The following is a 56,065-nucleotide window of genomic DNA, read 5'->3' as shown; positions in this document are numbered from 1 at the left end:
CGATCCGGCGGCGCGTGGCGGTGCGGTACATCCGGAAGTACCGGATGTACCAGAGCAGGAACAGCAATAGGAGCAGCAAGCAGCAGGAAGGCTGACATGACGGCACTCGGATTCCTCTACCCGGGCCATTCCGCCGAGGACGACTACCCACGCATCGAGCAGTTGATCGCCAGCGACATCCGGCTCGACCTGGTGCACACCGACATCGGCGAGGACGCGCACCGGGTGGACGCGCTGCTGCGGATGGGCTCGGCCGAGCGGCTAGCGGCGGGCGTGGAGGCGCTGCGGCTGACGGGCGCCGAGGCCGTCGTGTGGGCGTGCACGAGCGGCAGCTTCGTCTACGGCTGGGAGGGCGCCCACGAGCAGGTGCGCACCCTGGCGGTCGCGGCGGGCATGCCGGCGTCGTCGACGTCCTTCGCCTTCGCGCACGCGGTACGCGAGCTCGGGGTGCGGCGGGTGGCGATCGGCGCGACGTACCCCGACGACGTGGCGGGTCTCTTCTCGGACTTCCTGCGTGCCGCGGAGGTGGAGGTGGTGTCGGTCCGAGGGGCCGGCATCATCACGGCGGCGGAGGTCGGCACCTGGGGCGAGAAGGAGGTGCTCGCCCTGGCGAAGGAGGCCGACCACCCCGACGCCGAGGCGGTCCTCCTCCCGGACACGGCCCTCCACACCGCCTCCCACATCCCGGCGCTGGAGCAGCACCTCTCCAAGCCGGTCCTCACCGCCAACCAGGTCACGGTCTGGGAGGCCCTGCGGCTCACGGCCCGCCGCGTGAACGCCCCGGCCCTGGGCACACTGTTCACCAGGGAGCCGATCGTGCAGGTCTAGCGCCCTTCCCGCCCACCCCGGACCCCGCCTCCGGCCGGCATGATCCAGCCCGTCCGGCGTTCGAGGACGAGGCCGTTCAGGCCGGCAGCGGGGGTCCGGGGGCGGCAGCCCCCAGGGACGGGAAGGGGCGGCGGGGGCGAGGGAATAAACCGGAGCCACCCTCCTGTTATCGCCGGACGGACACCGCACGGCACAACCGCAGGAGGCACACGTGGCGGCAGACGAGACCCGGGGCCCGGCAGACGAGATCCGGGGCACAACACAGGGCACCGCCCCCGTCCCCCTCTCCGTACTGGACCTGGTCACGGTCAGCTCCGGCCACACGGCCACCGAAGCCCTGCGCACCAGCGTCGAGCTGTCCCGCCTCGCGGAGGCCCGGGGCTTCCACCGCTACTGGGTCGCCGAACACCACTCCATGCCGGGCGTGGCCTCGTCGTCCCCCGCGGTGATCCTCGCCCACCTGGCCGCCCACACCACGCGCATCCGCCTCGGCTCAGGCGGCGTGATGCTGCCGAACCACGCCCCGCTGATCATCGCGGAGCAGTTCGGCACCCTGGAGGCCATGGCCCCCGGCCGCATCGACCTCGGCCTCGGCCGGGCCCCCGGCACAGACGGTGCCACCGCAGCCGCCCTGCGCCGCACCGACCACCTCAACGAGGGCGCCGACGACTTCCCCGAGCAGCTCGCGGAGCTCACCCGCTTCCTCGACGACGACTTCCCGGACCGCCACCCCTACCGCCGCATCCACGCCGTCCCCGGCCCCGTCCAGGCGACGTCACCCGGCGGCGTCCAGTCCCCGCACCGCCCCCCGATCTGGCTGCTCGGCTCCTCCGGCTTCAGCGCCCGCCTCGCCGCCGTCCTCGGCCTGCCCTTCGCCTTCGCGCACCACTTCTCGGCCCGGAACACCATCCCGGCCCTGGACCTGTACCGAGAGTCCTTCCAGCCCTCGGCCGTACTCGACCGCCCGTACGCCCTCATCGGCGTCTCCGCGCTCGCCACCGACGAGGAGAAGGAGGCCCGCCGCCAGGTCGAGGCCGCCGCCCTCGGCATGGTCCGCCTGCGCACCGGCCGCCCCGGCCTCATCCCCGCGCCGGAGGAGGCCGAGGCCTACGAATTCACCCCGATGGAGCGCGAGTTCGCCGACTCCTGGAACGCCAACGTCATCCACGGCACCTCCGACGAGGTGCGCGCCGGCCTCGACGACATCCAGAAGCGCACCGGCGCCGACGAGTTGATGATCACGAGCAATGCGCCCGGCATGGACATCCGCCTGCGCTCGTACGAACTCATCGCGGACGCCTACGGGTTGCCGACCGCCTGACCCGATCCGCTACACCCGCACACCCAGCAACTCGGAGATACGATCCGGCGACACCGGCCGCGAGTACAGCCACCCCTGGCCGGTGTCGCAGCCGATCCGCTGCAGCCGTGAGGCCTGGGCCAGCGTCTCCACGCACTCCGCGGTGACCGTCAGGCCCAGCCGGTGGGCCAGCTGGATCATCGCCTCGACCACGACCTCGTCGGCCGGGTTCGGCGGAACGGCCGCGCTGTTGTCGCTCTCGTACTGGAAGCCCCGTACGAAGGAGCCGTCCAGCTTCAGGACGGAGACCGGCAGCCGGCTGAGGTACGCGAGGTTCGAGTAGCCCGTGCCGAAGTCGTCGATCGCGATGCGTACGCCCATGTCGCTGAGGGCCTGCAGGTCCTGGAGCGGTCGTCCCGCCGAGCCCATGACCGCCGACTCGGTCAGCTCCAACTGGAGCAGATGCGGGGCGAGTCCGGTCTCGTCGAGGATCCGGGCCACGTCCGCGACCAGGTCGGAGTCCCAGACCTGGCGGACGGCCACGTTCACGCTCACGAAGATGGGCGGCTCGTCGGGGTGGGCCTCCTGCCAGGACTGCGCCTGGCGGCAGGCGGTCTCCAGGATCCAGCGGCCGAGCGGCACGATCGAACCGTCCTCCTCGGCCAGTCCGATGAACCGATTCGGCGCCAGTATGCCGAACTGAGGATGATTCCAGCGGACAAGCGCCTCGACACCGCGCAGCCGGCCGTCGTCCATGCTCACCAGCGGCTGGTACTCCAGGGCGAACTCGCCGCGCTCGATGGCCGGCCGGAGTGTGGAGGCGAGGGCCTGGCGGGTCATGCGGTGGGCGTTGCGTTCGGGGTCGAAGAGCGTCCAGCGGTCCTTGCCGTCGGCCTTCGCCCAGTACAGCGTCGTGTCGGCGGCCTGCATCAGGGCGGTGGGGGTGGTGCCGGCCGCGTGGCGTTCCACGACGCCGATCGAGGCGGACACCGACAGGCGCCGGCCGGAGATGTCGAAGGGGGCGCGCAGCGATTCGAGCACCGACTCGGCGAGGTCGGCCAGTTGCTCGGTGCCCGTCGAGTCCTCGACGAGCAGGGCGAATTCGTCACCGCCGAGCCGGGCCACCAGGGGTGGGATCGACCTGGTATGTCCCGCCTCCTCGGCGCAGTGCGTCAGCCGCTCGGCGACGGCGGCCAGCAGCTTGTCGCCGACACGGTGGCCGAGGGTGTCGTTGATCGCCTTGAAACCGTCAAGGTCCAGGTAGCACAGGCCGATTCGGCCGGTGGTGCCGCTCTCGTCGTACGACTCCACCTCCAGCGCGGCCGTCAACCGCTCGAAGAACAGGGTGCGGTTGGGCAGCCGGGTCACGAGGTCGTGCATCTGCAAGTGCCGCAGCCGCGCCTGGAGTTCGCGCTGCGAGCTGATGTCGGCGACGGACAGCAGGACACCGCCGGGCTCCGCACCGGGCAGGGGCGCGACCGTCACCTGCGCCCACAGGGAGCTTCCGTCCGGGTGCTTGATACGGCGCGTACAGCTCAGTTCGGCCTGCCGGCCGCGCAGCACCTCGCGGTAGGTGTGCCAGGTGCGGGCGTCGGAGGCGAGGTCCACCAGATCGGCGGCGACCGTCCCGGGCAGGTCCTCGGGGGTCGTGCCGAGCAGGCCGGCGAAGGACGGGTTGGCGCCGGTCACGAGGCCTTCGCGGTCGACCACGGCCATCGCCAGGGGGGCGGCGCTGAAGGCGGCGGAGGCGGCGGGGTGGGGTGGCGCCGCCGTACCGGGGGATGGCTGTTGGTTACTCTCTGTCACGGCTGCCCCGATGAGGTCTGCCGCGGGCGTCGGCCCTTCGGACGTTCCGCTCACCGCTCGCTCCCGCAGTGCACTCGTTCTTCGGATGGGTCTCATCGGAATGGCCGGCCGGGTGAAGGGGGGTCCCCCCTGCTCGAGCGAAGTCGAGCCCTGGGGGCGGCCACCGGGCCGTGTCCGTGCAGGAAAGTGTCAGGAAAGTGTGCCGATCATAGAGGCTGGCCCGAGGGCCTTCCACCTACTGTTCAGTGTTCCCGCGTGACGCGCGCTTCTGACAGATCGTTTCTGCCCGCACGTGGACGGCTTCTTAGGACCCCCGACCAGTTGTGACGTTCCGTGAGCGATTCGGGGGTGTCGGTTCTGACGATCCCTCGTCCCTCTCACCCGTCTGGTGCAGCTGAACAGGACGTAGTACGACAATCCGACACAGGCTGGGTGCGGTGTCCCGCGAACCGCTCCCGGAGGTCCACGTGCCGCGTCAGTTCCCCCTGCTCCGTGGGATGGGCCTGCTGCGGGACCGGCCCCGACTGCGCAGCACCGCCGCGGTGTTCACCACGATGTCCGCGCTCGCCGCGACCGCCCTGTTCGCCGGCCCCTCGATCGCCGAACCGTTCGATCCCGCGCCGTGTGCCCTCAAGCGCACCGCGGCCCACCACTCCGAGGGCCTGGACACCTGGAACGCCGCCTATCCGCGCCCGACCCGCGAACTCGACGCGGTCATGGTTTTCCTGTCCTTCCCGGACTCGGCACCCCTGACGACACCCGCCGAACTGACGGCCGACCACTTCCCGGCCACCACCCGCTTCTTCGAACGCGCTTCCTACGGCAGATTCACCCTGCGCCCGCATCCGCTCCGGCACTGGCTCCGCATGCCGCGCCCGTCGACGGCGTACGCCATACAGCGTGACTGGCGCGTCACCGACCGGGCCGCCTATCTGCGTGACGCGCTCGCCGTGGCGGACCGGGCGGTGGACTTCTCCCGCTACGACATCGTCTACTTCGTCGCCGACCCGGACGCGCCCGGTGTCGACTCCGATGCCACGAAGGTCGTCAACCTGGACACCCCGCTGCGGGCCGACGGCACCGACATCCGGCGCGTCGTCACGGTGTTCGAGAACCATCCGCCGGACCGGCTGGTCCTCGCCCATGAGACCGGCCATGTCTTCGACCTGCCGGACCTGTACCACCGCCCGGTGGACGGCAAGGGTGACTGGGACACGTACGTCGGTGACTGGGACCTGATGGGCAGCCAGTTCGGCATGGCACCGGATCTGTTCGGCTGGCACAAGTGGAAGCTGGGGTGGCTGGAGCCGCGGCAGGTGGTGTGCGTGCAGGGGCAGGGCGCCGGCTCCACGCGGCTGACGCTGGAGCCGCTGTCGGCGGGGCCGGGGGTCCCGGCGCAGACGGGAGCGGCCGGGTCGCCCGGCCCGTACGGAGCGGTCGGCGTGTTCGGAGGGGCGTACGGCGGTTCCTACGGCAGTTCGCCCGGTGCCGCCGTCCCGGGCTTCGGGCTGGGCCGCGGCATCAAGCTCGCCGTCGTCCCCACCGGGCCGGAGAGCGCCCTCGCCTTCGAGGTGCGCGGCTCCGTGGGCAACGACGTGCAGGGTTGCCGGCAGGGAGTGCTGGTGTATCGGGTGCGCAGCGAGACCGAGTCCGGGGGAGGGCCGGTCGAGGTGATCGACGCCCATCCGCACAGTGAGGCCTGCTGGGAGGAGTCCGTGTATCCGCCGCTCGCGGATGCGCCGGTGGGGCTCGGCGAGAACTTCACGGTGCGGGAGGAGGGCGTGCGGGTGGATGTGGAGGGGCGGACGGCTGCGGGGGCGTGGACGGTGAAGATCACGGCGGTCAGGTAGCGCGTGCGCCGAGTGCGGGGTCGCGTGGCGGGCCGGATGTGCGCCGGGGCGGTACGGGCACGCCTGGTGCCCGGTGGTGTGCCGGGGCGGTAGCAGTGCGTGCCGGGGGCCGGTTGTGTGCCGGGCCGGCCGGTTGTGCGCCCGGCGAGCGGGTTGTGCGCCGGGGGCATGCGAAAAGCCTCCGGCTTCCGCGAGGGGCATTCACCGCCTGTGCGCCGCCAAGGACTCGAACCCCGGACCCGCGGATGCTGCATTCCCCGAGGGATGACCCCTGGACCCCCAGTCGCCCCCTGCGGGACCGGGAGATCCCTCCTCAAAAGCGAAGGCCCCCCGCTTCCGCGAGGGGCTTCCCTGTCTGTGCGCCGCCAGGGACTCGAACCCCGGACCCGCTGATTAAGAGTCAGCTGCTCTAACCAACTGAGCTAGCGGCGCCTGCTGACGTCGTAGACCTTAGCACCCTGATCGGGGTGGGGAAAAATCGATATCCGAACGGCCGCGCGAGCCGCCCGCACGGCCGCCCAGAGCAGTACCTCGGGGCCCGGTAACCAGGGACTACGGGTGTCGGGGGCGACCAGCCAGCGGGAGCCGGAGGGGGTGTCGGCGGCGGACCCGCCCGGGACGGTCACCGCGTCTCCGGAGCCGTGACACAGGAGCGGCGGGACGTCGCCCACACGGCCGAGTTCCTCCCACCGCAGCAGCGAGGGCAGCCGCTGGGCCGTGCCGGGCGCGGCGAACAGCAGCATCCGGCCCCGGAGCATCGCCACCGGGCCCGATCCCGGGCCTTCCTCCCAGAGCTGGTCGACCATGCGTCGGCCGAAGATCGCGGGTGCGCTCACGATGTCGAAGACGGAACCGCAGTCCAGGACCACGGGGGCCGTCGGCTGCTCGTCCCAGAGCGCCCGGGTGCTGCGCGGATACGGTTCTGCGGAAGCGAGCCAGGCGGCGCCGTCCGCGGTGAGGGAGGCGGGCGAGAGCGGGGCATTGCTTGTGCTGCTCATGGCAGATACATCTACCGACGGTGAGCACTTCGTTCCCTGGAGTTCCCGGAAACCGGGACAGGGCGGGGTGGCAGGGCGTATCTTGCCCGCCCGCCTGGCATATGCCATGGGGGCACGCGCGGATCCGTCCCGTCCGTCCCGTCGATCCCAGCGGTCACACCGGGTCGACGTGTCCCGGTCCCTCGACCCCCCGCATCAGATCCCTGCCGAACTCCACCATCTTCTTGGCGTAGTCCTCGGTCCACTCGGCCTGCGCGGCGATGTCGGCGGGCGTCAGCCGGTCGAAGCGCCGGGGATCCGCCAGCTGGGCCGCCGCGATGGCCTGGAACTCCATCGCACGGTCCGTCGCCGCCCGGAACGCCTGCGTCAGCTCGGTCGCCCGCGCCAGCAGTGCCCGCGGGTCGTCGATCGACTCCAGGTCGAAGAAGTGCTCCGGATCGGAGGCCGCCTGCGCGGGCTCGAAGAGCAGGGGCGCGGGGCGTAGCCGCGGTTCGTTCCGACGCGGCGTGGGCTCCGCCATGTCTTGTCCTCCTCGTACGTCACCGATCTCGTAGGTCACCGTCCCCCTCCCCCGCGAGCGGAGGCATCCCCAGCGGACCGGCCCACCGTCCATTGTCCCGCGCCCACGCAAGTGGGCACCGGGCGCAGGTCAGAGGGACGGTCGCCGGGTTCTACCCCGGCCGCCACCCCACCCGATGCTCCGCGCCGGCACCGCATGATCATGGCCGCCACCCCACCCGATGCTCGGTGAGCCGTGCCAGCACCGCATGATTCGCCTCCCAGCCATCAGGAAACTTCACCACCGTCCCCAGTTGCACCGGCTCTGTCGACGGATAGTCGTCCAGCAGTTCGCTCACCCCTGCCCGGCACACCACGATGCACGCGTGGCGGTGGCGGGAGGCGAGGACGCACAGGCGGCCCGTTTCCAGGTGGAAGGCGGTGGCGTCGGGGCGGCCGGAGAGCGGGTGGAGGATCACGGTCACGTCGTACTCACGGCCCTGGAGGCGGTTCGCCGTGTCCACGGTGACGTCCGTCACCCCCAGCTCGGTCAGTGCCGCCCGGACCGCCGCCGCCTGGTCGCGGTGGGCCGTGCCGACCGCGACCCGGTCGGCGGTGAGGGGCGCGGGATCCGGCGAGCGCTCCGAGGTCGCCGCGCCGTCCCGGTCCAGGAGGCGCCGTACGACCGTCGCGACCGCCCGTACCGCCTCGGGGTCCGTGCGCGGGGTGTGCCGGGCGGGCAGCTCCAGCAGCCCCCAGCCCGACTGAGCCGCCTCGTCGATCACCCGGTCCGGGCCCGAGCCGTCCGACGGGACCGCGAAGGCCAGGCTGCGGTCACCGTGGTCCGTGCCGCTGCGGAACGGCGTGTAGGGGTAGAAGGCGTCGGAGACCAGAGGTGCGGCCGAGGCCGGGAGGCGCCAGGAGACCGGCAGGCGGTGCTGGGGCAGTTCCGGATTGTGGGCCAGAAGGGTCGTCACGGCGGACCCGGAGGGGTCGTACGACAGGCCCGCCCACTGCTCGCTGCCGACGATGGAGAACGGGTCCAGCTGACCCGGGTCGCCGACGAACAGCGCCCGCTCGAAGAGGCCGGCCACCGCGAGCAGCGAGTCCGAGCGCATCTGGTACGCCTCGTCGACGATCGCGTGCCGCCAGGGCTCGTCGACCTTGACGTGCGCCCACTTGGCCGCCGTCGAGATGACGACCGACAGGCCGCTCAGGTCGCCGGCCTTCGCCGACTTGCGTACGTTCGGCAGCTCGTCCAACGCCTTGTCGTACGGGTCGGCGTCGCTGCTGTGCAGGCGCCCCACCGGCAGCTCGGGGTTCTTCTCGGCGAGCCTGAGCACCAGGTCGTCGACCTGGGCGTTGGTCTGTGCGACGACCATCAGCGGGCGCCCGGCGTCGGCGAGTTCGAGGGCCGCGCGGACGACGAGCGTGGACTTGCCGGCGCCGGGCGGGGAGTCGACGACGACACCGCGCGCGGTGCCGTGCAGGGTGTCGTGGAGGATCGCGTCGGTGGCCTCGGTCGCCGCGGCGCCGGGGTCGAACACGGCCGTCACAGGACGTCCTCCTGGGTCAGCGGATCGGCGGCCTCGGACACCTGCTCCCCGGGCGGCCCGCCGTGCGTCCACGGCGTCTCCTCCGGGTCGGGCAGCTTCGCGCCGCCGCGCTGCTCGTGCTCGAACAGCGTGAAGCAGACCAGGTCGCCCTTCTCCGGCACCGACCCCTCCTCCGGCTCCTTGCCGCGGCCCATCTTGTCCAGCACCCGCAGCACCATCAGCGCCCCGTCATCCCCGAAGTCCCCCTCGTAGCCGACGAACTCCGCCGACTGAGGCTTCCCACCCAGCGACCGGAACACCTTCGCGCGCTCGCCCAAATGCGGCCGGTCATCCGTGCGAACGGTGACCAGGGGGCGCGGACTGGGCCGCTTGCCCTCGCTGTACGCCATGACGACATCGGTGACCTCGCCCGCGAACGCCTCCCCGGCCAGCCGCCGCCCCGCCATCACCAACGGGTCGTCGAGCGCCTCCTGCGCCTCCAGCCGGGCCTGTTCGCGCTCGCGCGCGGCGAGCTTGTTGGCGGCGGTGACCGCGTCGTCGCGGCGCGGCTGCGGGGGCTCGCCGGCCACGACGCGGTCGCGGTGGCCGGTGAACGACCAGCGGTCCCGGGTCCACCGCTCCTCGACCCGCCCGGCCTCGGGCAGCTCCCGCACCAGGTCGAGGCCCCGCCACACCGCGTCCCAGGTGGGCCGGGTCCGGCTCTCGACGAGCGCGCGGATCTTCCGCTCGGCGGCGGTCAGGTCCCCGAGCCGGTCGTCGGCCTCCAGCCCGTCCTCGGCGGCGGCGAGGGCCGTACGCGCGCGGTCGTAGCGCTCGATGGCGGGGGCGAGCAGCTTGTTGTCGAAGGCCGGGTCGGTGGCGGGACCGGCGGGCGGGCACAGCAGTTGGCCGTCGCGGTCCCGCGCGAGTTCCGCGCGCAGTGCCGCCTCGGCGCCCGTCTCACCCTGCGGCGGGGCGATCCACGCCAGCAGCGCGCCCAGGTGCTGGTCCTCCAGGGTGGACTGCCCGGTCGCCCAGTGCCGGGCCAGTACGTCGGTCATGGCCAGCAGCAGCGAGGAGCCCGGCACGCGGGCTCGCTCGCCGAAGTGGGTCAGCCAGCGGCCGAGCAACGGCACGCGCGGGGGTGCGGGGTAGGGGGTCTCCGGGTCCTGTTCCGCCGTACGCCTGAAGCGCATGGAACGGCCGAGGAGCCGCACGAAGTCGACGCCCGCGCGGCTGGGCACGATCAACTGCGGTGCGTCCGCGCACAGTTCGACCTCGACCTTGACCCGCTTGCCGGTCTCCGGATCGGTCTCGTTGCGCTCGGCGGCCTCGACGTCCTCGGCGAAGGCGTCGAGGTGCGGCAGGACGACGTCCGCCAGCTCGGACAGAAAGGCGAACCTGAGGTCCCGGTCGCGTGGCTGCGGGACCACCAGCAGGTGCGGGGCGTCCCGGTCCGTGCCGACCAGCGCGCCGAGCGGGGCGCCGGCCTCACCGGCGGTGGTCAGGGGCACGAAGACCAGGGGCCGCTCGGTCAGGCGCCGGTGGTGGACGGTGGCGGCGGGCTGGGCGCGGCCCGTGCTGACGGCTTCGAGGCGGGCGAGGGTGGAGATCAGTGACACGCGGCCACCGCCTCCGCGCCGAGGGCACCGGCATCCTGACCGAGGTCCCGGGCGTCCCGGCCGAGGGCCTCGGCGCGCAGCCGCGCGGCCCTGCGCAGGGCCGCAACCGCCGGGTCGTCCGGGTCGCCGGACTCACCGCGGGCCGCCGACAGGACGTCCTCGACCGTCGTCAGGCCGCCCAGCTCGGCCCGCACCGAACGGCCCAGCGACGTCACCGCGCCGGCCGCACGCGAGCGGGCGCGGCAGTGGAAGGCCAGCTCGCAGGCGGACAGGCACTCGGGCGCGTAGGCCGCCGGGACCGACTCGACGGCAGCCGTCAGGTCGGCCTCGGGCAGCTCGGGTGAGAAGCAGGTGCCGGCCGGGAGCGTGTCGGCGATGTCCTCGATGCGGGTGAGGCGGGCCAGCTGGCGGGAGGTCACCGCGCGCTGCTTGCGGACGTCGACGGCCGACGCGGTGGGGAGGTTGGAGAAGTCCTTCGGGCAGACGAGCAGGATCCGGTGGCGTACGCGGGGGGCGGGAGCGCTGTCCGAGGCGCTCTGCCCCCGCAGCGCCTCAGCTTCGGTCTCGGCTCCTGTCTCCGGCTCCGCGCCGAGACGGCGGGCGATCTGCTCGAGCGCCATGACGTACACCGCCGCCTGCCTCGCGGCCGCGCCCACCTTCGCCGCGTCCGCGGAACCGTCCAGCATCGGGAAGGACTTGATCTCCACGACCGTCCAGCTGCCGTCCGGGTGCACGACGACCGCGTCCGGCTCCAGGAAGGCGGGCGACCCGGCGACGTCCAGCGCGAGCATGGGGTGGTCGAGCAGCGTCCACTCGCCGCGTGCCTCGGTGGCCTCGCGCAGCGCCAGTGCCGTACGTGCCGTGCGGCCCTCGGGGCCGGACGCGACGAGCTCCGGCACACGCGCGTGGGCGGGCGGTTCGGCAGCGCGGTCCAGTTTCTCGTGGACCAGGCGCAGCAGTTCCGCGCCGCCGTCCGCCTTGACCTTGGCCTCGAAGGCGTTGCCGCGTGTGAAGGCGAACTGTGACTGCCCGAAGACCGCCGGCGAGCCCAGCGCGCTCGCCAGCGCGGCCTTGTTCACCCCGGCGCCGTCCAGGATCGCTCTGCGCTTGCAGCCGGGGTTGGCGGCGAGGGCGGCCAGGGCGCGCGCGTCCAGCGCCTTGGCCGGGACTTCGGGACCGCGCAGCTCAGCGAGCCGGTGCCGGAGCGCCGTCCCCCGCGTCCTGGGGAGAGGCACTCGGCTCGGCTCCGGATCCGAACCGGGACTCGCGCTGCCGTGGAATTCGCTCACCCGCGGAAGTCTGGCATCCGCCACTGACAATTGAGGAAGAAGCGTCGGCAGAGCCACTCGTGACCGTGGTGCCGGAGCCACTCGTGACCTTGGCACCGACGCCGCTCGTGACCATGGCGTCGGCGCCCCGGGCGACCGTGCCGACGGAGGCCGTCGCGACGGGTGCGGCCACCGCCCCGAAGCGTGCCCGGACCCGGTCCGCGGTCCGCATGACGTACGGCGTCAGCAGCAGCCCGGCGCCCATCACGGCGGCGCCCGCCACCGCGTCGAGGAAGTAGTGGTTGGCAGTGCCCATCACCACGATCGTCGTGATCAGGGGGTAGGCGACGGCCGCGACCTTCGTGAGGCGCGTCCCGCCGTACCGCCACAGCATCACCCCGCACCACAGCGCCCAGCCGACGTGCAGGCTCGGCATGGCCGCGTACTGGTTCGTCATGCCACCGAGGCCCTTGGGCGCACTCGCCTCGCCGCCCCACCAGCCGTACGAGCTGTACTGCGCCATCGTGTCCACGAAGCCGTAGCTCCCGGCGAGCAGCCGGGGCGGGCAGGTGGGCAGCAGGGTGAAGCCGATCAGGCCTATGAAGGTCGACGTCATCAGCCAGGTGCGGGCCGCGCGGTAGCGCACGGTGCGGGACCTGAAGATCCAGACCAGCAGCACGGGCGTCACCAGGTAGTGCAGCGACGCGTACCAGAAGTCCGCCGGGACGCCGATCCAGGGCTCGCGCGTGAAGAGGCGGTTGAGCGGGTGCTCCGCGTTCAGGTACAGGGCCTTTTCGATGTCCAGGATCGCCAGGCCGTGGTCGACGGCGTGCGAGACATCGCCCCGGGCGAGCAGTCGGCCCGCCGAGTAGCAGGCGTAGACCAGCAATATCAGCGGCAGCTCGGTCCACCAGCGCAGGCGGGTCCGCGGCGTCGCCTCCACGCCAGCTATATCGGCGTGTGGCATCCGATCGCCTCCCCCTTCTTGTCAGCGCCCGGTTGACCGGTCGTACCACTTTACGGTGTATGCGCGAGCCCCCTTCAGGCGCCCCGGCCCTCAAGACGCAGAGATCGCCCACCGGGTTGCCCCGGCACAGCGTGCGCGATGATGGATGGGTTCCGCTTCTTCATTTCTCCCGGGAAAGGCTCCTTCATGGCACCGCGCATCCTGCTCGCCCGGCACGGACAGACGGCGTGGTCGCTGTCCGGCAAGCACACGGGCAGGACCGATGTGCCGCTCCTGGAGGAGGGCCGCCAGGGCGCGAAGCTGCTCGGCGAGCGCCTGCACGGGTCGCCGTACGACGGGCTGGCGGGGGTCGAGATCCGCACCAGCCCGCTGTCACGCGCGCGTGAGACGTGCGAACTCGCCGGCTTCGGGGAACGCGCGCGTACCTGGGACACGCTCGTGGAGTGGGACTACGGAGCCTACGAGGGCATGACTCCGGCGGACATCCAGGCCATCCGCCCCGGCTGGCTCATCTGGCGCGACGGCGTGCCCGAGGGCGAGACCCTGTCCGAGGTGACGGCCCGGGCCGACGAGGTGGTGGCATGGGCGCGCGCGGAGGACCGTGACGTGCTGGTCTTCGCGCACGGGCACATCCTGCGGTCCATAGGCGCGCGCTGGCTGGGGCTGCCGCTCGACTTCGCGGCACGGATACGGCTGAACCCGACGTCGCTGTCCGTGCTCGGGTGGGCTTATGGAGAGCCGGCGATCGAGAGCTGGAACGACTTGGGACACCTGGCCGGATAGCGCGCCGGCCGGCGTCGCCCGCGGGCCGTCACACCGTGCGCGGCACGCTCGCGTGGCGTTCCAGGAACGCCGACACTCCACGCGCCCTGCGGTGCGGCAACAGCACCCGCGCCGTCCCCGCCAGCATCGTCTGCACCCGCGACGACTGCACTTGGTCCAAGAGATCCAGCACGCGCATCCCGGCCGTCGCCGCCTCATCGGGACGGCCCCCGCGGGCCAGGTCGTCCGCCAGTTCCGCCGTGTAGAGGGCGATGTTGCGTGTGAAGTGCGGGTCCTGGAGCTGGGCCGCCCGCCCGGCGTGCCGCGCGGCCCGCTGCCAGTTGCCCAGCATCGACCAGCACTGCGCCTCCAGGATCTCCAGCTCGGCCTCTCCGTAGAAGCTCATCCACTCGGGGTCGGCGTCCGAGCTGCCCCGGTCGTAGAGGGCCTGCGCGCGGGCGAGGGCCTGTTCGCAGCCGGTGCGGTCGGCGAGCCCCGCCCAGCCGCCGGCCTCGCGCAGCGCCAGCAGCGACATCAGGCGGGAGGAGCCCAGGGGCCGCGCGACGCGTTGCGCGGCCTGCGCCGCCCGCACGGCCTCCCGCGGCCGGCCCGCGTCCCGCGCGAGGAACGAGGTGTTGCAGAAGGCGTGCGCCTCGAGCGCCGGGTCGCCCGCCATCCGGGCCGTGGCCAACGCCTCCGCGTAGTGCGAGCGCGCGTCGTCGAACCGCCCCGAGTCGTGCGCCAGCCACCCCACCGAGATGGCCAGTTCACCGGCGCCCGCGTGGAGCCGTTCGCCGGTCGCCTGCCGGGTCGTACCGGCGTCGAGCAGTTCGTACGCGGCACGCAGCGGAGCGGCCGCGCGCCGGTAGAGGCCGTCGGCCCCGTGCCGGTCGTCGAGCAGCCGGATACGGCGTACGGCCTCCTCCAGCGCGTCCGCCTCGCGGCCCCCGACACGTCTGACGGGACGCTCCGCGGCCGCGGCGTCGAAGGTGAGCCCCAGGGGGCTCAGCGAGGCGGCGGCCATCGTGGCGCCTCCGCCGGTCATGAATGCGCGACGCAGCACGTCGCTCTCCTCGTGGATCTCGTCGTTCTCGTGGTTCTGCTGTGCTCCGTATGCGGCGTACGCGGCATACGGGTCGTACGGGTCCTGCGGGTTCAGCGAGTCCTTCTGGTCATACGGCTCGTGAGCCCCCCACGTCTCACTCGTGATGCACACCGGGCTCGTGATGTGCACGAGGGGCGCGTCCTCGTCGGCATGCGCCCGGCGTCCGCGTACGGACGAGCGGGGCGCGAAGCCGAGGTCGGTGAGCGTGCGGCCGGGGAACATGTGCAGGAACACCCGTTCGTACGCGTAGTTGGGGCAGCGGATCTCGCCTGCCTCGACCCGTCCGACGTAACGCGCGTCACAGCTGACCCGCTCGCCGATCTCGCGCGCGGCCCGTCGTACCGCCGCGGCGAACTCGGCCGGCGAGCGCTGTCCGCGCAACTGCCGGAACGCGAGATTCGGCCGTGGCGGCCTGGGGGACTGGGACGAGGTCAGCTCTGACGACGCCATGGCCGGGTCCTCTCGTGCGAACCGTCGAACCATGCCGGAATCCGGGCGAGTTGAACGGAATGTCCGAACCGGGTATCCGTACCGAATACCCGTGTGGTGCCCTTGCTTCCAGCGGGCAAGAACGTACCTGCTGTAGCGGAGCCGCCACGCAGTGTTTGGCTACAAAACGGATATCTCATGCAGGATCTGCCATGAACTGCCATCCTTTGCGGCGGACTTCCGCCGTAGCCGTTGACGCCGTGCCGCGTTGAACTCTTCGGACTGCAAAAGGGGTTCCGTGGTGGAGGTCGAGATGGAGACCAGCCAGAGCATCGCTCCGCATACGCCGTCGACGACGGTGGGGCACGCGCCGACCGCACAGTGCAGCGAGCCGCCGGAGGCGGGCTGTGACGTGGTCACGGTTCCGGCGCGGCAGGGCCTGGAGGCGGTCGACATCCTGCGGCGGGGCGCGACCGGTGAAGCGGTGGGCCCCGTCCTGCACGACGACGACTGCGACACACTGGGCTTCGTGGTCCCGCCGGGCACGGCGGCCGCCTGGGACGTGCCCGGCAGCACCTGCACGGAGACCGACGGCCGCGGGATGAGCCTGAACCTGAACCCCGGGCCGCCCGTCGAGGGCTCGGACTGGCTCCTGCCGCCCGGGGACGCCGACCTGGCGACGGATCCCGCGGTGCTGCGCAAGGCGCTGGGGGAGGCCGCGCGATTGATCGAGGCGGCCGACAACTGCAGCTGACGCCGCTGCCCGGGCGGCACCGCCTCCCACTTGCGACAATGACCCAATGAGGAAGCCCAGGAAAACCCGGCGCCGGTCGGCCGCAGTCGATGCCGTCGTCGAACAGGTCGACGGAGGGCTCGCCGAGCTGATACCCGACCCGGACCGCGCCCGGGCCTGGACCCTCCTCGTCGACGGCGCTCCCCAGTCGCACGTCGATCTCGACGACCCCGCCCACCTCTCCTTCGAATACCAGCGCCGCTTCGGGCACGTCATCGACCTGGTGGCCGCACCCGGCAAGCCCGTGCAGGCCGTGCACCTCGGCGGCGGCGCCCTCACGCTCGCCCGCTACGTCGCCGCCACCCGGCCCCGCTCCACCCAGCAGGTCGTCGAGCGGGACGGCGCCCTCGTCCAACTGGTCAGACGCGAACTGCCGTTGGATCCGAACGCCCGGATCCGGGTGCGGTCGGCGGATGCCCGGGACGGGCTCGCCAAGGTGCCCGACGGGTGGGCCGATCTCGTCATCGCCGACGTGTTCAGCGGGGCCCGCACCCCCGCCCACCTGACGTCGACGGAGTTCCTCGACGACGTACGCAGGGCCTTGAAACCCGGCGGCGTCTACACCGCCAACCTCGCCGACGGGCCGCCGCTCGCGCATCTGCGCGGCCAGATCGCCACCGCCGTCGCCCGGTTCGCCGAGTGCGCGCTGGTCGCCGACCCGACGGTGCTGCGCGGCAAACGCTTCGGCAACGCGGTTCTCGTCGCCTCCGACCGGCCCCTCCCGATCGCCGAACTGACCCGCCTCACCGCCTCCGACCCGCACCCGGGCCGCGTCGAACACGGCAGGTCCCTCACCGACTTCACCGGCGGCGCCGCAGCCGTCACGGACGCGGCCGCGGTCGCCTCACCGGCGCCGCCCGCCTCCGTCTTCAGGTGAACCGGCGGCCGCGCGGGGGCGGTCAGTAGGTTCCGATCTCCACCCGCGGCGGCCCGTCGTGCCAGGTGCAGAACACCGACACCCGGTCCGCGCCGGAGCCGAACTCCACCCGGATCCACGTCTCCGTCTTCCACACCTGCATCGACCAGCCCGCGCCCGGGGTGGCCGAGACGAGGGTTGCGGAGGTCTCGCCGATGTCGAAGACCGCGCGTCCGCCGTCGGTGTCATAGCTCTTGACCCGGCCGGACGTGGTGGGGGAGGGGCTGGTGCTCTTGGGCGGTTTCTTCGACGGATCCGGCGTGCGAGGCGTCCCGGTCGGCTTCGGCGAGGGACTGGAGGAAGTCTTCGAGGGGGTCGGCCGGTTCGTGGACGACGCCAGCGGCTTCGACTCCTGGGTCGTCCCCTCGGCCGCCGTGATGGGCAGGGCGCGCGGCCGGTCGTACACCGTGCCGGCCATCACCGTGTGGACACCCCACCACGACAGCGTGACCGCCGCGCCCGTGGCGAGCGACCAAGCCAGTACGTGTACGAGTCCTCTGCGCATCGCGGGCCATACTGCCTCACGCGTCCCGGACGTGTCGCGCGGTTGCCGCACGGGCGCCCCTGGATGCCGAGTTGTCCACAGGGGGCGAGTTGTCCACAGGCCCGGACCGGGCTCGGTCGCATGGCGTACGGTGCGGCGCATGGCAAGTGTGCTCGTGGTCGAGGACGACCAGTTCGTACGCTCGGCGCTGATCCGGCACCTGACCGACGCCACCCACACGGTGCGCAGCGTCGGTACGGCACTGGAGGCGCTGCGCGAGGTCGCCCATTTCCGTTTCGACGTGGTCATCCTGGACCTCGGTCTGCCCGATCTGGACGGCTCCGAGGCCCTGAAGATGCTGCGCGGCATCACGGACGTACCTGTGATCATCGCCACCGCCCGGGACGACGAGGCGGAGATCGTCCGGCTGCTGAACGCGGGCGCGGACGACTATCTGACCAAGCCCTTCTCGGTGGAGCACCTGTCGGCCCGGATGTCCGCGGTGCTGCGCCGGGCCCGGTCGAACGGCGGCGAGGCGGCCCCCTCCAGCGTGCTGCGCGTGGGCGGCCTGACCGTCGACCCGCTGCGCCGCCAGGCCGAGTTGGACGGTGCGAGCCTTGACCTCACCCGCCGCGAGTTCGACCTGCTCGCCTTCCTGGCCGGACGGCCCGGCGTCGTCGTCCCGCGCAAGGAACTGCTCGCCGAGGTCTGGCAGCAGTCGTACGGCGACGACCAGACCATCGACGTCCATCTGTCCTGGCTGCGCCGCAAACTGGGTGAAACGGCCGCCAGCCCGCGCTATCTGCACACCCTGCGGGGCGTCGGCGTCAAGCTGGAGCCGCCGCGATGAGATGGGCACTGGTCAAGGTCTGCCTGGCGGTCACCACCATGGTCGTGGTCGCCTTCGCCGTCCCGCTCGGCCTGGTCATCAGGGAGATGGCCCGCGACCGCGCCTTCTCCAACGCCGAGCGCGAGGCCGCCGCCGTCGCCCCGGCCCTGTCCATCACCACCGAACGGGACCAACTGGAGCGGGTCGTCGCCTCGGCCGGGTCGGACGCGGGCATGGCCGTGCACATACCGGCCTCCGGTGACGCGGCCGCCGTCGACCTCGGCCGGCAGCGCGCCGCCGCCGAGGACATCGCGACCGTACGACGGCTGGGCCGCGCCTCGACCGCCGAGGTCGCGGGCGGGTCCACGCTGCTCCAGCCGGTCGCGCTGAGCTCCGGGGAGATCGCCGTCGTCGAGGTGTACGTCCCCGAGGCAGAGGTCACCAACGGCCTCACCACGGCCTGGGCGGTGCTCGCCGGCGTCGGCCTCGCCCTGATCGTCGGGTCGGTCGCGGTCGCCGACCGGCTCGGCGTACGGATGGTGCGGCCCGCACAGCGCCTGGTCGAGGGCGCCCACGAGCTGGGGGAGGGGAAGCTGGGCGCCCGGGTGCCCGAGGAGGGGCCGAACGAACTGCGGCTGGCGGCCGTCGCGTTCAACTCGATGGCCGACCAGGTCGTACAACTCCTCGCGAACGAGCGGGAGCTGGCGGCCGACCTTTCTCATCGCCTGCGGACGCCGCTGACGGTGCTGCGGCTGAACGCGGCCTCGCTCGGGGACGGTCCGGCCGCCGAGCAGACCAGGGCCGCCGTCGCCCAGCTGGAGCGCGAGGTCGACACGATCATCCGGACGGCCCGGGAGGCCAAGCCGCAGACGGTGGCGGCGGGCCCGGGCGCCGGGTGCGACGCGGCCGAGGTGGTGCGCGAGCGCATGGCGTTCTGGTCGGCGCTTGCGGAGGACGAGGGCCGCAAGGTGCGGGTGGCCGGCGTGGACCGGCCGGTGCGGATACCCGTGGCCCGGGCGGATCTGGCGGCCGCGCTGGACGCCCTGCTCGGCAACGTCTTCCGGCACACCGCCGAGGGCACGGCGTTCGCGGTCGACGTGCACAACGGCGAGGACGCGGTGATCGTGCTCGTCTCGGACGCGGGGCCCGGCATATCCGACCCCGAGGCGGCGATGGCACGCGGACGCGGCTCGGGCAGCGCCGGGTCGACCGGGCTCGGGCTGGACATCGTGCGGCAGCTCGCGGAGTCCACGGGCGGGGACGTACGGATCGGGTCGTCGGTGCTCGGCGGGACCGAGGTGCGGATCTGGATCCAGCTGGACGCGCGGGCGCCGGTGCGCAGGGGCCACCGGGGTTCGGTACGCCGTCGCCGACCGGGCAGATTGGTCTCGACCTTTAACCGCTCCCGATCCCTTCCTTAAGCGCACCCTAAGGTCCCCAACCCCCGCCCGGATCAGGAGCTTTGCCCGATTCGAGATCGCTAGCGTGCTGCCGCACCCCCCACCCCGAACAGCAAAGGCAGACACGCGATGAGCACCCACCGGCGCAAGATCAGCGGCAGGAACAAGGCGATCGGCGGTCTCGTCGCCGCGGCCGTGGTCGGCGGCGCCGCGCTCGTGTTCACCGGCACCGCGCAGGCCGCCGGGATCGGAGCGGCGTACACGAAGACCAGTGACTGGTCGACGGGTTACACCGCGCAGTACGTCGTCACGAACAACAGCGGTCAGGCACAGCAGGACTGGAAGCTGGAGTTCGACCTGCCGTCGGGCTCGAAGCTGAGCTCGCTGTGGAACGCCGAGTCGAGTGTGAGCGGGCAGCACGTCACCGCGACGCCGCCGAAGTGGGACAAGGACGGCCTGGCCGCCGGTGAGTCGGTGACGGTCGGCTTCGTCGTCAACGGCACGGGCGCTCCGGCGGGCTGTCTGATCGACGACGCGAAGTGTTCCGCGGACGACAGCGCGACACCCGAGCCGAGCGGCCGCCCGACGGCCACCGAATCCGGCCCGGCGAAGCCGACGGCCACCCCCACCCAGAGCGCGCCGCCCACCCAGTCCGCCACCCCCACCGCCAAGCCCTCGCAGACCCCCGGATCCGGAACGGCCGCCACCGCCGGCTTCGCCCCGTACATCGACACCTCGCTCCACCCGGCCTTCGACATGGTCGCGAGCGCCGAGGCGACCGGCGTGAAGGACTACAATCTCGCCTTCGTCACCGACGGCGGCGGCTGCACCCCGAAGTGGGGCGGCGTCACCGACCTCGGCGGCGACGCGGTGGCCGCGCAGATCGGTGACCTGCGTGCCAAGGGCGGCGACGTCCGTGTCTCGTTCGGCGGTGCGGCCGGCAGCGAGCTGGCGACGACCTGCTCCTCGGCGGACGCGCTGGCGGCGGCGTACGAGAAGGTCGTGAGCGCGTACAAGCTGACCAAGGTCGACTTCGACGTCGAGGGCGGCGCCCTGCCTGACAAGGCGGCCAACACCCGCCGTGCCCAGGCGATCGCCGAGCTCCAGGAGGCCCACCCCGACCTGGACGTCTCCTTCACCCTCCCCGTCATGCCGGAGGGCCTGACCCAGCCCGGCGTCGACCTCCTCGCCGACGCCAAGAAGAACGGCGTGCAGATCGACACCGTCAACATCATGGCGATGGACTACGGCCCCGCGTACAGCGACGACATGGGCACCTACGCCGAGCAGGCGGCCACCGCCACCCAGGCCCAGGTCAAGAGTGTGCTCGGCCTTTCCGACAGCGCCGCCTGGAAGACGGTCGCCGTCACCCCGATGATCGGCGTCAACGACGTCGTCACCGAGATCTTCAAGGTCGACGACGCCACCCAGCTGGTGAACTTCGCCAAGTCCAAGGGCCTCGGCTGGCTGTCGATGTGGTCGGCGACCCGCGACAAGCAGTGCGCGGGCGGCGAGAAGCCGGCGGCGGACGCCACGTGCAGCTCGATCCTCCAGGAGAAGTTCGCGTTCTCGAAGGCGTTCGCGGCCTACAACTGACCCACCACTCGGGTCCATTGAGCCCACAGGGGCACGCCCCGGCCGGTCTTCCCCCCATCCGGCCGGGGCGGATCCGTCTAGATCTCCGGTTCCACCGCCGGCAACGTCCCGGTCCGAGCAGCTTCCCCGTACCAGTACGCACTGGACTTCGGCGTCCGGGCGAGCGTCGAGTAGTCGACGTACACCGCCCCGAACCGCTTGCTGTACCCGTACGCCCACTCGAAGTTGTCCATCAGGGACCACAGGTAGTAGCCGCGGACGTCGGCGCCGTCGGCGATCGCGCGGCGGACCGCGGAGAGGTGGCCGTGGAGGTAGGCGACGCGCTCGGGGTCGTGGACGCGGCCGTCGGGGTCGGGCTTGTCGTCGTAGGCCGCGCCGTTCTCGGTGATGTAGAGGGGCAGGCCCGGGGCCTCCCGGGAGTAGCGCATGATCAGCTCGTGCAGGCCGGTCGGGTCGATGGTCCAGCCCATCTCCGTGCGGTCACCGGGAGTCTGGTGGAACAGCACGTCGTCCGCCCCCGGCCACGGCGAGTGCGCGCTCGCCCCGTGGCCGTCCGCCCGCGGGCCGCTGACGTCCGTCTCGGCCGCCGACACCAGCGCCGGGGTGTAGTAGTTCAGACCCAGGGCGTCCAGCGGCTGGTGGATCGCCGCGAGGTCGCCGTCCAGGACGTACGACCAGTCCGTCACCGGCTCCGTCGCCGCGTAGAGCGTCTCGGGGTAGACGCCGTGCAGGATCGGGCCGTGGAAGATCCCGTTGGCCAGGTCCTCGATCTTCCGGGCCGCCACCAGGTCCGCCGGGTCCTGCGAAAGCGGCCGGACCACGGAGGAGTTGAGGCTGAGCGCCACCGTGTTGCGGGCCGGCATCACCGTACGCAGGACCGAGGTGCCCAGACCGTGCGCGAGGTTGAGATGGTGGGCCGCGCGCAGGGAGGCCTCCGGTTCCGTACGGCCCGGCGCGTGCACGCCCGACCCGTAGCCCAGGAACGCGCTGCACCACGGCTCGTTCAGCGTGATCCACTGCTCCACGCGGTCGCCGAGCGCCTCGCCGACGATGTGCGCGTACTCGGCGAACCGGTACGCCGTGTCGCGCTCCGGCCAGCCGCCCGCGTCCTCCAGCTCCTGCGGCAGATCCCAGTGGTAGAGGGTGACGGCCGGCTTGATGCCGTGGGCGAGCAGCTCGTCCACCAGCCGGCGGTAGAAGTCCAGGCCCCGCTGGACCGCCGGGCCCCGGCCCGTGGGCTGCACGCGCGACCAGGAGATCGAGAAGCGGTACGCGGTGAGGCCGAGCTCGGCCATCAGCGCCACGTCGTCGCGGTAGCGGTGGTAGTGGTCGACAGCGATGTCACCGTGCTCGCCGCCGGCGGTCCGTCCCGGCGTATGGCTGAAGGTGTCCCAGATCGACGGGGTACGGCCGTCCTCCCGCACCGCCCCCTCGATCTGGTACGCGGACGTCGCGGCGCCCCAGAGGAAGGCGGGCGGAAACGACACGGAGGTCATGGGCTCAGGCATGGAAGCGCTCCCATAGGGGGTCGTGGAGACCGACGGGTAGAAGGGGAGTAGGAGGGGAGGGGGATGAGGGAAGAGGGGCCGAGGGGGAGAGGGGCCGAGGCGGCAATGACCCGGCCCCAAGCGACGTACCGGAAAGGCGATGTGACCGGGCGTCAGCCCTTGATCGCGCCCTGCATGATGCCGCCCACGATCTGCTTGCCGAACAGCAGGAAGGCGATCAGCAGCGGCAGCGTGCCGAGCAGGGCGCCCGCCATGATCACCGCTTGATCGGGGACATAGCCGGTGCCGAGGGAGTTGAGGGCGACCTGCACGGTCGGGTTCTCCTGGTTCAGGGCGATGATCGGCCACAGGAAGTCGTTCCAGGCGAACACGAAGGTCAGCAGTCCGAGGACCGCCATCGCGGGCCGGGCGGCCGGGAACACCACGTGCCAGACGACCCGCAGACTGCTCGCGCCGTCCACCCGAGCCGCCTCGATCAGCTCGCTCGGCAGCGCCTGCACCAGGTACTGCCGCATGAAGAACGTACCGAAGGCCGTGCACAGCGTCGGCAGGATGACCGTCTGGAGCTGGTTCGACCAGCCGAGGTCCGCCATCCACAGATAGAGGGGTACGACCGCCAGCTGCGGCGGGATCATCATGGTGCCGATCGTCAGCAGCAGCAGGACGCCGGAGAACCGGAAGCGGAGCTTGGCGAAGGCGAAGCCGGCCAGCGTGGCGAACAGCACCGTGCTGATGGTGATCGTGCCGGCGACGAACATGGTGTTGAACATCGCCTTTCCGAGCCCGGCCTCCTCCCACGCCCGGTCCATGTTCTTGAACAGGTTCCCGCCGAACCACAGCGGCGGCGGCGTCTCCGCGAGCCGCCGGTCCGTGCGCGAGGCCGCGATCGCCGTCCACACCAGCGGGGCCAGCGAGACGAGTGCGAAGACGGCCAGGACGACGTAGGTGAGCGGGCCGGCGTGCAGCTGCTTGCCCGCACCCATCACGCGGGGGCTCCGGGGCTGTCGTACCTTCTGCGTCGCTGCCTGAGGAGTCGTCAGTTCACTTGTTGTCATTGGGACTTCCTCAGCCGTCGGGTCACCAGCAGTTGGATCACGGCGACGATCAGCAGGATCAAGAACATCGACCAGGCGATCGCGGACGCCTTGCCGAGGTTGCCGATGATCCAGCCCTGGTCGTACATGTACAGACCGAGCGTCTGGTACTGGTGCTCGGAGCCGCCCTTCGAGCCGCTCACCCCGCCGAACAGCAGGGGCTCACCGAAGAGCTGGGTCGCGCCGATCGTCGAGACGACGACCGTGAACAGGATCGTCGGCCGCAGCTGCGGGATCGTCACATGGATGAACTGCTGCCAGCGGTTGGCGCCGTCGATGGCCGCCGACTCGTACAGGTCGGCCGGGATCGCCTGCATGGCGGCGAGATAGATCAGCGCGTTGTAGCCGGTCCAGCGCCAGATCACGATCGAGGAGACCGCGAACTGCGAACCCCAGTCGGACTCACGCCAGTTGACCGGGTCGATGCCGACGAACTCCAGCAGCCAGTTGATCATGCCGCCGTCCCAGGAGTACAGCAGCACGAACACCAGCGTCGCCGCCGCCACCGAGGTGGCGTACGGAGTGAGCATCACGACCCGCCACACCGTCGAGCCGCGCAGCTTGTAGTTGAGCAGGTGCGCCAGGCCGATCGCCATCAGCAGCTGCGGGACCGTGGAGATCACGCCGATGGTGAAGGTGTTCCACAGAGCGTTCCAGAAGAAGTCCGAGGACAGCAGGTTCTGGTAGTTGTCCAGGCCCGCCCAGGACTGGCCGTCCAGGTTCGCCAGTTGCACGTTGTGCAGCGAGTACCAGGCCGTGTAGAGGAGCGGGATCAGCGAGAACGCCCCGAAGACGATGAAGAAGGGGGCGATGAACGCGTACGGCGACGCCTTCATGTCCCAGCGGTACAGCCGGCTCCGCCAGGAAGTGCTCCCCGGCGGCGGCGTACCGCGACCGTGCGCGCGGCCGGCCGCGCCCGGCTGGTCACCGGGCGCGGCGTCGGCGCTCGACGCGGGATGCGCGAGGGCCTCTTTGGAGCTGGTCACTGGCCGAGCACGTCCTTGATCTCCGCGGTGGCGGCGTCCCAGCCCTCGTCGGCGGACTTGCCCTTCTGCTCGACCTGGAGGATGCCGATGTCGGTGATCGCGGTGCCGATCGGCTGGTCCTTGGCGCCCAGGTACTGGGTGGGGATGGTCTCGGCGGAGGCGGAGAAGATCTCGGTGATCGGGGCGTCCGAGAAGTACGCCTGCGTCGCGGTCGCCGGCTTCAGACCGGAGTACGCCGACGGGGTCGACGGGAAGCTGGCCTGCTTGGCGAAGACCTTCGCCTGCTGCTCGGGCGCGGTCAGCCACTGCGCCAGCTTGATGGCCTCCTTCTGGTTCTTGCTCGCCGTCGGCACGCCGACGAACGAACCGCCCCAGTTGGCCGCGGTCGGCGCCGCCGCCACGTCCCACTTGCCCTTGCCCGAGTCACCGGACTTCTCCTGGATGTAACCGATCATCCAGGCCGGGCAGGCCACCGTGGCGAAGGTGCCATTGGCGTAGCCCTGGTCCCACGGCTTGTCGAACTGCTTCAGCTTCGCCGACATGTCGCTGGTCGCCACCTCCATGGCGACGTTCCAGGCCTTCTTCACACCCGCGGACTTGTCCCAGACGACGTTGCCGTCCTTGTCGTAGTACCGCTCGACCTCGCCGCCGAGGGCCGCGTTGTAGACGGAGGAGGCGGAGTCCACGAACTTGGTGCCGCTGGGCGCCTTCTTCATGTACTCCTTGCCGAGGTCGACGTACTTGCCCCAGTCGCCCTTCCACTGCTCGGCGAGCTTGGCGCGGTCGGTCTCCAGACCGGCCTTCTCGAAGAGGTCCTTGCGGTAGCAGATCGCCATGGGTCCGATGTCCGTCCCGAGCCCGATCAGCTTGCCGTCCTTGGTGGTGGCCTGGGCGTTCTTCCAGTCCAGCCACTGGGACTTGTCGGCCTCCTTGCCGAGGTCGACGAACTTGTCGGCCTGCGTCTGCACGGCCTCGGTGATGTTGCCGACCTCGATCGCCTGGATGTCGTCGGTACCGGAACCGGCCTGGAGGCGCGTCAGGGTCTTGGGCCAGTAGACGTCGGTGCGGGTGGTGACGTTCTCCTTGATCGTGATGTCGGGGTTGAGCTTCATGTACTCGTCGTAGAGACCGGCCTGCTTGTAGCCGAAGACACCGAAGGTGCCGATGGTGAGCGTGGTCTTGCCACCTCCGCCGTTGCCTCCCCCGTCGCCCGAAGAGCCGTCGTCCGAGTCCTCGGCGCAGCCGGCGAGCAGCCCTGTCGTCAGCGCGGCTGCGACCGCGAGGGCCATCACCCGGCGGGACCCGCGGGTACTCGTGCGCATTGCGTCCTCCTGTTGCCTGACGTGCCGACCCCCCGGCCAACTGCACTGTTGGGCCCGTTCTTTGTTCTCGCTGCGGCTCGGGCGGGGAACGTGCGGGATGTGTATGAGTCAGGTACTGTGGGAGCGCTCCCACAAGTGATGTGTTGAAGAGTCGTCGGTCCGGGCGGGGGTGTCAAGGGAGCGGACGCGGAGTTCTGCGTTCAGTTATCGGGCCGTTAACTGGACCAAGTTGAGCCCGTCCGGGACCGGGGCCGCCGGCCCCCGGCACGGTCACTCTCCCTGGCAGGACTGTTAAATTCCAGGCCGGCGCAAAGACAACGGCGGGAAGGTGGAGCCCATGGCAACCCACGGAGCGCGGGGCCGGAGCGGCGGTCGGCCCACCCTCGAAGAGGTGGCGGCTCGCGCGGGGGTGGGCCGGGGCACCGTCTCCCGCGTGATCAACGGCTCCCCCCGGGTCAGCGACGCGACCCGCGCGGCGGTGGAAGCGGCGGTGGCGGAGCTCGGCTACGTTCCCAACACCGCGGCCCGCGCCCTGGCGGCGAACCGTACGGACGCGATCGCCCTGGTCGTGCCCGAACCGGAGACCCGCTTCTTCGCGGAACCGTACTTCTCGGACATGCTGAAGGGCGTCGGCGCCGAACTCGCCGACACCGAGATGCAGTTGCTGCTGATCTTCGCGGGCAGCGACAAGGAGAGGCGCCGCCTGGCCCAGTACCTGGCGGCGCACCGCGTCGACGGCGTCCTGCTGGTCTCGGTGCACGCGGACGACCCGCTGCCGGACCTGCTGGCCCAGCTGGAGATCCCGGCCGTGATCAGCGGCCCGCGCTCGGCCGCCGAGACGCTGACGTCGGTGGACTCGGACAACTACGGCGGCGCCCGCTCGGCCGTCGAGCACCTCATGGCCCACGGCCGCAGCCGAATCGCCCACATCACCGGCCGCCTCGACGTCTACGGCGCCCAGCGCCGCGTCGACGGCTACCGCGACGCCCTGCGTGACGCGGGGACCGGCGTGGACGAGCAGCTGATCGAGCCGGGGGACTTCACGGAGGAGGGCGGCCGGCGCGCGATGGAGGCTCTCCTCGCGCGCTGCCCCGACCTGGACGCGGTCTTCGCGGGGTCGGACGTGACGGCGGCCGGCGCCCGCCAGGCCCTGCGCGAGGTGGGCCGCCGTATCCCCGACGACGTCGCCCTCGTCGGCTACGACGACTCCGCCATCGCCCGCCACATGGACCCGCCCCTCACCAGCGTCCGCCAGCCCATCGAGGAGATGGGCCGCCGCATGATCGACCTCCTCCTCACCGAGATCGCGGACCGCCGTCCGGCGGTGTCACGGGGGTTGGAGAGGAGACAGGTGGTGCTGGCCACGGAGCTGGTGGAGCGGGCGTCGTCGTAGCGGGCGCCGCGGGATGTGCGGTGACGTCGCCGGCGTGGCGACGTCCGTGGCGAGGCGACCTCAGGGGCGCAGCACCCGTCGCCATCTGGTCTCGCCGTCCTGCTCCTCGTCCGTCGGGAGCAGCCCCGCGGCCCTGGCCACGGCGGCGGAGGCGAGGTGGTCGGGGTGGATGTGGGCCACGACCGTGCGGACGGGAGGGGCGGTGGCATGTGCGGACCGCTGCCGCAGCCACGCCACCAGCCCTTGCGCCGCCTCGCGGGCGTACCCGCGCCCCTGCCACCGGGTGCCCACCACCCAGGCGATCTCCGCGGTCGTCTCGCTGATCGTGGCCTGGACCGTGCCGATGAGGCGGGAGTCCGTGCGCAGCTGCAGGACCCAGTTGCACCAGGTGACGGACGGGTCCGGGGAGCCGACGACCAGGCGTTCGTACCGGGTGCGCAGGGCTTCGGGTGACAGGGGCGAGCCGCCGATGAAGGTGTGCAGGGCCGGGTCGGACAGGGCCGGGGCCAGTTCCGCCGCGTGGTCGGCCCGGAGGGGGAGGAGATCCATACGGGGCGTGCGGATCGGTTCGGTCAGCACGGGAGTCCTCTCAACTCGCCTCAGCGTGCCGGGTCCTGTCGGTGCCGCAGAACGCGATCAGCCGGTGACCTCTGTGTCGAGGTCACCGGCTGATCGCTCAGGGTGAGTGACGGGACTCGAACCCGCGGCATCCTGGACCACAACCAGGTGCTCTACCAGCTGAGCTACACCCACCATGACCGGCGATGTCTTCCGTGGAATCCCCGACCGGCCGAGAAAAAGTGTACAGGGTCCGAAGGGGTGCTCGCGCACAGCTTTTCGCGGCGGCCCCGAGAGGCCCCCTCGCACCCCTTCCGGATCCCTACTGAGCAGGCAGAACGTGCTTCGCGGCGATCGACTTCGCGGTGTCCGAGTCGGGGCCGGGCTGCGGTACGAAGACGGCCTCGCGGTAGTAGCGGAGTTCGGCGATGGACTCGCGGATATCGGCGAGGGCGCGGTGGTTGCCGTTCTTCTCGGGGCTGTTGAAGTAGGCGCGCGGGTACCAGCGCCGGGCCAGCTCCTTGACCGACGAGACGTCGACGATCCGGTAGTGGAGGTAGTCCTCCAGCGTCGGCATGTCGCGCAGCAGGAAGCCCCGGTCCGTGCCGACGGAGTTGCCGCACAGCGGGGCCTTGCCGGGTTCCTTCACGTGCTCGCGTACATACGTCAGGACCTGCTCCTCGGCGTCCGCCAGCGTCGTGCCGCCGGCGAGTTCGTCGAGCAGTCCGGACGCGGTGTGCATCTGACGCACCACCTCCGGCATCGTCTCCAGCGCCGCGTCCGGCGGGCGGATGACGATGTCCACTCCCTCGCCGAGGACGTTCAGCTCGGAGTCGGTGACGAGGGCGGCAACCTCGATGAGCGCGTCGTCGGACAGCGAGAGGCCGGTCATCTCGCAGTCGATCCACACCATGCGATCGTTCATGCGACCACCCTAAGGCTGACGTCCGTCTTTGGGTGCCCCGCGTCGCAGTGGGCGTGCATGAAGCCGGACGGGCCGAGATGCCCGTCCGGCGTCATGAGGTCACGCTCCGCTGCGTTGCCCCGGCAGGGTCGCCCGGCCTCCGATGTACAGCTCGCGCCCGTTCTCCGAGGGAGCGTGCGGGCCTACGGGGGCCGGGGTGCGGCGGGTCTGCGGCGGGACCGGGCCGCCCTCCGCGTACGGGCTGGGCGGGGGACCCGAGGGCGCCGCGCCCGGACCGACCGTGGGCTCCGCGTCCGTCTGCCGGTCACTCTGCGGGCGGCGCGCACGGTACGCCGCCCGGTACGCGGCCGGCGACGAGCCGAGCTGGCGGCGGAAGTGACCGCGCAGTGCCACCGGGGAGCGGAAGCCGCAGCGGCCCGCCACCTCGTCCACCGAGTAGTCCGACGTCTCCAGCAGCCGCTGCGCCTGCAGCACCCGCTGGGTGATCAGCCACTGCAGCGGCGCGCTCCCGGTGAGGGAGCGGAAGCGGCGGTCGAAGGTGCGGCGGCTCATGTACGCGCGTGCCGCCAGCGTCTCGACGTCGAACTGCTCGTGCAGGTGCTCCAGCGCCCAGGCGACGACCTCGGCCAGCGGGTCGGCGCCGATCTCCTCTGGTAAAGATCGATCGAGGTAGCGCTCCTGACCGCCGGTCCGGCGCGGCGGGACCACCAGGCGGCGGGCCAGAGCCCCGGCCGCCTCGTTGCCGTGGTCCGTCCGCACGATGTGGAGACAGAGGTCGATGCCGGCCGCCGTGCCCGCCGACGTCAGTACGTCGCCGTCGTCCACGAAGAGTTCTCGCGGATCCACGTGCACCGACGGATAGCGCTTGGCCAGCGTCGGTGCATACATCCAGTGTGTCGTCGCGGGGCGGCCGTCCAGCAGGCCTGCCGCCGCGAGGACGAAGGCGCCGGTGCACAGCCCGACTATGCGGGCGCCTTCCTCGTGCGCTCGGCGCAGGGCGTCGAGCGCATCCTCGGGCGGTGGCGAAGTGATCGAGCGCCAGGCCGGTACGACGACCGTGCCCGCCCTCGAGATCGCCTCCAGGCCATGTGGCGCGGTGAGTTCCAGGCCCCCTGTGGTCCGCAGTGGGCCTTCCTCGCCGCCGCACACAAGCAAGCGGTAGCGCGGCACGCCGGCGTCCTGGCGGTCTATCCCGAACACCGACAGCGGTATGGAACTCTCGAAGATGGGGCCGCCGCTGAACAGCAGCACCGCGACGATCTCCTTGCGGCGTCGCCCGGAAAGCTTCCGGGCCGCGGCTTCCGGCGCGGCAGTGGAGTCGTGGCTCATACTGCTAAGCCCCCCTCGGTGGTCGCGGCTCCTCGGTTGTGTCGCTCCTGCACGTTTCCCCTCGGTCCTGCACGAGTCCCCCGCCGTAGACAGTCAAGATCGAATCTACTGTGTCGCGTCACGCCTGAGTGGCCGGTTCGGCACTCGGTAGATTGTCGACTTGGCAACTTGGCGTGAAGCATTCGATCACGAAGCGTTGCACTCACGGGCCGTGCAGGGAAGTGCGCCTTGTCGCAGTGGCCAATCCACGTAGGGTGCGCAGGGCCCCTGAGGCCCTTTCCGTGCAGGTGGAACGGGGGTTGGGGGGTGTTCTGGACGGGGGATGCATGCGCGCCAGAAGTTGGCTGAAAAGCAGCGTGCCTGTGCGCGGAAACCGGTCAACCGACCGGTGTATTTCCCCCGGTGTGACGTCCGCCTCTATGTGCCCCTGTTCCGGTCCTGTGGTGACGTCCGCGGCGCCGGGGCGTCGGGCCGAACTGTTCCCCGGCCTTCAGGCGTGCCGCGCCGCGTTCCGACTGGCGCAGCAGCAGGCGGCACACGGCCGTGACGGCGGCCAGGCCGAAGGCGGTGCCGGCGGCGCCGGCGAGCGAGGTGCCGTACCAGAGGAGCACCACGGGGACGAGGACGCAGCTGAAGGCCGCCCAGCGGACCACGTCGGTGACGCTGTCCTCGGTGGGTGTGCGGGGTACGGGCATGGGGTGCGTGCTCCCTGGGCTCCCTGGGCGGTGGCTCGTGGTGATCAACGCATGCCCGGGCGGTCGGTCACTGGTACGCGGCCGTCATGACCGCCGACGCAGGTGAACCCTGTGCAAACCGCCTGTACACCGCAGCAACCATTGCGTTACGGGCGCACCCTCGTGCATGCTCCCTGGAACCCGCACCGACCGAGAGCGGGGATCTGGGCTAAGGAGGCGTGCCGCCGTACCCTTGGGGTATGGGGTTGGGAAGACCATTCCCGGACACAGCTCCGCCACACTGCTGCATCCGTCAACGAGCTCCGCTCGCGGGCCCACCCATAAAGGATCAATACGCCGAGACAGCCATGGCCGGTCACGAATTCTTCGAACCCGCGGACCGCAAGCGGCCCGTCGCCGACCCCACGGCGGCCGAGCCCCTGGCGGCGGAACAGCCACGCCATTCCTGCGACCCCGCTTTCAAGCACGGCGTCGTCGTCGGCTTCGACGGCTCCACCTCCAGTGAGCGCGCCCTCGCGTACGCCATCGGTATGGCTCATCGCTCCGGGTCGGCCCTGATCATCGTCCACGTCGCCAACCGGCTGCCCACCACGGTGTGGGCGGGCTGCGAGCCGCCGGTCTTCGTCGACGTGCCGGACCACCGCACCGAGGTGCTCGGCCTCGAACTCGCCTGCGCGGAGTACCTCGCCGAGGTGCCCTGGATCCTCGTCGAGCGCGGCGGGGACATCTGCCACGAGCTCGAAGAGGTCGGGCGGGAGTACGAGGCGGACGCGATCGTCGTCGGTTCCACGCACGGCATCGTCGGACGGCTCTTCGGCTCCGTGGCGGGGCGGCTCGCCAAGCGGGCCAAGCGGCCCGTCGTTGTCATTCCGTAACTCGCCGTTGTCCCAGGTGAGATGAGCCGTTCGGGACGTCGCCCCCCTTCTTGCAATGCGTGAACTTACTCGCGCGTAGAGGTGTTTGTGCCTTTGTGAAGGGCATATATCGCTCACTGCACAACTGCACATGCATGAAGGGAGCCCGCCGTGGACAACGACGTCTCTGCGGGAAGCGGAATAACCACCGTGGTCGGCCGACTCGCCCTCGGTGTCACCCTGTTGGCCTTCGGGCTGGGGTACGCCGATGTGATCGACGGCGTGTCGGCTGCTGACGCCGTATCAATCGCCCAGTACGTGGGCGGCATTGCCCTCTTCGTCGCCGGCCTGATGGCCCTGCGCGACCGTGACTCCGCGAACGGGACCGCGTTCGTGACGCTCGGCGCCCTGTGGTTCACGTGGGCCGTCTCTGCCGACAACCAGGTGTCCGCCAACGCGGCCGGGTTGTTCCTGCTGCTGTTCGCCCTCGTGGCGCTGACGCTGACCCTCGCGGGGGGCGACCAGCTCGGTCAGGCCGCGTACGGGTTGTTCTTCGTGTCCCTGCTGCTCATGGCCATCGCGGGCTTCGCGGACAACGACGGGCTCACCAAGGTGGGCGGCTGGTTCGCCGTCGCCGCGGGTGCGGTGGCCTGGTACGCCGCGACTGCGGCTCTCGCGCACTGGCCGACCGCGCTTCCGCGACGCGCTGCGGGCCGGGGGGTGACGGCCACCGGTTAGCTGCGCCGGCTGGGGGGTTGGGCGGCTCCCCGGCGAATGAGGACGGACCCTCCGTGAATGGTGGCATCACGTGAGGGTCCGTTCCGTTGTGTGGCCTCTGCGGGTGCGTGGGGGCTGATCGCGCAGTTCCCCGCGCCCCTTGGGCCAACTACTCCACCGTTACCGACTTGGCGAGGTTCCTCGGCTTGTCGATGTCCCGGCCCAAGGTCAGGGCCGTGTGGTAGGCGAGGAGTTGGAGGGGGATGCCCATCAGGATGGGGTCCAGTTCGTCCTCGTTCTTGGGGACGACGATCGTCTCGTCGGCCTTTTCCTGGGGCTGGTGGGCCACCGCGAGGATCTTGCCGCTGCGGGCCTTGATCTCCTCCATGGCGGCGCGGTTCTTCTCCAGGAGGTCGTCGTCGGGGACGATCGCGACCGTGGGGAGGGCCGGCTCGATCAGGGCCAGCGGGCCGTGCTTGAGCTCGGAGGCCGGGTAGGCCTCGGCGTGGATGTACGAGACCTCCTTGAGCTTGAGGGATGCCTCGCGGGCGACCGGGTAGCCGCGGACGCGGCCGATGAAGAGCATCGAGCGGGCCTCGGCGTACTGCTGGGCCAGCTTCTCGATCTCGCCCTCCTGCTCCATGATCTCGGCGATCTGGGCGGGCAGCTTGCGCAGGCCCTCGATGATGCGCTTGCCGTCGCGGACCGAGAGGTCGCGGGTGCGGCCCAGGTGCAACGCCAGCAGGGCGAAGGCGACCGTCGTGTTCGTGAAGCACTTCGTCGAGACCACGCAGACCTCGGGGCCGGCGTGCACGTAGATGCCGCCGTCGGCCTCGCGGGCGATCGCGGAGCCGACCACGTTCACGATGCCCAGGACCCGCGCGCCCTTGCGCTTCAGCTCCTGGACGGCGGCGAGGACGTCGTAGGTCTCGCCGGACTGGGAGACTGCGATGTAGAGGGTGTCGGGGTCCACCACGGCGTTGCGGTAGCGGAACTCCGAGGCGGGCTCGGCGTCCGCGGGGATGCGGGCCAGCTCCTCGATCATCTGGCCGCCGATCATGCCCGCGTGGTACGAGGTGCCGCAGCCGAGGATCTTCACGCGGCGGATCTTGCGGGCCTCGCGGGCGTCCAGGTTGAGGCCGCCGAGGTGCACGGTGGAGAAGCGGTCGTCGATGCGGCCGCGCAGGACGCGGTCCACGGCCTCGGCCTGCTCGTGGATCTCCTTGTGCATGTACGTGTCGTGGCCGCCCATGTCGTACGACGCGGCCTCCCACTCGACGGTCGTGGGCTCGGCCGTCGTACGGGTGCCCTCCGTCGTGTACGTGCGGAAGTCGTCGGCCTTGAGGGTGGCCATCTCGCCGTCGTCCAGCGTCACTATCTGCCGGGTGTGGGCGACCAGGGCCGCGATGTCCGAGGCTACGAACATCTCCTTCTCCCCGATGCCGAGGACGACCGGGGAGCCGTTGCGGGCGACGACGATGCGGTCCGGGAAGTCGGCGTGCAGGACCGCGATGCCGTACGTGCCCTCGATGAGGCGCAGCGTCTCGCGGACCTTGTCCTCGAGCTTCTCCGCCTGCGAGCGGGCGATGAGGTGGACGAGGACCTCGGTGTCGGTCTCGGAGAGGAACTCGACGCCGTCCGCCTCCAGCTTGCGGCGCAGGTCGGAGGCGTTGTCGATGATGCCGTTGTGGACGACCGCGACCTTGCCCTCGGCGTCCAGGTGCGGGTGGGCGTTCACGTCGGAGGGGGCTCCGTGGGTGGCCCAGCGGGTGTGGGCGATGCCGGTGGTGCCCTTGAAGCGCGCCGGGACCTTGGCCTCCAGGTCGCGCACCCGGCCCTTGGCCTTGACCATCTTCAGGGCGGGCGCCTTCGGGGAGGAGACGACCACGCCGGCTGAGTCGTAGCCGCGGTACTCCAGACGCTGCAGGCCCTCCAGCAGCAGGGGCGCCACGTCACGCTTCCCGATGTATCCGACGATTCCGCACATATATATAGGTATCCCTAGCCGTAGACGATGCGGCGCAGCTGGCGGAGCGTGAGCTCCGGTGGTGCCACCGCCCGGTATTTCAGGTCCGCCTCGATCCGTTCGAAGATCTCCGCGTTCACCAGGCCCTGGGCCTGCAGCTCGCGGTGGCGGCGACGGACGACCTCCTCGGTCGTCTCGTCGAAGTAGGCGAGCACGTCCTGGATCACCCGCAGTGCCTCGCCCCGGCTGAGGGGCGTGCTGCGGGTCAGGTGATCAACAAGGTCGTCGTGCACTCGGTAGATCCTGGGGTATGGGGGAGCGCTTCGCAAGAATCTTGCCCGATTTCGGGCAGCCCTCTGGTAATCGGCTGGCAATCTCCTGTTGGAACTCCTTGGAAGAACATTGAGGGTCTCATGGGAGCCTGTTCCGGAGCCGTCCATACCGCGGTCCGTATCTCGTTGCCTGAGGGGACGAGTTTCGGGCGCCATGGACATTCCTCGCATGGGAGTACCCCAGCAGCTGGCCGAGCGCATGAGCATGGCCGAGCAGCACGAGTACCTGCGCGCCAAATTCTCGCGGCGCACGATGATCAGAGGCGGCGCCGTCACGCTGGGCGCCGTCGCGGGTGGCGCGTTCGTACCCGGCGCCACCGCACAGGCCGCCGTGCCGACACGGACGGCCCCGCGCACCGAGACCGTCGACGGCGCCCTCGTCGCCCCCTTCGGCCGCCACCTCGCCTACGGCAACGACGCGCGCACCGAGATGACCGTCTCGTGGCAGGTCCCGGTCGCCGTGAAGAAGCCGTTCGTCCGGATCGGCGCCCGCCCCTGGGACCTGTCCCGCAAGATCGAGGCCGAGGTCCGCACCCTCCACACCCCGGCCGGCGTCGGGGCGAGTGCCGACCACACGCAGTACTACGTCCACGCCAGGCTCAGCCACCTGCGCCCGGGCCGGACGTACTACTACGGCGTCGGCCACCAGGGCTTCGACCCCGCCGAGTCGCACCTGCTCGGCACCCTCGGCACCTTCACCACCGCGCCCGGCCACAAGGAGCCGTTCACCTTCACGGCCTTCGGCGACCAGGGCGTCAGCTACCACGGCCTCGCCAACGACAGCCTGCTCCTCGGTCAGAACCCGGCCTTCCACCTGCACGCCGGTGACATCGCGTACGCCGACCCGGCCGGCCAGGGCAAGTCCGCCGACACCGGCTTCGACTCGCGGGTGTGGGACCAGTTCCTGGCCCAGACCGAGTCCGTCGCCAAGTCGGTTCCGTGGATGGTGAGTTACGGCAACCACGACATGGAGGCCTGGTACTCGCCCAACGGCTACGGCGGCGAGGAGGCCCGCTTCACGCTCCCCGACAACGGGCCGGACCGGAAGAACCTGCCGGGCGTCTACTCCTTCGTCCATGGCAACACCGCGATCATCTCGCTCGACCCGAACGACGTGTCGTACGAGATCCCCGCCAACCTCGGTATCTCCGGCGGCACGCAGACCAAGTGGTTCGAGGCGCAGCTGAAGAAGTTCCGGGCGGCCCACGACATCGACTTCGTCGTCGTGTTCTTCCATCACTGCGCGTACTGCACCTCCACCGCGCACGCCTCGGAGGGGGGCGTGCGCCAGGAGTGGGTGCCGCTGTTCGAGAAGTACCAGGTGGACCTGGTCATCAACGGCCACAACCACCAGTACGAGCGCACGGACGTGATCAAGGGCGACAAGGTCACGAAGAAGCTGGAGATCGGCGGCACGGCGTACCCCGAGACCGAGGGCGTGGTGTACGTGACCGCGGGTGCGGCGGGCCGCAGCCTGTACGCGTTCAGCGCCCCGGACTCCTACGAGGGGCACGAGAACGAGGTCGACTCCGTGGCCTCCTTCGTCAACCTCAAGGACGGCATGCAGAACGAGACGGTCGCCTGGTCACGGGTGCGCTACCTCAACTACTCGTTCCTGCGCGTGGACGTCCAGCCCGCCTCGCGGGGCCGTTACGCCACTCTGAAGGTCCAGGGCATCGCCGAGACCGGTGACCGGATCGACCACTTCACGGTGGCCCGCCGGGCCAAGTAGGCCCACGCGGGGCCCGGCAAGTCCGCTACATCCGCTTGAGAACCGCCTGTTTGGCCAGGGTGAACTCCTCGTCCGTCAGCACGCCCGTGCGATGGAGCTCGCCGAGTTCGCGCAGGCGGCGCAGGAGGGCGTCGTGATCGTCCTCGGCGGCCGCGACCGGAGGGGAAGGCAGCTCCGGTCGCGTGTCCGCCCCGTCCGTGCCGGCGGCCCTGGCCGGATGCGGGAGGCGGGCCTGGACCGCCGCCGCGACCAACGCCATCAGCGGGTCCTTCTTGAAGCCCCACAGCTCCACCGCGTTCGGGTCGTACTTGGGCGGGGCCTTGGTGGGCGCGTTCCTGACGGTGAAGCGGAGGTGGCCGTTCTCCAGGCCCGCCGCCGGATGCCACTCCACGGCCGAGATGTCGGTGACCGTGAGGGAGCGGCTGCCGGCGGCGGCCTTGGCGTCCTCCGTCTTCCAGTTCCACTCCAGGCGGATGTGCTCGCCGTCGAAGGTCGCGGTGCCGTCCCCGGCGGAGACCGACAGGGGCACCGAGGGGCCCGGCAGCAGGTACGCGTCGACGGGGTCGGCGGGGACCTGGTCGAGCAGCAGGGCGTTGCGCACCTCGTCCACGAAGTACTCGGCGACGCCGTAGCGGTCGGACTCGACGATCAGCTGATACGGGTCGTTGGGCTCGGTGAGCCGGCCGCCGGTGGCGTGCAGCAGCGGGTCGGCGCCGTCGCGCAGCCGCAGTCGCAGCCGCCCGGCCTTCTTGCCCTGCTCGAAGGAGACGCCCGCCAACGCCCCCAGGGGGAGGACCAGTTCACCCAGCGTCTTGCGGAACAGGCTGACGTTCTTGTCCCGTCCGGGAGTCAGCCGCAGTGCATCGCCGTCGAAGACCCACGTGCCGTCCTTCTGGATGATTTCCGCCATGGGGTGGATTGTTCCACCAGTCTCACGAGAGAGTGGTCCAGACCTCTTGGAGCCCCGGGGCCAACGGCTCAGGGCTCAACGGCTCATGGAAGGGACGGCTTTGTGAGACAGCGCCACAGATCGTTTCGCCTTCTCGGTTGCCTGCTGCTGGTCGCGATGGGTGTCTCCGTGACGGGAGCCGCTCCCGCACCGGCGGCAACGACCACCCCGCTCGACCGGGTGGTCCCCGCGCCCGCCTCGGTCGCCGCGAGCGGATCCCCCTACCGGATCACCCGCGACACACACATACGCGTCGACGACTCCCGCGAGGCCCGCCGCGTCGGCGAGTACCTCGCGGCCGTCCTGCGCCCCTCCACGGGCTACCGCATCCCCGTCACCGCCCACGGTGGTGGCGGCATCCAACTGCGCCTGGCGAAGGGTCAGTACGGCGCCGAGGGCTACCGCCTCGACAGCGGCCGCAAGGGCGTCACCATCACCGCGGCGCAGCCGGCCGGGCTCTTCCACGGCGTCCAGACCCTGCGCCAGCTGCTGCCGGCGGCCGTGGAGAAGGACTCCGTCCAGCGCGGCCCCTGGCTGGTCGCGGGCGGCACGATCAAGGACACCCCGCGCTACGGCTGGCGCGGCGCCATGCTCGACGTCTCCCGGCACTTCTTCACCGTCGACCAGGTCAAGCGCTACATCGACCAGCTCGCCCTCTACAAGATCAACAAACTGCATCTGCATCTCAGCGACGACCAGGGCTGGCGCATCGCCATCGACTCCTGGCCGCGCCTGGCGACGTACGGCGGCTCGACCCAGGTCGGCGGCGGTCCCGGCGGCCACTACACCAAGGCCGACTACAAGGAGATCGTCCGGTACGCGTCCTCCCGCTATCTGGAGGTCGTCCCCGAGATCGACATGCCCGGCCACACCAACGCGGCCCTCGCCTCGTACGCCGAGCTGAACTGCGACGGGGTGGCGCCCGCGCTCTACACCGGCACCGAGGTCGGCTTCAGCTCGCTGTGCGTCGGCAAGGACATCACGTACGACTTCGTGGACGACGTGATCCGGGAACTCGCCGCGCTCACGCCGGGCAAGTACCTCCACATCGGCGGGGACGAGGCGCACTCGACCAGCCACGAGGACTATGTGAAGTTCATGGACCGGGTGCAGCCGCTCGTCGCCAAGTACGGCAAGACGGTGGTGGGCTGGCATCAGCTGACCGGGGCGACCCCCTCGCGGGGCGCGGTGGCGCAGTACTGGGGGCTGGACGGTACGAGTGCCGAGGAGAAGGCCCAGGTCGCCGAGGCCGCGCAGAACGGGACGGGGATCGTGCTGTCTCCGGCCGACCGGATCTACCTCGACATGAAGTACACGGCGGACACTCCGCTGGGGCTGGACTGGGCCGGCCTGGTCGAGGTGAAGCGGTCGTACGACTGGGATCCGGGCAACTACCTTGCCGGGGCGCCCGCTTCGGCGATCCGGGGTGTCGAGGCGCCGCTGTGGAGCGAGACGCTCACCAAGTCCGCGGACATCGAGTACATGGCCTTCCCGAGGCTGCCGGGCGTGGCCGAGCTGGGCTGGTCGCCGGCTTCCACGCATGACTGGGACGCGTACAAGGTGCGGCTTGCCGCGCAGGCTGAGCGGTGGGAGGCGCTGGGGATCGGGTTCTATCGGTCGCCGCAGGTGCCTTGGCCTCCGGCGTGAGCGCGGTTCTTCGTCCGCCGGCCCGGTGGGGGCTGGTCGCGCCCCGCGGCGGAGCCGCAGATCGACACAGCCCCGCGCCCCTTGAGGGCGTTGCCGCCAAGGCCCCTTAGATGCGCCGACGGGCACCCCGGGGGACCGTACCCCGGGGTGCCCGTCTGTCTGTGTGGGGCCGTGGACTACAGCCCTGCGAGGGGGTTCTTCAGGTTGCCGACCAGCTGGAGGGCGCCGGCCGGGTCCGCGAGGTCGACCATCTGCTTGTTGTTGCGCAGCTGGAGGCGGTTGAGGCAGGACAGGGCGAACTCGGGGGCGAACATGTCGTACTGCTTGAACTTGTCGGCGAGTTCGGGCACCGAGTGCTGGTAGTCGCGGGTGACCTCGGCGACCGTGCGCCAGAAGTCGTCCTCCTCCAGGATTCCCTCGGCCGCGAGGTTCGCGGCGAGGAAGCGGAAGAAGCAGTCGAAGACGTCCGTGAAGATGGACAGGAGCTTCTTGTCCTCCGGGACGTCCACCCGCAGCCGCTCGACCGTCGGCGGCAGCACCGCGTCCGGGTCCATGACCGCGATCTCCTCGGCGATGTCCTTGTAGATCGCCCGCTCGACGACGCCGTCCCGCAGGGCCAGGATCACGTTCTCGCCGTGCGGCATGAAGACGAGGTCGTAGGCGTAGAAGCTGTGCAGCAGCGGGGTGTAGTACGCCTTCAGGTAGCGGCGCAGCCACTCCACCGGCGTCAGCCCCGACTGCGCGATCAGCGCGCCCGCGAAGGACGCGCCCTCGTCGTCGACGTGGACGAGGGCGGCCATGGTGGCAAGCGACTCGCCCTCCTTCAGGGAGGCGACCGGGCTCTCGCGCCACAGGGCCGCCAGCATCTTGCGGTACGGCGAGTAGCGGTCCGTGGCCGCCTCGTACTCCAGGTGTCGGTAGCCGACGGCGGCGCGCTCGGGGATGATCGACAGGCCCGTGTCCCGCAGCACCGGGTCGTTGTCGATGAGCTGCGCGAGCCAGTCGTTGATGGCCGGGGTCGCCTCCATGTACGCCGCCGAGAGGCCGCGCATGAAGCCCATGTTGATGACGGACAGGGCCGTCTTCACGTAGTGCTTCTCGGGGCTGGACCGGTTGAAGAAGGTCCGGATCGACTGCTGGGCCAGGTACTCGTCGTCGCCCTCGCCGACGCAGACGAGGTGCCTGCGGGCGACCTCGGCGGCGAAGGTGACGCTGAGCTTGTTCCACCACTGCCAGGGGTGGACGGGGATGAGGAGATAGTCGGCGGGGTCGAGGTCCTGGTCGCGCAGGACGCCGTTGAAGCGCTCGACGGTCTCCTCGCCCAGCTCCTGCCGTACGAAGGACTCGTACTCGATGCCGACACCGGCCGTGAAGGCCGCCCGGTCGCGGTGCGCCGCCAGCCAGACCAGCCGGACGGGGCTCGCGGTCTCGGGGGCGTACGACAGGTACTCGTGGATGCCGAAGCCGAGCCGCCCGTTGTTGGCGACGAAACAGGGGTGGCCCTCGGTCATACCGGTCTCGATGGCCTGGAAGCCGGACTTCGCGAGCTCGGCGACCGGGACCTGCGGCTTGGTGAGCTTGTAGCAGGTGCCGGAGAGGGTGGAGGAGATCTCCTCCAGGTAGACCGGCAGGACCTCGTCGCTCAGGCCCAGGGACTTCTGCAGCTCGATGAAGAAGTCCAGGGCGGCGAGCGGGAGTTCCGCGCCGTCCCGGTGGCGGGTGATCGAGTCGGCGTCGACCTGCCAGTGGTCGAGGGCCCGGATCACCGCCTTGAAGGTGTACCGCGTCAGACCGTCGTCGCTGCGGACGACGTACTCGCCGGCGCCGGTGGCCTCCGGCGTGATGAGCCGCTCGTGGGCGAACTCGGCGAGGCCCTTGCGGATCAGGAGGCGGTTGGCCCGCGCCCAGCGGTGGGGGGACAGATGCGCTACGGCGTCGGACAGGGTCATACAGCTACTCCTCGGGCGGACAAGAACTGTTCGCGCGTGCAGAAGCTCAGCAGCGCGCGCTTCTCCGGCTTGTCGATCTCACGTTCGGGCACGAAGCCGACGGCCTCGTTCAGCGCGTGCACGGCCTTGTTGCCCACGTCGGGCTCCACGACGACCCGGCGGGTGCGCGGGTCGGCGAACAGCTCGTCCATCACGGCGGTGATGACGGCCCTGGTGAAGCCGCTGATCGGGCGGTCGGTGGGGGCGACCAGGAAGTGCATGCCGACGTCGCCGGGCTCGGGGTCGTACAGGCCGACCAGCTCGACGTACCGGGGGTCGTAGCTCTCCATCAGGAAGGCCGGTTCGCCGTCGTGCAGGCCCAGGTACGCGTGGTGGTGCTCGTGGGCCGCGATGCGCATGTACTCGCGCTCGACGTCCTGGAGTTTGGCGTCCTGCATCATCCAGAAGGCCGCCTTGGGGTCGGTGACCCAGCCGTGCAGCAGCTCGGCGTCCTTCAGGGGGTCGAGGGCGCGGATGGTGAACGTGCCGATGCTCATACGGAGAACTCCTGGAACGCGATGCTCTTCTCGACCGGGTAGTACTCGGTGCCGAGCAGCTCGCGGATGATGTACGCGTTCCGGTACGGGCCCATGCCCAGGTCGGGGCTGGTGATGCTGTGCGTGTGGACGCCGGCGTTCTGCAGGAAGACCCCGCGGCCGGTGACGTCGATCGCGTAGTTGCGGGCGACGTCGAAGTTGCCCTGCGAGTCGTAGACCAGGCGGTCCTTCACGGGCGCGAGGAACTCGGGCTCGGCGTACTTGTAGCCGGTGGCCAGCACCAGGCCCTGCGAGTCGAGGTCGAAGTCCTTGTGCTGCTCCTCCTGGCGGAAGGACAGCGTGTACGTGCCGTTCTCGTACGTCGCGCCGTTCAGCGAGGAGTTGGTGAGCAGCCGGGTGGGGACCGGGCCGCCGAGGTTCTTCTGGTAGAGCAGGTCGAAGATCTCGTTGATCAGGTCGCCGTCGATGCCCTTGAACAGGCCCTTCTGCGCGGCGGTGAGGCGGTAGCGGGTCGCCTCCGGCAGCTCGCGGAAGTAGTCGACGTACTCCGGCGACGTCATCTCCAGCGTGAGCTTGGTGTACTCCAGCGGGAAGAAGCGCGGGGAGCGGGTGACCCAGTTCAGCCGGTAGCCGTGGACGTCGATCTCGCTGAGCAGGTCGTAGTAGATCTCCGCCGCGGACTGCCCGGAGCCGACCAGCGTGATCGACTCCTTCTTCTGCAGCTCCGCCTTGTTCTGCAGATAGCGGGAGTTGTGGATGAAGTCGCCGCCCAGGCCCTGGCAGGCCTCGGGTACGAAGGGCGGGGTGCCGGTGCCGAGGACCAGGTGGCGGGCGCGGTAGGTGTCACCGGCGGTCGTCGTCACGACGTACAGGTCGTCCTCGTACGTCACCTCGGCGACCGTCGTGCCGAAGCGGATGCTGCTCAGCTTGTTCGCGGCCCAGCGGCAGTAGTCGTCGTACTCGATCCGCAGCGGGTAGAAGTTCTCGCGGATGTAGAACGAGTACAGCCGGCCCTTCTCCTTCAGGTAGTTGAGGAAGGAGTACGGCGAGGTCGGGTCGGCCAGCGTGACCAGGTCCGACATGAACGGGGTCTGGAGGTGGGCGCCGTCCAGGAACATGCCCGCGTGCCACTCGAAGTCAGGCTTCGACTCCAGGAAGACGCCGTCGAGCTCGTCGATCGGCTCGGTCAGGCAGGCGAGGCCGAGGTTGAACGGGCCGAGCCCGATCCCCACGAAGTCATGGGTTTTGGTCGGGTTTTCAGGACGCGCGGTCAAGGGACTCTCCCAGGTACTGCTCGGCGTGGCCGGCGATCAGGTCGAGGACGGCGGCGATGTCTTCGGTCGTCGTCTCGGGGTTGAGCAGGGTGAACTTCAGGTAGTGGCGGCCGCCGACTTTGGTGCCCGCGACCACCGCGTCGCCGGAGGCGAACAGGGCCTTGCGGGCGTACAGGTTGGCACGGTCGATCTCGGCGGGGTCCGTGACGGCCGCCGGGATGTAGCGGTAGACCAGGGTGGACAGGGTCGGCTCGACCACGACGTCGAAGCGCGGGTCGGCGGCCAGGAGCTTCCAGCCCTCCACCGCCAGGTCGCAGACCTCGTCGAAGAGCTGCCCGATGCCGTCGGCGCCCATGGTGCGCAGGGTCATCCACAGCTTGAGGGCATCGAAACGACGGGTCGTCTGCAGGGACTTGTCGACCTGGTTGGGGATGCGCTCGGTGACCATACGGCGCGGGTTGAGGTACTCCGCGTGGTAGGTCGCGTGGCGCAGCGTCGAGGCGTCACGGACCAGCACGGCCGAGGAACTGACCGGCTGGAAGAAGGACTTGTGGTAGTCCACGGTGACCGAGTCGGCGCGCTCGATGCCGTCGATACGGCCCCGGTACTTCACTGAGGCGAGCAGACCGCAGCCGTAGGCGGCGTCGACGTGCATCCAGGTGCCGAACTGCTCGCACAGCTCGGCGATCTCGGGCAGCGGGTCGATCGAGCCGAAGTCGGTGGTGCCGGCGGTGGCGACGACGGCCATGGGGACCAGGCCGTCCTTCTTGCAGCGCTCCAGCTCATGGGCGAGCGCGACGGTCTGCATGCGCTTGTCGTGGTCGACGGGGATGGAGACCACCGCGTCCTGGCCGAGGCCCAGCAGTTTCGCCGACTTCTTCACGCTGAAGTGGCTGACCTCGGAGGCGAAGATGCGCAGTTTGGCCAGGCTGTCGGACTTGGCCTCCTCGCGGGCCAGCAGCAGCGCCTGGAGGTTGGACTGCGTGCCGCCGGAGGTGAAGACACCGTCGGCGTTCTCGCCGAGGCCTATTCGCTCGGTCGTCCAGTCGATGAGCTTGCGCTCGATGAGGGTGCCGCCGGCCGACTGGTCCCAGGTGTCCAGGGACGAGTTGACGGCGGAGAGGATCGCCTCGCCGAGCACGGCCGGGATGACGACCGGGCAGTTGAGGTGGGCGAGGTAGCGGGGGTGGTGGAAGTAGATCGCGTCCCGGAGGTAGACGTCCTCCAGCTCGTCGAGGACCGCGGCGGGGTCGAGCAGCGGCTTGTCGAGGTCGATCGCGTCGATGGTCGGGGCGAGGGCGTCGACGGTGACACCGGTGAACGGACGGTCGGTGGCGGCGAGTTTGGCTGCCACCCGCTCTATACCTTCGGTCACGGAGCGGCGGTACTGCTCCGCGGTCGTGTCATTGAGCAGGTGCGAGCGCATGGGGAGGTCCTCCGGTGGGGACGGGCCGTGAAGTGCGGGGTTGCCGTGACGTACGAGGTGGGGTGCAACTTAGGTTAGCCTAACCTAAGTTCCTTTGGATCATGGCAGCGTCAAGGGTGACTGCGATCACTTACGCAGTGGTAGCCACCCGATTGCCTTGCTTTCAGGGGTAGTTATGCCTGCTCGCGCAGTTGCTCCTCGCTCAGCCCCTGCCTCCAGTACCCCACGAAGGTCACCCGGCGCCGGTCCACCCCGCGCTCGCCGACGAAGTGGCGGCGCAGCGCCTTCACGCAGCCGGACTCGCCCGCGATCCAGACGTACGGGTGTGCGGCGGCGGGGAGTTGGGCGGCGCGGATGGTGTCGAGGGCCATGGGGGACCCCTCGGGGCGCGTGCCCTCCTGGACCAGCCAGGTGATCTCGGCGTCGGCCTCGGTCACCAGGTCCTGGATGTCCCCGGCGTCGTGCACCTCCAGCCACACCCGGGCACGGGTGCCGGCGGGCAGGGTCTCGAGGATGGCGGAGGCGGCGGGCACGGCGGTGTCGTCGCCCCAGATGACGACCAGGTCGGTGTCCTGCGGCGGCCGGAACCGGATCGCACGGTTGTCGGCGATGGCGGGACCGAGCAGCAGGACGCGGTCACCGGCGGTGGCGCGGGCGGCCCACGCCGAGGCGGGCCCGGCCGGGGTGTGCAGGACGAAGTCGATGTCGATCTCGTCGGGGTTCCGGCGCAGGGCGCGCAGCGTGTACGACCGCATCACGGCCCGTACGTCGTCCGGGAGTTCACGCCAGCCCTGCCACCAGCCGTCACCGAGCTCCAGGGGGACCTGCGGCTCGCTCTGGCCCGGGTGCGGCAGGAACAGCGAAAGGCTCTGGTCGCACCCGTCGGAGTGGAAGGCGTGCAGATCGGTCCCGGCGAAGGTGACCCGCACCAGAGACGGACCGAGCCGCCTCGTCCGTACGACCTGGAGGGAGAAGAAACGGAACGGGGCGGCTACGGCGGTCGTCACAGTGACTCCTAGCTGACCTTCTTGGCCTTCTCGATGGCCTCCGCGAGGCTCGTGAGAAGCGGCGTGCACTTGTCGTAGGACAGGATCGGCTCGGGGGAGCGGGCGATGACCTGACCGGCCTTCACCGCGGGCAGCTTCTTCCAGGTGGCCTCGGTGATGTCGGCCGGCTGGATCGTCGAGGAGCGGTCGTCCATCATGATGATGTCGGCCGGGTACTTGTCGACGTTCTCCCAGCTGAGGCTCTCGAACCAGCCGCCCTCGTCCTTGGCGCTCTCCGGCGGCTCGACGAACTTCACGCCGAGGGCCTTGAAGTACTCAAGGTCGATGGAGAGGTTGGTGCCGGAGACGTAGAAGATGTCCTGGCTCGCGGAACCGGCCATCACCTTGATCTCGGGGCGGGCCTTGGCGGCCTTGCGCAGACGCTCCGCGGCGGCCTCGAAGTCCTTCTTGGACTGGGCGACCTTGTCGGCCTTCATGTCCGCGCCGAGGGACTCCGCCAGCTCCCACATCTTCTGCAGCGGCTGGGTGATCTGGCGGTCGTAGACGGAGATCGCGGCGCTCGGGGCGAGCTTGGCGATCTTGTCCTTGGAGGCCTCCGGGACGTACCAGAGGGTGCCCGCGCTGTCGAAGGTCGTGGAGATGAGGACCTCGGGGGCGAACGCCGCGTACTCCTCGACGTTGAACTGGTCCCAGACGTTGCCGAAGACCGTCAGCTTGCTGACGTCCATGTCGCCGGCCTGGACGTCGGCCTTGCCGTCCTGCGTCTTGGTGGGGCCGAAGACGCCCTTGACCTCGATGCCGTAGTCGTGGAGAGCGGCCGCGACGCCGACGAAGGCCACGATCTTCGTGGGGACCTTGTCGAGCTTCACGGCGGTGCCGCGGTCGTCCTTGAACGTCCAGGGGCCGGACTTGGCAGCGGTCGTGGCCTCGTCCGAGCCACCGTTTTTCGCGTCGTCGTCCCCGCAGGCTGCGAGCACGGCACCAAGGCCGAGGGCGCCGCCTGCGGCGAGGATGCCGCGACGGGTGAGGTGGGTGGCTCTTGCGTTGGACATGGGTACGCTGCTTTCGAACAGGGCGGATCACCGGCCGGACAATTCGAAGGTAGGTTAGCCTAACCTGAGCTGATCTCCCAGGGGTGGGGGCCTTGTGATCGAAGCTGTGCGTGTCCTGAGAGATGCGTACCTAAACCACCAGGCTTCAACCGCCTTGCATTGAGGGCCTGTTGGCGCCCCGCGCGTGTATCGCGGACGTATCGAAAATCGCATACGCCATGGCAACGGGCCCTCCGTCTCCAATGGGGACATGAACCCCAACGCATCCCTGCCGGCACCGCCCCGCCGTACACGCACGATCGTGTTCCTCGGTCTGGCGGTACTCGGCCTGGCGAGTGCCGTGTTCGTCGTGCGGGGGCCACTCATGATGTCGGCTCCGGCGTGCATGGCGGGGCGGTGGCACGGCTGCCTCGACACGTTCCACGGCGTGGTGCTCATGACGTTGGTCGCGCTGCCGTTGGCCGTGCTCGTGGCGTGGGCGCCGGCGCGCCGTCGGCGTGCCGCCGGGGTCACGTCGGCGTGGCGGAAGTCGCTGGCCGAGGTGGGCATGGTCCACGGGACGGTGCCGTTCCTGTGGCTGACCATGATGCCCGGCGCCGAGCCCGGCATCGCCCCCGCCCGGGTGAGCCTGGTGCCGCTGCGGGACCTGGTCACGATGGGGCCGCTCGGGATCGTCGGCAACCTGCTGGTCTTCGCGTCACTGGGGTTCTTCGCCCCGATGCGGTTCGCGGCGCTCGCGTCCGTGCCGCGGATCCTGGCGCTCGGGGCGGGCTGCTCGGTCCTGGTCGAGACCGCACAGCACGTGCTGCGCCTCGACCGGGTGTCGTCCGTGGACGACGTGCTGGTCAACACAGCCGGCGCCGTGCTGGCAGCGCTGGCGTCGCGCCGCTGGTGGTGCACCACGGCACAAGCACCGTCGGACCATACGTCGGCGATACGTTCCGCTGCCTAGGCTCCGCACATGCGCGTGCTGATCGTGGAGGACGAGCCCGACCTGGCCGAAGCCGTCCGTGACGGTCTGCGGCTGGAGGCGATCGCCGCCGACATCGCAGGCGACGGCGACACCGCGCTGGAACTCCTCGGCGTCAACTCCTACGATCTGGCGGTCCTCGACCGCGACATCCCCGGCCCCTCCGGCGACGAGGTCGCCCGGCGCATCGTCGCCTCCGGCAGCGGCATCCCGATCCTCATGCTCACCGCTGCCGACCGGATCGACGACAAGGCCTCCGGGTTCGGGCTCGGCGCCGACGACTACCTCACCAAACCGTTCGAACTGCGGGAGCTCGTCCTGCGGCTGAGGGCGCTCGACCGCAGACGCGCGTATGCCCGGCCCCCGGTCCGTGAGATCGCGGGCCTGCGGGTCGACCCCTTCCGCCGGGAGGTCTTCCGCGACGGACGCTACGTCGCCCTCACCCGCAAGCAGTTCGCCGTCCTTGAAGTACTCGTCGCCGCCGAGGGTGGGGTCGTCAGCGCCGAAGAGCTCCTGGAACGCGCCTGGGACGAGAACGCCGACCCCCTCACCAACGCCGTGCGCATCACCGTCTCCGCACTGCGCAAGCGGCTCGGCGAACCATGGATCATCGCCACGGTGCCCGGCGTCGGCTACCGGATCGACACCGGAACCACGCATGAATAGACGCCCCGGGCTCAGCGCCCGACTGAAACTCACTCTCAGCTACGCCGGATTCCTCGCCGTCGCCGGCGCACTCCTGCTGGCGGTGGTGTGGTGGTTCCTGTTGCGCTACGTGCCCGACAACTCCCAGGGCCTGCTCGGGATCTCGCCCAACCGCTATCTCCTTGTGCGCACGTTCGCCCCCGCCGCGGCCGTGGCGATGGTCCTCCTGCTCGTGTTCGGCCTCGTCGGGGGATGGATCCTCGCCGGCCGGATGCTGGCACCGCTCACCCGGATCACCGACGCGGCACGGAGGGCCGGGAACGGGTCGCTGTCCCACCGGATCCGCATGAAGGGCCGTCAGGACGAGTTCCGTGAACTGTCCGACACGTTCGACTCGATGCTCCGGCAACTCGAGTCCCATGTCGCCGAGCAGCAGAGGTTCGCCGCGAACGCCTCCCACGAGCTGCGCACCCCGCTGGCCATCTCGCGGACGCTCCTCGACGTCGCCCGTGAGGACCCCACGCGGGACCGGGGCGAACTCATCGAGCGTCTGCAGGTGGCCAATACGCGTGCGATCGGCCTCACCGAGGCTCTCCTGCTGCTCAGCCGCAGCGACCGGGGGAACTTCACCCGCGAGAGCGTCGACCTCTCCCTCGTGGCCGAGGAGGCCGCCGAGACGCTGCTCCCCCTCGCCGAACAGCGCGGGATCACGCTCGACGTCACCGGCGGGCCGACACGGATCGGCGGCTCCGCGGAGCTCCTGCTGCGGATGGTGACGAACCTCGTCCAGAACGCCGTCGTCCACAACCTGCCCGCCGGCGGCACCGTGACCGTCCGCACCGAGGCGCACGACGACACGAGCGTGCTGCGGGTCGAGAACACGGGCCGTCCGCTCCCACCGGAACTGGTGCCGACCCTCACCGAACCGTTCCGGCGCGGCACGGAACGCGTACGCACCGACGAACACGCCGGCGTCGGCCTCGGCCTGGCCATCGTGCACAGCATCGTCCGCGCCCACGACGGGACCCTCGACCTCGTCGCCCGCCCCGCCGGAGGTCTCCTCGTCACGGTCCGGCTTCCCGGCACGCCGCCGGCATCGCCCCCGAGCGGGGCCCGCTGGATCGCCGAAGGGAGCCGAGGCTCCCGGGACAGCGGGCCCGTCCGGCGGTGAGACTCAGCCCACCAGCCCCAACTCCCGCGCGATCAGCATCCGCTGCACCTCGCTCGTGCCCTCCCCGATCTCCAGGATCTTGGAGTCGCGCCACATGCGGGCCACCGGGTACTCGTTCATGAAGCCGTAGCCGCCGTGGACCTGGGTGGCGTCACGGGCGTTGTCCACGGCGATCGTGGAGGAGTACAGCTTCGCGAGCGCCGCCTCCTTCTTGAAGGGCTCCCCGGCGACCAGGCGGCTGGCCGCGTCGCGCCATGCCAGACGGGCCGTGTGGGCCTTCATCTCCATGTCGGCGATCTTGAACTGGATGGCCTGGTTGGCGCCGATGGGGCGGCCGAAGGCGTGGCGTTCCTTGGCGTACTTCACCGACTCGTCCACACAGCCCTGCGCCAGGCCCGTCGCCAGTGCCGCGATGGCGATGCGGCCCTCGTCCAGGATGCGCAGGAACTGGGCGTATCCGCGGCCCACTTCGCCCAGGAGGTTGGCCGCCGGGACGCGGACGTCCGCGAAGGACAGCTCACGGGTGTCGGAGGCGTTCCAGCCGACCTTGGAGTAGGGAGCCGCGACCGTGAATCCGGGTGTGCCGGACGGGACGATGATGGACGAGATGAGCGGCTTGCCGTCCGGCTTGCGGCCCGTCACCGCCGTGACCGTGACCAGGCCGGTGACGTCCGTGCCGGAGTTGGTGATGAAGCACTTGGTGCCGTTGATCACCCACTCGTTCGTCGACTCGTCCAGGCGGGCCGTGGTGCGCGTCGCGCCCGCGTCCGAGCCGCCGTCGGGCTCGGTCAGGCCGAAGGCGCCGAGCATCTCGCCGGAGCACAGGCGGGGGAGCCACTCCCGCTTCTGGGCGTCCGTGCCGAACAGGTGGATCGGCATCGCGCCGAGGGAGACGCCCGCTTCGAGCGTGATGGCGACCGAGGAGTCCACGCGGGCCAGCTCCTCCAGCGCGATGCCGAGCGCCAGATAGTCGCCGCCCATGCCGCCGTACTCCTCGGGGAACGGCAGGCCGAACAGGCCCATGCGGCCCATCTCCCGCACGATCTCGTACGGGAACTCATGGCGCTCGTAGAAGTCGCCGATCTTGGGCGCCACGACATCGTGGGCGAACGCCTCCACCGTGCGGCGGAGTTCCTCCAGTTCGGGGGAGAGACGGTGGTCCATGGCTGTTCACTGCTCCTTGTGGGACAGGGCTCGTACGGTGCGGGAAGGGCTGGGTCGGCCCAGTTGCTCGGCCATCCACGCGCTCGTGGCGACTAGGCGGTCGAGGTCGACTCCGGTGTCGATGCCGAGGCCCCGCAGCATCCACACCAGGTCTTCGGTGGCGAGGTTGCCGGTGGCGGACTTGGCGTAGGGGCAGCCGCCGAGGCCGCCGGCGGAGGCGTCGACGGAGGTGACGCCGTGTTCGAGGGCGGCGTAGGTGTTGGCCAGCGCCTGGCCGTAGGTGTCGTGGAAGTGGACGCCGATCACGTTCGTGGGGACGCCCTCCTCGTTGAGCATGGAGAGGAGTTCCAGCACCTGCCCGGGCGTGGCGACGCCGATCGTGTCGCCCAGGCTGAGCTCGTCGCAGCCCATGTCCCGCAGCGCCCTGCACACGCGGACCACCTGGTGGATCGGGACCGTGCCCTCCCAGGGGTCGCCGAAGCACATGGAGACATAGCCGCGGACATGGACGCTCTCGGCCTTGGCGCGGGCCACGACCGGCTCGAACACCGCCAGCGACTCGTCGAGCGTCCGGTTGAGGTTGGCCTTGGCGAAGGACTCCGTGGCGCTGGCGAAGACGGCGACCCGGCGCGCGCCGAGGGCCAGCGCGCGGTCCAGGCCGCGGTTGTTCGGGACCAGGACGGGCAGCGCCACCGGGAGGTCGCTGACGAGCGGGAACAGCTGTTCCGCGTCGGCCAGTTGGGGCACCCACTTGGGGTGGACGAAGCTGGTGGCCTCGATCGTCGTCAGCCCCGCCTCGGCGAGGCGGTGCACGAACTCCGCCTTGACCTCGGTGGGCACGGTCGACTTCTCGTTCTGCAGGCCGTCGCGTGCCCCGACCTCGTGGATGCGGACGCGGGCGGGCAGCCCCGGCGCCGGCACGACCATGGGCAGTGTCATCGCTCCTCCTGCGCGGGGTCGCTCACCGGGGTGATGACCGCCAGGACCTGGTCCATGGCGACCGTGGTGCCGGGGGTGACGTCCAGTTCGGCGACCGTGCCGGCGTGCGGGGCGGAGATGACGTGCTCCATCTTCATCGCCTCGACGACCAGCAGGCTCTGCCCGGCCGCCACTTCGTCCCCGACGGCCACCTTCACGACGGTGACCGTCCCCGGCATCGGCGCGGTGAGGGAGTCGGCGCCGGCGTGCGCGGCTCCGGTCAGGGACGCGGCGACCGGGTCGTGGTCGCGCACGTGCCAGGCGTCGCCGTCGCGGCCCAGCCAGGTGCCGTCCGGCAGGGCGGCGATGTCGAAGGTGTGCCGGACGCCGTCCAGGGTCACCGACACGCGGCCGCCCGCGACGGTGGCGGAGCCGCGCGGGGCGTACTCCACCGGGTCCTGCACCCGCAGCGGGAAGCCGACGGGCTTCGGGGTCCCGCCGAGCCGCCAGCCGCTCGGCACCGAGAACGGGTCCGTCCAGCCGCCGCCCGCCGGCCGAAGCGCCTCCAGTCGTACGGCCGCCGCCGCCTCGTAGACCTCGTCCGGTACGTCCGTGCCGACCAGGTCGTCCACCACGCGCTCGACGAGCCCGGTGTCCAACTCGCCCGCGACGACCGCCGGATGCGCGAGCAGCCGCCGCAGGAACCCGGCGTTCGTCTGCACGCCCAGCGTGACCGTCTCCGCGAGAGCCGCCCGGAGCTTGCGCAGCGCCGTGGCGCGGTCGGGGCCGTACGCGATCACCTTGGACAGCATCGGGTCGTACAGGCTGCCGACCTCGGTGCCCTCGCTGAGCCCGGAGTCCGTGCGGATGCCGTCGCCCTGGGGCTCGCGCAGCTTGAGGACCGTGCCGCCCGAGGGGAGGAACCCGCGCGCGGGGTCCTCGGCGCAGATCCGGGCCTCGACCGCGTGCCCGGTGAGCCGTACGTCCTCCTGCGCGAAGGCCAGCGGCTCGCCCGCGGCCACCCGCAGCTGCCACTCCACCAGGTCCAGGCCGGTGATGAGCTCGGTGACCGGGTGCTCGACCTGGAGGCGGGTGTTCATCTCCATGAAGTAGTACGAGGACGGGTCACCGCCCGGCACGATGAACTCCACCGTGCCCGCGCCCCGGTAGCCGCAGGAGCGGGCCGCCTGTACGGCAGCCTCGCCCATTCCCGCTCGCGTGGCCTCGTCGAGGAGCACACTCGGCGCCTCCTCGATGATCTTCTGGTGCCGGCGCTGGAGGGAGCACTCGCGCTCCCCGAGGTGGACCACGTTCCCGTGGCCGTCGGCCAGGACCTGGATCTCGATGTGCCGCGGCCGGTCGATCCACCGCTCGACGAGGAGCGTGTCGTCACCGAAGGAGGCGCGGGCCTCACGGCGGGCGGCGGCGATCTCGTCGCCCAGCACGGCCGCGTCCCGCACCAGCCGCATGCCCTTGCCGCCACCGCCGGCCGACGGCTTGAGCAGCACGGGCATGCCGATCTCGCGGGCGGCGTCGGCGAGTTGGGCGTCCGTGAGCCCGCTGCCGCTGGAGCCCGGGACGACCGGGACGCCGGCCGCCTTCACCGTCTCCTTGGCCCGGATCTTGTCGCCCATCAGCGAGATGGCGTCGGCGGGCGGTCCGATGAAGACCAGCCCGGCGTCGGCGCAGGCGCGCGCGAAGCCGGCGTTCTCCGCGAGGAAGCCGTATCCCGGGTGGACGGCCTGGGCGCCGGTGCGGGCCGCCGCCTCCAGCAGGCGCTCCACCGACAGATAGCTCTCGGCGGCCGGCGCCGGACCGATCCGTACCGCGGTGTCGGCCTCCCGGACGTGGCGGGCGTCGGCGTCCGCGTCGGAGAAGACGGCCACCGAGCGCACGCCCAGCGAGCGGAGCGTACGGATCACGCGGACGGCGATCTCGCCGCGGTTGGCCACGAGGACCGTGTCGAACATGGTCTGCGTCATCTGCACAGTCCCCCTCACATCCGGAAGACGCCGAACTGGGGGTCACCCAGGGGCGCGTTGGCACAGGCGGTCAGGGCGAGGCCCAGCACCTGACGGGTCTCCAGCGGGTCGATCACGCCGTCGTCCCAGAGGCGGGCCGTCGCGTAGTAGGCGTTGCCCTGGCGCTCGTACTGCTCCCGGATCGGCGCCTTGAACGCGTCCTCGTCCGCGGCCGGCCAGTCCTCGCCCCGTGCCTCCAACTGGTCGCGCTTGACGGTCGCGAGTACGGAGGCGGCCTGTTCGCCGCCCATGACGGAGATCTTGGCGCCCGGCCACATCCACAGGAAACGGGGGGAGTAGGCGCGGCCGCACATCGAGTAGTTCCCGGCGCCGTACGACCCGCCGACCACGACCGTCAGCTTGGGCACGCGTGTGCAGGCCACCGCCGTGACCATCTTGGCGCCGTGCTTGGCGATGCCGCCGGCCTCGTAGTCCTTGCCGACCATGAAGCCGGAGATGTTCTGCAGGAACACCAGCGGGATGCCGCGCTGGTCGCACAGCTCGATGAAGTGGGCGCCCTTCTGGGCGGACTCGGAGAACAGGATGCCGTTGTTGGCCACGATGCCGACCGGGTGGCCGTGGATACGGGCGAAGCCGGTGACGAGGGTCTGGCCGAACTCGGACTTGAACTCCGAGAAACGGGAGCCGTCGACCACGCGCGCGATGACCTCGCGTACGTCGTAGGGGGTGCGGGAGTCGACGGGGACAGCGCCGTACAGGCCGTAGGGGTCGACCTTCGGTTCCGCGGCCGCAGTTACCTCCCAGGGGAGGCTGCCGCGCGCGGGGAGCGTCGCGACGATGTTCCGCACGATCCGCAGCGCGTGCGGGTCGTCCTCGGCGAGGTGGTCGGTCACGCCGGACACCCGGGAGTGGACCTCACCGCCGCCCAGCTCCTCCGCCGTGACGACCTCACCGGTGGCGGCCTTCACCAGCGGGGGGCCGCCGAGGAAGATCGTGCCCTGGTTGCGGACGATCACGGCCTCGTCGCTCATGGCGGGCACATAGGCGCCGCCCGCGGTGCACGAGCCCAGCACGGCGGCGATCTGCGGGATGCCGGCGCCCGACATGCGGGCCTGGTTGTAGAAGATCCGCCCGAAGTGCTCCCGGTCCGGGAAGACCTCGTCCTGCATGGGCAGGAAGGCGCCTCCGGAGTCGACGAGGTAGAGACACGGCAGGCGGTTCTCCAGGGCCACCTCCTGCGCGCGCAGGTGCTTCTTCACGGTCATCGGGTAGTACGTCCCGCCCTTGACCGTGGCGTCGTTGGCGACGATCACGCACTCGCGCCCGCTGACCCGTCCGATCCCGGCGATGACGCCGGCGGCCGGGGCCTGTCCGTCATACATGCCGTCGGCCGCGAGCGGAGCGAGCTCCAGGAAGGGCGAGCCGGGGTCGAGGAGGGCGTCGACGCGGTCGCGCGGCAGCAGCTTCCCGCGCGCGGTGTGCCGGGCGCGGGCCTTCTCACCGCCTCCCAGGCGGGCGGCGGCGAGCTTGCCGCGCAGCTCCTCCACGAGCGCCCGGTGGGCCTCCTCGTTGGCTTGCCAGGCCTCCGACGCGGGATCTGCCGCGCTCGCAAGCTCCGGTGCCTCGTGCATCGTGCGGTCCCCTCACCCAGTGGTCGACCAGTTAATGAGCGTTAACGCATTTCCTTCAGGTTAACGACCGCTAACCTCCCTGTCTAGAATTGCTTCCATGGCCACCAGAACCGACGCCCCGACCCGCCGCGAACAGATCCTCAAGGAGGCCGCGCGGCTCTTCGCCGAGCGTGGATTCCACGGCGTCGGTGTCGACGAGATAGGCGCCGCCGTGGGCATCAGCGGCCCCGGTCTCTACCGGCACTTCGCCGGCAAGGACGCGATGCTCGCCGAGCTGCTGGTCGGCATCAGCGGTCAGCTGCTGACCGGCGCGAAGCGGCGCCTCGCGGAGGCCGACGGCGTGCCGCCGGAGGCGGTGCTCGACTCGCTCATCGAGGGCCACATCGACTTCGCCCTCGACGACCGTCCCCTCATCACCCTGCACGACCGCGAGCTGGACCGCCTGCGCGACAGCGACCGCAAGCTCGTACGGCAGCTCCAGCGGCAGTACGTCGAGCTGTGGGTGGAGGTGGTGCGCAAGGTGTACCCGGACCTCACGGAGCCGACGGCCCGGTCGGCCGTGCACTCGGTGTTCGGGCTGCTGAACTCGACGCCGCACCTGGGGCGGCCGGGGTCGCTGCCGGGGCGGGGAGTCACGGCGGTGCTGCTGCACCGGATGGCGCGGGGGGCGTTCGGGGCGGCCGGGGTGGAGTGAGCCGTACGGCTGGTCGGCGCTAGCCCTCTGCCGGGGCGCTCAGGTGACGCAGTACGGCGAGGACGCGGCGGCTGTATCCGGTCGTGCCGGTCAGGCCGAACTTGTCGAAGATCGCGTTGGTGTGCTTCTCGACCGCGCTCTGTGAGACGTAGAGCTGCTGCGCGATGGCCGCGTTGGTGCAGCCCTGCGCCATCAGCGCCAGGACGTCGCGCTCCCGGGGTGTGAGCCCGTGCAGCGGGTCGGTGCGGGCGCTGCGGGCGAGGAGCCGCCGGACCACCTCCGGGTCGAAGGCGGTGCCGCCGGCGCTGACGCGCTCCAGGGCGGCGAGAAACTCCTCCACCTGCATGACCCGGTCCTTGAGCAGGTACCCGACGCCCTCGCTGCTGCCGCCGAGCAGCTCGGTGGCGTAGCGGCGCTCGACGTACTGCGACAGCACCAGCACGGCCGTACCGGGATGCCGTTCCCGGATCCGCAGCGCGGCGCGCAGCCCCTCGTCGGTGTGCGTGGGCGGCATCCGGACATCCACGACGACGATGTCGGGCGGCTCGGCCGCCACCGCCACCAGCAACGCCTCCGCGTCTCCCACGGCCGCCGCCACGACGTGCCCCTCCTCGGCGAGCAGCCGTACGAGGCCTTCTCTCAGTAGTGCCGAG

The 56,065-nt window shown here is 70.8% G+C and carries 50 protein-coding genes and 2 tRNA genes (1 of these 52 only partly in view); 19 read left to right on the top strand and 33 right to left on the bottom strand.

All coding sequences use genetic code 11. From position 1 onward, the window contains the following. From ACZ7M7_RS06500 to ACZ7M7_RS06490, 3 genes are all read left to right on the top strand, one after another. A protein-coding gene (locus tag ACZ7M7_RS06500) for a maleate cis-trans isomerase family protein (protein WP_472113969.1) crosses the window boundary here: on the top strand, nt 1-70 show its 3' portion. It extends 722 nt beyond the left edge of the window; only the last 70 of its 792 coding nucleotides appear in the window; its start codon lies beyond the left edge, outside the window; its stop codon occupies nt 68-70. Between the two features lie 26 nt (nt 71-96). Next, nucleotides 97-828, top strand: a complete 732-nt coding sequence (locus ACZ7M7_RS06495) for a maleate cis-trans isomerase family protein (protein WP_383631043.1) — start codon at nt 97-99, stop codon at nt 826-828. Nucleotides 829-1,039: 211 nt separating this feature from the next. Then, nucleotides 1,040-2,149 (top strand): LLM class flavin-dependent oxidoreductase, encoded by a 1,110-nt coding sequence (locus ACZ7M7_RS06490; RefSeq protein WP_472113329.1) that lies wholly within the window; start codon nt 1,040-1,042, stop codon nt 2,147-2,149. Between the two features lie 9 nt (nt 2,150-2,158). On the opposite strand, the gene ACZ7M7_RS06485 is transcribed toward ACZ7M7_RS06490, so the two are convergent. Then, nucleotides 2,159-4,030, bottom strand: a complete 1,872-nt coding sequence (locus ACZ7M7_RS06485; protein ID WP_472113326.1) for a sensor domain-containing protein — start codon at nt 4,028-4,030, stop codon at nt 2,159-2,161. Between the two features lie 341 nt (nt 4,031-4,371). Here ACZ7M7_RS06485 and ACZ7M7_RS06480 point away from each other — a divergent pair, with 341 nt between their 5' ends. After that, complete coding sequence (locus tag ACZ7M7_RS06480) at nt 4,372-5,784, top strand: M6 family metalloprotease domain-containing protein (RefSeq protein WP_472113323.1); 1,413 nt, start codon at nt 4,372-4,374, stop codon at nt 5,782-5,784. 358 nt (nt 5,785-6,142) lie between these two features. On the opposite strand, the gene ACZ7M7_RS06475 is transcribed toward ACZ7M7_RS06480, so the two are convergent. From ACZ7M7_RS06475 to ACZ7M7_RS06445, 7 genes are all read right to left on the bottom strand, one after another. Next, nucleotides 6,143-6,216: transfer RNA gene (locus ACZ7M7_RS06475), tRNA-Lys, on the bottom strand. Beyond that, complete coding sequence (locus tag ACZ7M7_RS06470; RefSeq protein WP_451171036.1) at nt 6,207-6,782, bottom strand: bifunctional DNA primase/polymerase; 576 nt, start codon at nt 6,780-6,782, stop codon at nt 6,207-6,209. Before ACZ7M7_RS06470 ends, ACZ7M7_RS06475 begins: the two co-directional genes overlap by 10 nt. A gap of 154 nt (nt 6,783-6,936) precedes the next feature. After that, the gene (locus tag ACZ7M7_RS06465; RefSeq protein WP_369271252.1) at nt 6,937-7,302 is read right to left on the bottom strand and encodes a hypothetical protein; all 366 of its coding nucleotides are present in this window, start codon (nt 7,300-7,302) and stop codon (nt 6,937-6,939) included. A gap of 199 nt (nt 7,303-7,501) precedes the next feature. Further along, nucleotides 7,502-8,836 (bottom strand): AAA family ATPase, encoded by a 1,335-nt coding sequence (locus tag ACZ7M7_RS06460; RefSeq protein ID WP_472113320.1) that lies wholly within the window; start codon nt 8,834-8,836, stop codon nt 7,502-7,504. Continuing rightward, nucleotides 8,833-10,437: a hypothetical protein gene (locus ACZ7M7_RS06455; protein WP_472113318.1), complete on the bottom strand. Its 1,605-nt coding sequence runs from the start codon at nt 10,435-10,437 to the stop codon at nt 8,833-8,835. Before ACZ7M7_RS06455 ends, ACZ7M7_RS06460 begins: the two co-directional genes overlap by 4 nt. Beyond that, a complete protein-coding gene (locus ACZ7M7_RS06450; protein ID WP_472113316.1) occupies nt 10,428-11,672 on the bottom strand; it encodes a hypothetical protein in 1,245 nt (414 codons plus the stop codon). The genes ACZ7M7_RS06455 and ACZ7M7_RS06450 overlap by 10 nt, the downstream gene beginning before the upstream one ends. Beyond that, nucleotides 11,623-12,672 (bottom strand): phosphatase PAP2 family protein, encoded by a 1,050-nt coding sequence (locus tag ACZ7M7_RS06445; protein ID WP_472113314.1) that lies wholly within the window; start codon nt 12,670-12,672, stop codon nt 11,623-11,625. Before ACZ7M7_RS06445 ends, ACZ7M7_RS06450 begins: the two co-directional genes overlap by 50 nt. Before the next feature lie 186 nt (nt 12,673-12,858). Between ACZ7M7_RS06445 and ACZ7M7_RS06440 the strand changes: the two genes are divergently transcribed. Next, on the top strand, nt 12,859-13,455 hold the full coding sequence (locus ACZ7M7_RS06440; RefSeq protein WP_451171052.1) for a histidine phosphatase family protein: 597 nt from the start codon (nt 12,859-12,861) through the stop codon (nt 13,453-13,455). A 28-nt stretch (nt 13,456-13,483) separates the two neighbouring features. Here ACZ7M7_RS06440 and ACZ7M7_RS06435 read toward each other — a convergent pair whose 3' ends face one another. After that, a complete protein-coding gene (locus tag ACZ7M7_RS06435; protein WP_383609047.1) occupies nt 13,484-14,989 on the bottom strand; it encodes a hypothetical protein in 1,506 nt (501 codons plus the stop codon). A 292-nt stretch (nt 14,990-15,281) separates the two neighbouring features. Between ACZ7M7_RS06435 and ACZ7M7_RS06430 the strand changes: the two genes are divergently transcribed. Beyond that, a complete protein-coding gene (locus ACZ7M7_RS06430) occupies nt 15,282-15,722 on the top strand; it encodes a hypothetical protein (RefSeq protein WP_472113311.1) in 441 nt (146 codons plus the stop codon). A 46-nt stretch (nt 15,723-15,768) separates the two neighbouring features. After that, nucleotides 15,769-16,638, top strand: coding sequence for a spermidine synthase (locus ACZ7M7_RS06425; protein ID WP_472113309.1), 870 nt, complete (start codon nt 15,769-15,771; stop codon nt 16,636-16,638). Nucleotides 16,639-16,660: 22 nt separating this feature from the next. Here ACZ7M7_RS06425 and ACZ7M7_RS06420 read toward each other — a convergent pair whose 3' ends face one another. Next, nucleotides 16,661-17,182, bottom strand: a complete 522-nt coding sequence (locus ACZ7M7_RS06420) for a hypothetical protein (RefSeq protein WP_427844888.1) — start codon at nt 17,180-17,182, stop codon at nt 16,661-16,663. Nucleotides 17,183-17,321: 139 nt separating this feature from the next. Here ACZ7M7_RS06420 and ACZ7M7_RS06415 point away from each other — a divergent pair, with 139 nt between their 5' ends. From ACZ7M7_RS06415 to ACZ7M7_RS06405, 3 genes are all read left to right on the top strand, one after another. Continuing rightward, nucleotides 17,322-18,011: a response regulator transcription factor gene (locus ACZ7M7_RS06415; protein WP_383609056.1), complete on the top strand. Its 690-nt coding sequence runs from the start codon at nt 17,322-17,324 to the stop codon at nt 18,009-18,011. Continuing rightward, nucleotides 18,008-19,411, top strand: a complete 1,404-nt coding sequence (locus ACZ7M7_RS06410) for a sensor histidine kinase (RefSeq protein WP_383609059.1) — start codon at nt 18,008-18,010, stop codon at nt 19,409-19,411. The genes ACZ7M7_RS06415 and ACZ7M7_RS06410 overlap by 4 nt, the downstream gene beginning before the upstream one ends. Nucleotides 19,412-19,519: 108 nt before the next feature. After that, nucleotides 19,520-20,986 carry a glycoside hydrolase family 18 protein gene (locus tag ACZ7M7_RS06405; protein WP_472113305.1) on the top strand — a complete coding sequence of 489 codons (1,467 nt, stop codon included), beginning with the start codon at nt 19,520-19,522 and terminating at the stop codon, nt 20,984-20,986. Nucleotides 20,987-21,063: 77 nt separating this feature from the next. Here ACZ7M7_RS06405 and ACZ7M7_RS06400 read toward each other — a convergent pair whose 3' ends face one another. The 4 genes from ACZ7M7_RS06400 to ACZ7M7_RS06385 form a co-directional block, all read right to left on the bottom strand. Then, nucleotides 21,064-22,482 (bottom strand): GH1 family beta-glucosidase, encoded by a 1,419-nt coding sequence (locus ACZ7M7_RS06400; protein ID WP_472113966.1) that lies wholly within the window; start codon nt 22,480-22,482, stop codon nt 21,064-21,066. A 164-nt stretch (nt 22,483-22,646) separates the two neighbouring features. Then, the gene (locus tag ACZ7M7_RS06395) at nt 22,647-23,549 is read right to left on the bottom strand and encodes a carbohydrate ABC transporter permease (RefSeq protein WP_383609065.1); all 903 of its coding nucleotides are present in this window, start codon (nt 23,547-23,549) and stop codon (nt 22,647-22,649) included. Continuing rightward, complete coding sequence (locus ACZ7M7_RS06390; RefSeq protein ID WP_472113302.1) at nt 23,546-24,574, bottom strand: carbohydrate ABC transporter permease; 1,029 nt, start codon at nt 24,572-24,574, stop codon at nt 23,546-23,548. The genes ACZ7M7_RS06395 and ACZ7M7_RS06390 overlap by 4 nt, the downstream gene beginning before the upstream one ends. Beyond that, the gene (locus ACZ7M7_RS06385; protein WP_472113300.1) at nt 24,571-25,896 is read right to left on the bottom strand and encodes an ABC transporter substrate-binding protein; all 1,326 of its coding nucleotides are present in this window, start codon (nt 25,894-25,896) and stop codon (nt 24,571-24,573) included. Before ACZ7M7_RS06385 ends, ACZ7M7_RS06390 begins: the two co-directional genes overlap by 4 nt. Before the next feature lie 337 nt (nt 25,897-26,233). On the opposite strand from ACZ7M7_RS06385, the gene ACZ7M7_RS06380 reads away from it, so the two are divergent. Then, a complete protein-coding gene (locus tag ACZ7M7_RS06380) occupies nt 26,234-27,289 on the top strand; it encodes a LacI family DNA-binding transcriptional regulator (RefSeq protein WP_472113298.1) in 1,056 nt (351 codons plus the stop codon). Nucleotides 27,290-27,349: 60 nt separating this feature from the next. Here the strand turns inward: ACZ7M7_RS06380 and ACZ7M7_RS06375 are convergent, their stop codons facing one another. The 5 genes from ACZ7M7_RS06375 to ACZ7M7_RS06355 all read right to left on the bottom strand — a co-directional run bounded on the left by ACZ7M7_RS06375 (nt 27,350) and on the right by ACZ7M7_RS06355 (nt 30,796). Beyond that, complete coding sequence (locus ACZ7M7_RS06375; RefSeq protein ID WP_472113963.1) at nt 27,350-27,838, bottom strand: GNAT family N-acetyltransferase; 489 nt, start codon at nt 27,836-27,838, stop codon at nt 27,350-27,352. Nucleotides 27,839-27,969: 131 nt separating this feature from the next. Beyond that, nucleotides 27,970-28,042: transfer RNA gene (locus tag ACZ7M7_RS06370), tRNA-His, on the bottom strand. 127 nt (nt 28,043-28,169) lie between these two features. After that, nucleotides 28,170-28,772 carry an oligoribonuclease gene (orn, locus tag ACZ7M7_RS06365; RefSeq protein WP_328427471.1) on the bottom strand — a complete coding sequence of 201 codons (603 nt, stop codon included), beginning with the start codon at nt 28,770-28,772 and terminating at the stop codon, nt 28,170-28,172. Nucleotides 28,773-28,871: 99 nt separating this feature from the next. After that, nucleotides 28,872-30,101 (bottom strand): helix-turn-helix domain-containing protein, encoded by a 1,230-nt coding sequence (locus ACZ7M7_RS06360; RefSeq protein ID WP_383609077.1) that lies wholly within the window; start codon nt 30,099-30,101, stop codon nt 28,872-28,874. Nucleotides 30,102-30,478: 377 nt separating this feature from the next. Continuing rightward, the gene (locus ACZ7M7_RS06355) at nt 30,479-30,796 is read right to left on the bottom strand and encodes a hypothetical protein (protein ID WP_383609079.1); all 318 of its coding nucleotides are present in this window, start codon (nt 30,794-30,796) and stop codon (nt 30,479-30,481) included. Nucleotides 30,797-31,143: 347 nt separating this feature from the next. On the opposite strand from ACZ7M7_RS06355, the gene ACZ7M7_RS06350 reads away from it, so the two are divergent. Beyond that, complete coding sequence (locus tag ACZ7M7_RS06350; RefSeq protein ID WP_383609082.1) at nt 31,144-31,671, top strand: universal stress protein; 528 nt, start codon at nt 31,144-31,146, stop codon at nt 31,669-31,671. 150 nt (nt 31,672-31,821) lie between these two features. Beyond that, on the top strand, nt 31,822-32,388 hold the full coding sequence (locus ACZ7M7_RS06345; protein ID WP_383609085.1) for a GPR1/FUN34/YaaH family transporter: 567 nt from the start codon (nt 31,822-31,824) through the stop codon (nt 32,386-32,388). Between the two features lie 148 nt (nt 32,389-32,536). On the opposite strand, the gene glmS is transcribed toward ACZ7M7_RS06345, so the two are convergent. Beyond that, nucleotides 32,537-34,354, bottom strand: coding sequence for a glutamine--fructose-6-phosphate transaminase (isomerizing) (glmS, locus tag ACZ7M7_RS06340; RefSeq protein WP_383609088.1), 1,818 nt, complete (start codon nt 34,352-34,354; stop codon nt 32,537-32,539). 14 nt (nt 34,355-34,368) lie between these two features. Beyond that, nucleotides 34,369-34,626: a hypothetical protein gene (locus tag ACZ7M7_RS06335; protein ID WP_328427477.1), complete on the bottom strand. Its 258-nt coding sequence runs from the start codon at nt 34,624-34,626 to the stop codon at nt 34,369-34,371. A 208-nt stretch (nt 34,627-34,834) separates the two neighbouring features. On the opposite strand from ACZ7M7_RS06335, the gene ACZ7M7_RS06330 reads away from it, so the two are divergent. Then, a complete protein-coding gene (locus ACZ7M7_RS06330) occupies nt 34,835-36,397 on the top strand; it encodes a purple acid phosphatase family protein (protein WP_472113292.1) in 1,563 nt (520 codons plus the stop codon). A gap of 25 nt (nt 36,398-36,422) precedes the next feature. Here ACZ7M7_RS06330 and ACZ7M7_RS06325 read toward each other — a convergent pair whose 3' ends face one another. Continuing rightward, complete coding sequence (locus ACZ7M7_RS06325) at nt 36,423-37,307, bottom strand: DUF4429 domain-containing protein (protein WP_451171079.1); 885 nt, start codon at nt 37,305-37,307, stop codon at nt 36,423-36,425. Nucleotides 37,308-37,409: 102 nt separating this feature from the next. On the opposite strand from ACZ7M7_RS06325, the gene ACZ7M7_RS06320 reads away from it, so the two are divergent. Then, entirely contained in the window at nt 37,410-38,993 is a 1,584-nt protein-coding gene (locus ACZ7M7_RS06320; protein WP_472113290.1) for a beta-N-acetylhexosaminidase, read from the top strand. 176 nt (nt 38,994-39,169) lie between these two features. Here ACZ7M7_RS06320 and ACZ7M7_RS06315 read toward each other — a convergent pair whose 3' ends face one another. The 6 genes from ACZ7M7_RS06315 to ACZ7M7_RS06290 all read right to left on the bottom strand — a co-directional run bounded on the left by ACZ7M7_RS06315 (nt 39,170) and on the right by ACZ7M7_RS06290 (nt 46,237). Further along, complete coding sequence (locus ACZ7M7_RS06315; RefSeq protein WP_472113288.1) at nt 39,170-40,942, bottom strand: IucA/IucC family protein; 1,773 nt, start codon at nt 40,940-40,942, stop codon at nt 39,170-39,172. Then, nucleotides 40,939-41,478, bottom strand: coding sequence for a GNAT family N-acetyltransferase (locus ACZ7M7_RS06310; RefSeq protein WP_427844899.1), 540 nt, complete (start codon nt 41,476-41,478; stop codon nt 40,939-40,941). Before ACZ7M7_RS06310 ends, ACZ7M7_RS06315 begins: the two co-directional genes overlap by 4 nt. Next, nucleotides 41,475-42,752 (bottom strand): lysine N(6)-hydroxylase/L-ornithine N(5)-oxygenase family protein, encoded by a 1,278-nt coding sequence (locus ACZ7M7_RS06305; RefSeq protein WP_472113285.1) that lies wholly within the window; start codon nt 42,750-42,752, stop codon nt 41,475-41,477. Before ACZ7M7_RS06305 ends, ACZ7M7_RS06310 begins: the two co-directional genes overlap by 4 nt. After that, the gene (gene desA / locus ACZ7M7_RS06300; protein WP_472113283.1) at nt 42,736-44,178 is read right to left on the bottom strand and encodes a lysine decarboxylase DesA; all 1,443 of its coding nucleotides are present in this window, start codon (nt 44,176-44,178) and stop codon (nt 42,736-42,738) included. The genes ACZ7M7_RS06305 and desA overlap by 17 nt, the downstream gene beginning before the upstream one ends. Before the next feature lie 173 nt (nt 44,179-44,351). Further along, nucleotides 44,352-45,185, bottom strand: a complete 834-nt coding sequence (locus ACZ7M7_RS06295) for a siderophore-interacting protein (protein ID WP_472113281.1) — start codon at nt 45,183-45,185, stop codon at nt 44,352-44,354. Nucleotides 45,186-45,193: 8 nt separating this feature from the next. After that, nucleotides 45,194-46,237, bottom strand: a complete 1,044-nt coding sequence (locus ACZ7M7_RS06290) for an ABC transporter substrate-binding protein (RefSeq protein WP_472113278.1) — start codon at nt 46,235-46,237, stop codon at nt 45,194-45,196. 250 nt (nt 46,238-46,487) lie between these two features. Between ACZ7M7_RS06290 and ACZ7M7_RS06285 the strand changes: the two genes are divergently transcribed. From ACZ7M7_RS06285 to ACZ7M7_RS06275, 3 genes are read left to right on the top strand one after another with little or no spacing between them, the layout of a single operon-like run. Continuing rightward, the gene (locus ACZ7M7_RS06285; RefSeq protein ID WP_472113276.1) at nt 46,488-47,189 is read left to right on the top strand and encodes a VanZ family protein; all 702 of its coding nucleotides are present in this window, start codon (nt 46,488-46,490) and stop codon (nt 47,187-47,189) included. Between the two features lie 9 nt (nt 47,190-47,198). Further along, nucleotides 47,199-47,873, top strand: coding sequence for a response regulator transcription factor (locus ACZ7M7_RS06280; RefSeq protein ID WP_427844905.1), 675 nt, complete (start codon nt 47,199-47,201; stop codon nt 47,871-47,873). Beyond that, nucleotides 47,866-49,023, top strand: coding sequence for a sensor histidine kinase (locus ACZ7M7_RS06275; protein ID WP_472113274.1), 1,158 nt, complete (start codon nt 47,866-47,868; stop codon nt 49,021-49,023). Before ACZ7M7_RS06280 ends, ACZ7M7_RS06275 begins: the two co-directional genes overlap by 8 nt. A 3-nt stretch (nt 49,024-49,026) precedes the next feature. Here the strand turns inward: ACZ7M7_RS06275 and ACZ7M7_RS06270 are convergent, their stop codons facing one another. Genes ACZ7M7_RS06270 through ACZ7M7_RS06255 form a run of 4 tightly spaced genes read right to left on the bottom strand, consistent with a single transcriptional unit; the run spans nt 49,027 to nt 54,718 of the window. Continuing rightward, on the bottom strand, nt 49,027-50,187 hold the full coding sequence (locus ACZ7M7_RS06270) for an acyl-CoA dehydrogenase family protein (protein WP_472113272.1): 1,161 nt from the start codon (nt 50,185-50,187) through the stop codon (nt 49,027-49,029). A gap of 6 nt (nt 50,188-50,193) precedes the next feature. Further along, nucleotides 50,194-51,126, bottom strand: coding sequence for a hydroxymethylglutaryl-CoA lyase (locus tag ACZ7M7_RS06265; RefSeq protein WP_472113270.1), 933 nt, complete (start codon nt 51,124-51,126; stop codon nt 50,194-50,196). Beyond that, nucleotides 51,123-53,075 (bottom strand): acetyl/propionyl/methylcrotonyl-CoA carboxylase subunit alpha, encoded by a 1,953-nt coding sequence (locus ACZ7M7_RS06260; RefSeq protein WP_472113960.1) that lies wholly within the window; start codon nt 53,073-53,075, stop codon nt 51,123-51,125. The genes ACZ7M7_RS06265 and ACZ7M7_RS06260 overlap by 4 nt, the downstream gene beginning before the upstream one ends. 26 nt (nt 53,076-53,101) lie before the next feature. After that, nucleotides 53,102-54,718 carry a carboxyl transferase domain-containing protein gene (locus ACZ7M7_RS06255; protein WP_472113268.1) on the bottom strand — a complete coding sequence of 539 codons (1,617 nt, stop codon included), beginning with the start codon at nt 54,716-54,718 and terminating at the stop codon, nt 53,102-53,104. 97 nt (nt 54,719-54,815) lie between these two features. On the opposite strand from ACZ7M7_RS06255, the gene ACZ7M7_RS06250 reads away from it, so the two are divergent. Further along, complete coding sequence (locus ACZ7M7_RS06250; RefSeq protein ID WP_451171109.1) at nt 54,816-55,412, top strand: SACE_7040 family transcriptional regulator; 597 nt, start codon at nt 54,816-54,818, stop codon at nt 55,410-55,412. Nucleotides 55,413-55,431: 19 nt separating this feature from the next. Here ACZ7M7_RS06250 and ACZ7M7_RS06245 read toward each other — a convergent pair. Continuing rightward, nucleotides 55,432-56,065, bottom strand: a 634-nt coding sequence (locus ACZ7M7_RS06245) for a LuxR C-terminal-related transcriptional regulator (RefSeq protein ID WP_472113265.1), incomplete at its 5' end; no start/stop codon positions are given.

Source organism: Streptomyces sp. NPDC111606 (genome assembly GCF_055656945.1).
Note: the sequence above shows the minus strand (reverse complement) of the source record. Positions and strands in the feature narration are given on the sequence as shown.

Coding starts and splice junctions, on each gene's coding strand:
- ACZ7M7_RS06430 (WP_472113311.1), top strand. CDS start 15,282: ATGGAGACCAGCCAGAGCATCGCTCCGCATACGCCGTCGACGACGGTG.
- ACZ7M7_RS06255 (WP_472113268.1), bottom strand. CDS start 54,718: ATGCACGAGGCACCGGAGCTTGCGAGCGCGGCAGATCCCGCGTCGGAG.
- ACZ7M7_RS06330 (WP_472113292.1), top strand. CDS start 34,835: ATGGGAGTACCCCAGCAGCTGGCCGAGCGCATGAGCATGGCCGAGCAG.
- ACZ7M7_RS06310 (WP_427844899.1), bottom strand. CDS start 41,478: ATGAGCATCGGCACGTTCACCATCCGCGCCCTCGACCCCCTGAAGGAC.
- ACZ7M7_RS06265 (WP_472113270.1), bottom strand. CDS start 51,126: ATGACACTGCCCATGGTCGTGCCGGCGCCGGGGCTGCCCGCCCGCGTC.
- ACZ7M7_RS06405 (WP_472113305.1), top strand. CDS start 19,520: ATGAGCACCCACCGGCGCAAGATCAGCGGCAGGAACAAGGCGATCGGC.
- ACZ7M7_RS06410 (WP_383609059.1), top strand. CDS start 18,008: ATGAGATGGGCACTGGTCAAGGTCTGCCTGGCGGTCACCACCATGGTC.
- ACZ7M7_RS06395 (WP_383609065.1), bottom strand. CDS start 23,549: ATGACAACAAGTGAACTGACGACTCCTCAGGCAGCGACGCAGAAGGTA.
- ACZ7M7_RS06355 (WP_383609079.1), bottom strand. CDS start 30,796: ATGCCCGTACCCCGCACACCCACCGAGGACAGCGTCACCGACGTGGTC.
- ACZ7M7_RS06470 (WP_451171036.1), bottom strand. CDS start 6,782: ATGAGCAGCACAAGCAATGCCCCGCTCTCGCCCGCCTCCCTCACCGCG.
- ACZ7M7_RS06420 (WP_427844888.1), bottom strand. CDS start 17,182: ATGCGCAGAGGACTCGTACACGTACTGGCTTGGTCGCTCGCCACGGGC.
- orn (WP_328427471.1), bottom strand. CDS start 28,772: ATGAACGATCGCATGGTGTGGATCGACTGCGAGATGACCGGCCTCTCG.
- ACZ7M7_RS06285 (WP_472113276.1), top strand. CDS start 46,488: ATGAACCCCAACGCATCCCTGCCGGCACCGCCCCGCCGTACACGCACG.
- ACZ7M7_RS06250 (WP_451171109.1), top strand. CDS start 54,816: ATGGCCACCAGAACCGACGCCCCGACCCGCCGCGAACAGATCCTCAAG.
- ACZ7M7_RS06350 (WP_383609082.1), top strand. CDS start 31,144: ATGGCCGGTCACGAATTCTTCGAACCCGCGGACCGCAAGCGGCCCGTC.
- ACZ7M7_RS06380 (WP_472113298.1), top strand. CDS start 26,234: ATGGCAACCCACGGAGCGCGGGGCCGGAGCGGCGGTCGGCCCACCCTC.
- ACZ7M7_RS06425 (WP_472113309.1), top strand. CDS start 15,769: ATGAGGAAGCCCAGGAAAACCCGGCGCCGGTCGGCCGCAGTCGATGCC.
- ACZ7M7_RS06495 (WP_383631043.1), top strand. CDS start 97: ATGACGGCACTCGGATTCCTCTACCCGGGCCATTCCGCCGAGGACGAC.
- ACZ7M7_RS06445 (WP_472113314.1), bottom strand. CDS start 12,672: ATGCCACACGCCGATATAGCTGGCGTGGAGGCGACGCCGCGGACCCGC.
- ACZ7M7_RS06290 (WP_472113278.1), bottom strand. CDS start 46,237: ATGTCCAACGCAAGAGCCACCCACCTCACCCGTCGCGGCATCCTCGCC.
- ACZ7M7_RS06260 (WP_472113960.1), bottom strand. CDS start 53,075: ATGTTCGACACGGTCCTCGTGGCCAACCGCGGCGAGATCGCCGTCCGC.
- ACZ7M7_RS06400 (WP_472113966.1), bottom strand. CDS start 22,482: ATGACCTCCGTGTCGTTTCCGCCCGCCTTCCTCTGGGGCGCCGCGACG.
- ACZ7M7_RS06415 (WP_383609056.1), top strand. CDS start 17,322: ATGGCAAGTGTGCTCGTGGTCGAGGACGACCAGTTCGTACGCTCGGCG.
- ACZ7M7_RS06275 (WP_472113274.1), top strand. CDS start 47,866: ATGAATAGACGCCCCGGGCTCAGCGCCCGACTGAAACTCACTCTCAGC.
- ACZ7M7_RS06435 (WP_383609047.1), bottom strand. CDS start 14,989: ATGGCGTCGTCAGAGCTGACCTCGTCCCAGTCCCCCAGGCCGCCACGG.
- ACZ7M7_RS06280 (WP_427844905.1), top strand. CDS start 47,199: ATGCGCGTGCTGATCGTGGAGGACGAGCCCGACCTGGCCGAAGCCGTC.
- ACZ7M7_RS06440 (WP_451171052.1), top strand. CDS start 12,859: ATGGCACCGCGCATCCTGCTCGCCCGGCACGGACAGACGGCGTGGTCG.
- ACZ7M7_RS06325 (WP_451171079.1), bottom strand. CDS start 37,307: ATGGCGGAAATCATCCAGAAGGACGGCACGTGGGTCTTCGACGGCGAT.
- ACZ7M7_RS06465 (WP_369271252.1), bottom strand. CDS start 7,302: ATGGCGGAGCCCACGCCGCGTCGGAACGAACCGCGGCTACGCCCCGCG.
- ACZ7M7_RS06385 (WP_472113300.1), bottom strand. CDS start 25,896: ATGCGCACGAGTACCCGCGGGTCCCGCCGGGTGATGGCCCTCGCGGTC.
- ACZ7M7_RS06375 (WP_472113963.1), bottom strand. CDS start 27,838: ATGGATCTCCTCCCCCTCCGGGCCGACCACGCGGCGGAACTGGCCCCG.
- ACZ7M7_RS06360 (WP_383609077.1), bottom strand. CDS start 30,101: ATGAGCCACGACTCCACTGCCGCGCCGGAAGCCGCGGCCCGGAAGCTT.
- ACZ7M7_RS06485 (WP_472113326.1), bottom strand. CDS start 4,030: ATGAGACCCATCCGAAGAACGAGTGCACTGCGGGAGCGAGCGGTGAGC.
- ACZ7M7_RS06315 (WP_472113288.1), bottom strand. CDS start 40,942: ATGACCCTGTCCGACGCCGTAGCGCATCTGTCCCCCCACCGCTGGGCG.
- glmS (WP_383609088.1), bottom strand. CDS start 34,354: ATGTGCGGAATCGTCGGATACATCGGGAAGCGTGACGTGGCGCCCCTG.
- desA (WP_472113283.1), bottom strand. CDS start 44,178: ATGCGCTCGCACCTGCTCAATGACACGACCGCGGAGCAGTACCGCCGC.
- ACZ7M7_RS06270 (WP_472113272.1), bottom strand. CDS start 50,187: ATGGACCACCGTCTCTCCCCCGAACTGGAGGAACTCCGCCGCACGGTG.